Annotated in this window: 45 protein-coding genes (1 of these 45 running past the window's edge); 23 read left to right on the top strand and 22 right to left on the bottom strand. The window is 38.6% G+C overall.

From position 1 onward, the window contains the following. Nucleotides 1-1,849: the 5' portion of an aminomethyl-transferring glycine dehydrogenase gene (gene gcvP / locus KK060_RS13355; RefSeq protein WP_254154244.1), read on the bottom strand. 1,043 nt of this gene lie to the left of the window's left edge; the window shows 1,849 of its 2,892 coding nt (coding positions 1-1,849); its start codon is at nucleotides 1,847-1,849; its stop codon lies off the left edge, out of view. 200 nt (nucleotides 1,850-2,049) lie between these two features. On the opposite strand from gcvP, the gene KK060_RS13350 reads away from it, so the two are divergent. Together KK060_RS13350 and KK060_RS13345 are read left to right on the top strand one after the other, a co-directional pair. Continuing rightward, nucleotides 2,050-3,543: a M28 family peptidase gene (locus KK060_RS13350; RefSeq protein WP_254154243.1), complete on the top strand. Its 1,494-nt coding sequence runs from the start codon at nucleotides 2,050-2,052 to the stop codon at nucleotides 3,541-3,543. 128 nt (nucleotides 3,544-3,671) lie between these two features. After that, nucleotides 3,672-3,986: a hypothetical protein gene (locus KK060_RS13345; RefSeq protein ID WP_254154242.1), complete on the top strand. Its 315-nt coding sequence runs from the start codon at nucleotides 3,672-3,674 to the stop codon at nucleotides 3,984-3,986. Between the two features lie 103 nt (nucleotides 3,987-4,089). Here the strand turns inward: KK060_RS13345 and KK060_RS13340 are convergent, their stop codons facing one another. Beyond that, on the bottom strand, nucleotides 4,090-6,501 hold the full coding sequence (locus tag KK060_RS13340; protein ID WP_254154241.1) for an ABC transporter permease: 2,412 nt from the start codon (nucleotides 6,499-6,501) through the stop codon (nucleotides 4,090-4,092). A 184-nt stretch (nucleotides 6,502-6,685) separates the two neighbouring features. On the opposite strand from KK060_RS13340, the gene KK060_RS13335 reads away from it, so the two are divergent. Further along, on the top strand, nucleotides 6,686-6,856 hold the full coding sequence (locus KK060_RS13335; RefSeq protein WP_254154240.1) for a FeoB-associated Cys-rich membrane protein: 171 nt from the start codon (nucleotides 6,686-6,688) through the stop codon (nucleotides 6,854-6,856). Here the strand turns inward: KK060_RS13335 and KK060_RS13330 are convergent. Next, nucleotides 6,853-7,875: an SPASM domain-containing protein gene (locus tag KK060_RS13330; RefSeq protein WP_254154239.1), complete on the bottom strand. Its 1,023-nt coding sequence runs from the start codon at nucleotides 7,873-7,875 to the stop codon at nucleotides 6,853-6,855. The genes KK060_RS13335 and KK060_RS13330 overlap by 4 nt on opposite strands. A gap of 70 nt (nucleotides 7,876-7,945) precedes the next feature. Between KK060_RS13330 and KK060_RS13325 the strand changes: the two genes are divergently transcribed. Continuing rightward, entirely contained in the window at nucleotides 7,946-9,118 is a 1,173-nt protein-coding gene (locus KK060_RS13325; protein ID WP_254154238.1) for a lipoprotein N-acyltransferase Lnb domain-containing protein, read from the top strand. Nucleotides 9,119-9,142: 24 nt separating this feature from the next. On the opposite strand, the gene lpdA is transcribed toward KK060_RS13325, so the two are convergent. The 4 genes from lpdA to KK060_RS13305 form a co-directional block, all read right to left on the bottom strand. Next, the gene (lpdA, locus tag KK060_RS13320; protein WP_254154237.1) at nucleotides 9,143-10,540 is read right to left on the bottom strand and encodes a dihydrolipoyl dehydrogenase; all 1,398 of its coding nucleotides are present in this window, start codon (nucleotides 10,538-10,540) and stop codon (nucleotides 9,143-9,145) included. Nucleotides 10,541-10,577: 37 nt separating this feature from the next. After that, nucleotides 10,578-12,110 carry a 2-oxoglutarate dehydrogenase complex dihydrolipoyllysine-residue succinyltransferase gene (gene odhB / locus KK060_RS13315; protein ID WP_254154236.1) on the bottom strand — a complete coding sequence of 511 codons (1,533 nt, stop codon included), beginning with the start codon at nucleotides 12,108-12,110 and terminating at the stop codon, nucleotides 10,578-10,580. 26 nt (nucleotides 12,111-12,136) lie between these two features. Beyond that, nucleotides 12,137-14,875: a 2-oxoglutarate dehydrogenase E1 component gene (locus KK060_RS13310; RefSeq protein ID WP_254154235.1), complete on the bottom strand. Its 2,739-nt coding sequence runs from the start codon at nucleotides 14,873-14,875 to the stop codon at nucleotides 12,137-12,139. A gap of 153 nt (nucleotides 14,876-15,028) precedes the next feature. Then, nucleotides 15,029-15,250: a hypothetical protein gene (locus KK060_RS13305; protein WP_254154234.1), complete on the bottom strand. Its 222-nt coding sequence runs from the start codon at nucleotides 15,248-15,250 to the stop codon at nucleotides 15,029-15,031. A 117-nt stretch (nucleotides 15,251-15,367) separates the two neighbouring features. On the opposite strand from KK060_RS13305, the gene KK060_RS13300 reads away from it, so the two are divergent. The 7 genes from KK060_RS13300 (at nucleotide 15,368) to accD (ending at nucleotide 20,419) form a co-directional block, all read left to right on the top strand. Continuing rightward, nucleotides 15,368-15,706 carry a hypothetical protein gene (locus KK060_RS13300; RefSeq protein WP_254154233.1) on the top strand — a complete coding sequence of 113 codons (339 nt, stop codon included), beginning with the start codon at nucleotides 15,368-15,370 and terminating at the stop codon, nucleotides 15,704-15,706. Between the two features lie 292 nt (nucleotides 15,707-15,998). Beyond that, the gene (locus KK060_RS13295) at nucleotides 15,999-16,517 is read left to right on the top strand and encodes a 30S ribosomal protein S16 (protein WP_254154232.1); all 519 of its coding nucleotides are present in this window, start codon (nucleotides 15,999-16,001) and stop codon (nucleotides 16,515-16,517) included. Nucleotides 16,518-16,540: 23 nt separating this feature from the next. After that, on the top strand, nucleotides 16,541-17,104 hold the full coding sequence (gene rimM / locus KK060_RS13290) for a ribosome maturation factor RimM (RefSeq protein WP_254154231.1): 564 nt from the start codon (nucleotides 16,541-16,543) through the stop codon (nucleotides 17,102-17,104). Nucleotides 17,105-17,106: 2 nt separating this feature from the next. Continuing rightward, nucleotides 17,107-17,784, top strand: a complete 678-nt coding sequence (trmD, locus tag KK060_RS13285; protein ID WP_254154230.1) for a tRNA (guanosine(37)-N1)-methyltransferase TrmD — start codon at nucleotides 17,107-17,109, stop codon at nucleotides 17,782-17,784. 91 nt (nucleotides 17,785-17,875) lie between these two features. Then, nucleotides 17,876-18,229 (top strand): 50S ribosomal protein L19, encoded by a 354-nt coding sequence (gene rplS / locus KK060_RS13280; protein WP_254154229.1) that lies wholly within the window; start codon nucleotides 17,876-17,878, stop codon nucleotides 18,227-18,229. 188 nt (nucleotides 18,230-18,417) lie between these two features. Continuing rightward, nucleotides 18,418-19,488 carry a class I fructose-bisphosphate aldolase gene (locus KK060_RS13275; RefSeq protein WP_254154228.1) on the top strand — a complete coding sequence of 357 codons (1,071 nt, stop codon included), beginning with the start codon at nucleotides 18,418-18,420 and terminating at the stop codon, nucleotides 19,486-19,488. Nucleotides 19,489-19,576: 88 nt separating this feature from the next. Then, a complete protein-coding gene (accD, locus tag KK060_RS13270) occupies nucleotides 19,577-20,419 on the top strand; it encodes an acetyl-CoA carboxylase, carboxyltransferase subunit beta (protein ID WP_254154227.1) in 843 nt (280 codons plus the stop codon). Nucleotides 20,420-20,513: 94 nt separating this feature from the next. Here the strand turns inward: accD and hemE are convergent, their stop codons facing one another. From hemE to rplU, 8 genes are all read right to left on the bottom strand, one after another. Continuing rightward, entirely contained in the window at nucleotides 20,514-21,548 is a 1,035-nt protein-coding gene (hemE, locus tag KK060_RS13265; protein WP_254154226.1) for a uroporphyrinogen decarboxylase, read from the bottom strand. 71 nt (nucleotides 21,549-21,619) lie between these two features. Continuing rightward, complete coding sequence (locus tag KK060_RS13260; protein ID WP_254154225.1) at nucleotides 21,620-23,308, bottom strand: RagB/SusD family nutrient uptake outer membrane protein; 1,689 nt, start codon at nucleotides 23,306-23,308, stop codon at nucleotides 21,620-21,622. Between the two features lie 12 nt (nucleotides 23,309-23,320). After that, nucleotides 23,321-26,506, bottom strand: a complete 3,186-nt coding sequence (locus KK060_RS13255; protein ID WP_254154224.1) for a SusC/RagA family TonB-linked outer membrane protein — start codon at nucleotides 26,504-26,506, stop codon at nucleotides 23,321-23,323. Nucleotides 26,507-26,854: 348 nt separating this feature from the next. After that, the gene (locus tag KK060_RS13250; protein ID WP_254154223.1) at nucleotides 26,855-28,180 is read right to left on the bottom strand and encodes a hypothetical protein; all 1,326 of its coding nucleotides are present in this window, start codon (nucleotides 28,178-28,180) and stop codon (nucleotides 26,855-26,857) included. A gap of 17 nt (nucleotides 28,181-28,197) precedes the next feature. Further along, on the bottom strand, nucleotides 28,198-29,709 hold the full coding sequence (locus tag KK060_RS13245; RefSeq protein ID WP_254154222.1) for a SusD/RagB family nutrient-binding outer membrane lipoprotein: 1,512 nt from the start codon (nucleotides 29,707-29,709) through the stop codon (nucleotides 28,198-28,200). 12 nt (nucleotides 29,710-29,721) lie between these two features. Continuing rightward, on the bottom strand, nucleotides 29,722-32,865 hold the full coding sequence (locus tag KK060_RS13240; protein ID WP_254154221.1) for a SusC/RagA family TonB-linked outer membrane protein: 3,144 nt from the start codon (nucleotides 32,863-32,865) through the stop codon (nucleotides 29,722-29,724). Between the two features lie 631 nt (nucleotides 32,866-33,496). Beyond that, nucleotides 33,497-33,760: a 50S ribosomal protein L27 gene (rpmA, locus tag KK060_RS13235; protein WP_254154220.1), complete on the bottom strand. Its 264-nt coding sequence runs from the start codon at nucleotides 33,758-33,760 to the stop codon at nucleotides 33,497-33,499. Between the two features lie 30 nt (nucleotides 33,761-33,790). Next, entirely contained in the window at nucleotides 33,791-34,099 is a 309-nt protein-coding gene (gene rplU, locus KK060_RS13230) for a 50S ribosomal protein L21 (protein WP_254154219.1), read from the bottom strand. A 409-nt stretch (nucleotides 34,100-34,508) separates the two neighbouring features. On the opposite strand from rplU, the gene KK060_RS13225 reads away from it, so the two are divergent. The 3 genes from KK060_RS13225 to KK060_RS25055 all read left to right on the top strand — a co-directional run bounded on the left by KK060_RS13225 (nucleotide 34,509) and on the right by KK060_RS25055 (nucleotide 38,968). Continuing rightward, nucleotides 34,509-35,498 carry a ribonucleotide-diphosphate reductase subunit beta gene (locus KK060_RS13225; protein ID WP_254154218.1) on the top strand — a complete coding sequence of 330 codons (990 nt, stop codon included), beginning with the start codon at nucleotides 34,509-34,511 and terminating at the stop codon, nucleotides 35,496-35,498. A 52-nt stretch (nucleotides 35,499-35,550) separates the two neighbouring features. Next, the gene (locus KK060_RS13220) at nucleotides 35,551-38,007 is read left to right on the top strand and encodes a ribonucleoside-diphosphate reductase subunit alpha (RefSeq protein ID WP_254154217.1); all 2,457 of its coding nucleotides are present in this window, start codon (nucleotides 35,551-35,553) and stop codon (nucleotides 38,005-38,007) included. A gap of 157 nt (nucleotides 38,008-38,164) precedes the next feature. Next, entirely contained in the window at nucleotides 38,165-38,968 is an 804-nt protein-coding gene (locus KK060_RS25055; protein ID WP_302180073.1) for a LuxR C-terminal-related transcriptional regulator, read from the top strand. A gap of 353 nt (nucleotides 38,969-39,321) precedes the next feature. Here KK060_RS25055 and KK060_RS13210 read toward each other — a convergent pair whose 3' ends face one another. The 4 genes from KK060_RS13210 to acs all read right to left on the bottom strand — a co-directional run bounded on the left by KK060_RS13210 (nucleotide 39,322) and on the right by acs (nucleotide 45,545). Beyond that, entirely contained in the window at nucleotides 39,322-40,815 is a 1,494-nt protein-coding gene (locus KK060_RS13210; protein ID WP_254154216.1) for an MBOAT family O-acyltransferase, read from the bottom strand. After that, nucleotides 40,793-42,100, bottom strand: a complete 1,308-nt coding sequence (locus KK060_RS13205; protein ID WP_254154215.1) for a GDSL-type esterase/lipase family protein — start codon at nucleotides 42,098-42,100, stop codon at nucleotides 40,793-40,795. The genes KK060_RS13210 and KK060_RS13205 overlap by 23 nt, the downstream gene beginning before the upstream one ends. After that, nucleotides 42,072-43,442 (bottom strand): SGNH/GDSL hydrolase family protein, encoded by a 1,371-nt coding sequence (locus KK060_RS13200; protein WP_254154214.1) that lies wholly within the window; start codon nucleotides 43,440-43,442, stop codon nucleotides 42,072-42,074. The genes KK060_RS13205 and KK060_RS13200 overlap by 29 nt, the downstream gene beginning before the upstream one ends. Before the next feature lie 183 nt (nucleotides 43,443-43,625). Then, a complete protein-coding gene (acs, locus tag KK060_RS13195; RefSeq protein WP_302180074.1) occupies nucleotides 43,626-45,545 on the bottom strand; it encodes an acetate--CoA ligase in 1,920 nt (639 codons plus the stop codon). 311 nt (nucleotides 45,546-45,856) lie between these two features. Here acs and KK060_RS13190 point away from each other — a divergent pair, with 311 nt between their 5' ends. Beyond that, complete coding sequence (locus tag KK060_RS13190) at nucleotides 45,857-46,657, top strand: class I SAM-dependent methyltransferase (RefSeq protein ID WP_254154212.1); 801 nt, start codon at nucleotides 45,857-45,859, stop codon at nucleotides 46,655-46,657. A gap of 15 nt (nucleotides 46,658-46,672) precedes the next feature. On the opposite strand, the gene KK060_RS13185 is transcribed toward KK060_RS13190, so the two are convergent. Then, complete coding sequence (locus KK060_RS13185) at nucleotides 46,673-47,458, bottom strand: ZIP family metal transporter (protein ID WP_254154211.1); 786 nt, start codon at nucleotides 47,456-47,458, stop codon at nucleotides 46,673-46,675. Nucleotides 47,459-47,635: 177 nt separating this feature from the next. Here KK060_RS13185 and ruvB point away from each other — a divergent pair, with 177 nt between their 5' ends. Continuing rightward, complete coding sequence (gene ruvB, locus KK060_RS13180) at nucleotides 47,636-48,670, top strand: Holliday junction branch migration DNA helicase RuvB (RefSeq protein ID WP_254154210.1); 1,035 nt, start codon at nucleotides 47,636-47,638, stop codon at nucleotides 48,668-48,670. A 33-nt stretch (nucleotides 48,671-48,703) separates the two neighbouring features. On the opposite strand, the gene KK060_RS13175 is transcribed toward ruvB, so the two are convergent. Beyond that, complete coding sequence (locus tag KK060_RS13175) at nucleotides 48,704-49,123, bottom strand: nucleoside-diphosphate kinase (protein WP_254154209.1); 420 nt, start codon at nucleotides 49,121-49,123, stop codon at nucleotides 48,704-48,706. Nucleotides 49,124-49,301: 178 nt separating this feature from the next. Between KK060_RS13175 and KK060_RS13170 the strand changes: the two genes are divergently transcribed. From KK060_RS13170 to secDF, 7 genes are all read left to right on the top strand, one after another. Next, entirely contained in the window at nucleotides 49,302-50,315 is a 1,014-nt protein-coding gene (locus KK060_RS13170) for a DHH family phosphoesterase (protein ID WP_254154208.1), read from the top strand. Nucleotides 50,316-50,369: 54 nt separating this feature from the next. Next, entirely contained in the window at nucleotides 50,370-51,260 is an 891-nt protein-coding gene (locus KK060_RS13165) for an FKBP-type peptidyl-prolyl cis-trans isomerase (RefSeq protein WP_254154207.1), read from the top strand. Between the two features lie 12 nt (nucleotides 51,261-51,272). Next, nucleotides 51,273-52,145, top strand: a complete 873-nt coding sequence (locus KK060_RS13160; RefSeq protein WP_254154206.1) for an FKBP-type peptidyl-prolyl cis-trans isomerase — start codon at nucleotides 51,273-51,275, stop codon at nucleotides 52,143-52,145. Continuing rightward, nucleotides 52,142-52,720: an RdgB/HAM1 family non-canonical purine NTP pyrophosphatase gene (rdgB, locus tag KK060_RS13155; protein ID WP_254154205.1), complete on the top strand. Its 579-nt coding sequence runs from the start codon at nucleotides 52,142-52,144 to the stop codon at nucleotides 52,718-52,720. The genes KK060_RS13160 and rdgB overlap by 4 nt, the downstream gene beginning before the upstream one ends. A gap of 41 nt (nucleotides 52,721-52,761) precedes the next feature. Further along, complete coding sequence (locus KK060_RS13150; RefSeq protein WP_254154204.1) at nucleotides 52,762-53,400, top strand: uridine kinase family protein; 639 nt, start codon at nucleotides 52,762-52,764, stop codon at nucleotides 53,398-53,400. A 51-nt stretch (nucleotides 53,401-53,451) separates the two neighbouring features. Further along, nucleotides 53,452-53,784 (top strand): hypothetical protein, encoded by a 333-nt coding sequence (locus tag KK060_RS13145; RefSeq protein WP_254154203.1) that lies wholly within the window; start codon nucleotides 53,452-53,454, stop codon nucleotides 53,782-53,784. A gap of 90 nt (nucleotides 53,785-53,874) precedes the next feature. Beyond that, nucleotides 53,875-56,859 (top strand): protein translocase subunit SecDF, encoded by a 2,985-nt coding sequence (secDF, locus tag KK060_RS13140; RefSeq protein WP_254154202.1) that lies wholly within the window; start codon nucleotides 53,875-53,877, stop codon nucleotides 56,857-56,859. A 76-nt stretch (nucleotides 56,860-56,935) separates the two neighbouring features. Here the strand turns inward: secDF and KK060_RS13135 are convergent, their stop codons facing one another. Continuing rightward, complete coding sequence (locus KK060_RS13135) at nucleotides 56,936-57,211, bottom strand: hypothetical protein (protein WP_254154201.1); 276 nt, start codon at nucleotides 57,209-57,211, stop codon at nucleotides 56,936-56,938. Nucleotides 57,212-57,671: the final 460 nt, after the last annotated feature.

Here is a 57,671-nt window from a genome sequence, read left to right as displayed (position 1 = left end):
CTACATCCATACCTGCCATTACAGCACTTGCAGGGTTAGTTCCGTGTGCCGATGCAGGAATCAGTGATATATTTCTGTGTCCTTCATTTCTGTTTTCGTGATAAGCACGAATAACCATAAGGCCAGCGTACTCGCCTTGGGCACCACTGTTAGGTTGTAAAGATACACCTGTAAACCCTGTTATCTCTTTTAACCAGTTTTCAAGATTAGTAGTAAGCTCCTGATAACCCAGTGTCTGATCGGCAGGTGCAAAAGGATGTATACCTCCAAGCTCAGGCCATGTTACGGGAATCATTTCAGTGGTAGCATTAAGCTTCATGGTACAAGATCCTAACGAGATCATTGAATGAACCATGGAAAGATCTTTGTTTTCGAGACGCTTGATGTAACGGAGCATTTCATGTTCCGAATGGTGTGCATTAAAAACAGGATGCGTGAGGTATGATGACTTTCTCACCAAAGACGCAGGCCAGTTTAACTCCAGACCATTTGTATTATTAACAGGAGCTTGCTTTCCATTTGCTGCAGCAAATAGTTCAACAATTGCTTTTACATCTTCATGTGATGTTGTTTCATCCAATGAAATACCTACATGGTTATCACTAAAGTAACGGAAGTTGATTTGTCTCTTTTCAGCTTCTGCTTTTAATGCTTTTGCATCACTTACAGCAATCTTTAACGTGTCAAAGTACTGCTCATTAACTTGCTTTAGACCAAGGCCTTTTAAACCCGTCTCAAGGGTACGGGCAAGACCATGAATTCTTCCTGCTATTTTCCTTAAACCTTCTGGTCCATGATACACCGTATACATGCCAGCCATTACTGAAAGGAGTACCTGAGCCGTACAAATATTTGAGGTAGCCTTCTCTCTTCTGATGTGTTGCTCGCGCGTTTGCAAGGCCATGCGGTAACCTGGATTTCCTGATGAATCAATTGAAGCACCAATTATCCTTCCCGGCATTTGTCTTTTAAAATCTTCTTTAGTAGCAAAGAAAGCTGCATGAGGTCCGCCAAAGCCCATCGGCACGCCAAAACGCTGGGACGAACCGACAACCACATCAGCCCCCATTTCTCCGGGCGACTTAACAAGCAGTAAACTCATTAAATCAGCGGCTACAACTACATTTATATCTTTCTCATGTGCCGATTCTATTAAAGAAGTATGATCCTTAACAGCTCCATTATTATCAGGATTTTGGATAAGAACAGCAAACAGGTCTTTATCTGTCAAATCCAGCTTAGTTAAGTCACCGATCACCAATTCTACACCTATCGGGGTAGAACGGGTTTTCAATACATCAATAGTTTGCGGAAATGTATTTTGATCAACAAAGAATTTATGTGCTGCTTTCTTAGACGCCTTACGCGATGCATACATAAGGTGAAGGGCTTCAGCAGCGGCAGTTGCCTCATCCAATAAAGATGCATTTGCAATTTCCATCCCAGTAAGATCGATCACCATGGTTTGATAATTGATCAAGGCCTCTAGCCTGCCCTGTGCTATCTCTGCCTGGTAGGGAGTATAGGCGGTATACCAACCTGGATTTTCGAGAATATTTCTGAGAATGACAGGTGGGGTAATTGTATTATAGTAGCCAGTCCCAATAAAAGACTTGAATACTTTGTTCTTAGAAGCTATTTTTTTGAACTCCTGAATAAACTCAAATTCCGAAAGTGCTTTTGGCAAATTCAATGGCTTTTTCAAGCGAATTGCAGAAGGAATGGTTTCATCGATGAGCTGATCTATAGAAGCTACTCCGATGGTTTTAAGCATTTCTTCCGTCTGTTGAGCGTCCGGTCCAATGTGTCGGGATTCGAATTTTTCAGTGTAATGCGAGTCTATTTTCATTGATATGCAATTTCTAGTGGTTGTCTCTACTCAAGATTGCCGCAAAGGTAATGAGGAAACACACAGAATTAACAGGTTCTGAATAAATAACGTTTGCTTGTTTTTACCAATCGTGTAAAAAATTTCAAAACCTTAAAAACCAACTTAAAAATCAGTGAATTCTCCCGTAGCTTTGACGATTAACCTTAATCGAGTAACGTATGAAATTGAAACTTTTAGGGGTAATAAGTTTTCTCTCTGTTTTAATACAGCTACAGGCACAAGATCCTGTTGCTCAACAGTATGGAAGCATGATTACCATTGATGATTTAAAAAGTAACTTAACCATTCTTGCTTCTGACGCTATGGAAGGCAGGGAAACCGGTAAAAGAGGTCAGAAAATGGCGGCCGCCTTCCTTAAAGCACATTATGAAGAGTTGGGTCTGACAGGCCCTGTTAACGGAGATTATTACCAGCCTGTTGAATTGTTTACTTCAATACCTGGGGATATTTATGTTAAGGTAGGATCTGAAGTTTTTAACAACTTTACAGATATCGCTTATTATGGAACCGCAGACTCTGGTGGTGAAGTATCTATTCCCGTGGTTTTTGCAGGTAAGGGTCGCAAAGAAGATTATGAAAAACTGGATATAAAAGATAAAGGTGTTTTAATACTGCTAGGCCCTGGAGAAAGTTTCAGAAGTTCTCTGGAAACCGCGAAAGCGCAAGGTGCTAAAATGACATTTTTCTGCCATTCAAATGCTGACGAATTTAAAAACCTTGTATCTCAATTCCGATCGTATTTATCAAACGGTGTTCTGTCTCTTAACAAACCTCAGGGCAATTCGAATAACGCGGGTGTTTTCTTTATTGCTCCTACAGTAGCTGAAAAAGCATTGAACACTACAATCGACAAGTTAAATAAGTCAGTAGAAGCAGGGAAAGGTTACTCCAAAATAAAAACTGGCAAGCTTTCGTATAAAACTGCTCTTGATGTTAAAAGCCTGAAAACTGAGAACGTGTTGGGATACATGGAGGGAACGGACAAGAAAGATGAACTGGTTGTCATTACTTCTCACTATGACCACATTGGAAAACTAAAAAGCGGTGAAGGCGATTTAATTAATAATGGTGCTGATGATGATGGCTCAGGAACAGTATCTGTTATGCAACTGGCTAAAGTTTTTGCCCAGGCAAAGAAAGAGGGTAAAGGGCCGCGCAGAAGCATCCTGTTTATGAACGTTACAGGTGAAGAAAAAGGACTACTCGGATCTGACTACTATACACAGCATCCAATTTTTCCATTAGCGAATACTGTTGTTAACCTCAACATTGACATGGTTGGCAGAAGAGACCCGCAGCATAAGGATAGTGCGCCTTATGTTTATGTAATCGGCGCTGATAAACTTTCTTCTGAGCTAAACAACATCAGTGAGTCTACAAACAAGACGTATACAAACCTGATTTTCGATTATACCTATAACGACCAAAACCACCCTGATCGTTTATACTATCGCTCAGACCACTGGAACTTTGCAAAGAATAACATTCCTATCATCTTCTACTTTGATGGTATTCATGAAGACTACCACAAACCCAGCGATGAAGTGAGCAAGATTGAATTCGACCTCCTGGCGAAAAGAGCTCAACTTGTATTCTATACAGCGTGGGAACTTGCAAACAGAGAACAACGCGTAACTCCAGATGTGAAGTAACATTCTATTTGTATATTAGTAACTGCAGAGAGTATACAGCATAGTCTCTGCAGTTATTTTTTTATAGCCTCGCAAATTCAACTCCTTCCTCTCTTCGACCGAAATAGTAATTTTTGCATAACTTTGTTATGCAGGTTGAGAAGACAAACGAATACTATCAGAAACTCAAAAGATTTTCGAAGGCAAATCGAATAGCTGTTGCTTTTCGCAATGCAAACCCTAATCATCAGCCAATGGCCGCAATAGATCTGGACAATGATGGAGTCCTTTTGTTTCTTAAACATCTTGAGACTGCTAATGTGAAGTATTTATTAGTGAGTGATTTTGCAGTTGCTTATCATGGCTTATTCGTGCTACCGAAGACCTTGATTTATGGATTTCTGAAGAAGAATCGAATCTTACTCGTTTCAAGCAAGTACTTATTGACAGTGGTGTTGACCTAAAACCAAGATGGTATTGAATACTTAAAAGGTCTATAGAATAAAAAAACAAACCCTTCAGGCGTCTCCTGAAGGGTTCATTAACAGAAAAGTATAAGTAAAAGCTTTATTCGTATCGTAATGCTTTAACGGGATTTAAAATTGCCGCCTTTAGTGATTTATAGCCGACTGTTAAAACTGCAATTGAAAGCGTAATCCCCAGAGCAATACCAAATATCTCCACCCCTATTGTAATTTTATATTCAAAATCATTGAGGTATTGATTCATGATATACCATGCTAATGGAGCTGCAATAACAAAACCCAAGACAATTAGCTTAACGAACTCTTTAGAGAAAAGAACAACGATACTTTCTACTGATGCACCCATCACTTTGCGTATGCCAATTTCTTTTGTCTTCTGATTAGCCATGAATGTAGCGAGTCCAAACAAGCCAAGACATCCGATGAAAATAGCAATAGAAGTAAAGACAGTCAGCATAATAGACATTCGCTCTTCACCTTCATAAAATTCTCTGATGTGTTCGTCTAGAAATTGATAATCGAATATATGTTCAGGATAAGCAGCTTCCCACTTTGTCTTTACTTCGTTAATCACGTTTTGAAACTGTGCCGGATTTACTTTAAGAGATAATGTTTCATATTCTTCCAGATCATTCAACATTATGGTAGGCTCTATCGGACTACGAAGTGATACTGTGTGAAAGTTCTTTACTACACCCACCACTGGCAACGTTTTACCCCACATTCTTATTTTTCTTCCGATTATATCCTGAGGATTTTCTATTTGAGACGTTTTAAGAAGTTGTTCATTTACAAGAAATCCTCTTGCTGTATCAAGATCTTCCAGTCCCGACCCTGCAATGAGTTTCAGATCATACAGATTAATGTAATTACCATCGATCAGTTTTACCTGTGCCCGCTTCCTGTCTTTTTGTTCCTCTCCTTCGAATGTGAAGCGGGTTCCACTTACAGAACCAGAAGAGGGAGGGGTGCTGCTTAAACTTGCCAGTTCAACACCTGGCAACACTGAAACCTCTTCACGAAGCGTTCTCATCTTGCTTGCTCCCTTTTTAAAAGTGGGTTTTTCAACAACAGGAATTGGAACCAGTACAACGGCATCTTTTCTGAAACCAAGTTCTTTCTTCTTGAAATAATTCATCTGACTCACCAGTACAATAGTGCCGATTATCAAGAACTGGGAAATCACAAATTGAAAAACAACCAATCCTCTGCGTAGGCTATAGCCAGAAGAATTTTTATTACCGATCTGGTTTTTAAGCGCCAGTGCAGGCCGGTATCCTGAAATCACAAAAGCCGGATATAACCCAGATAATAAAGCAACAACAGACGTTACACCAATAATGAATGCCCATAACAATCCATCAGAAGAAAAATTGAGAGCAAGTTGTAGCTCCAAAAATGTGTTAAGGAAAGAAAGGGTGATTTGCGTTAATCCTAAAGCCAGAAGCATAGCAACTACCGTGATTGCCGTAGTCTCACCTAAGAATTGTGCTATCAATTGAGCCCTTGTACTCCCTAACGATTTACGAATACCAACCTCTTTAGAACGCTTTATAGCTTCTGCTGTTGTCAAGTTTATAAAGTTGATACAGGCTGTTACAATAAGGAATGCAGCAATAATACTTAGGGCTACCAACGTTTCTTTAGGTGACGTACTGTATGTATACGTTTCATATTGGTTATTGAAATGAAGATCCTGTAAAGGTTGAAGTTCAAATGTTTGATGAGAGAAGTTATCGTCTCCATAATACTTCTGCACGAATGCAGGTATTCGACTTTGAATAGCAGAGGCATGCTCACCTTCTTTCAACAGAATATAGCAATGTTCATCGCTCCAGATACTTCCCCAACCATTTGCTTCCGAGGCTTTCTTAATTGTTATATAAGATAACATAAGGCTGAAAGGGAGATCAGTATTATTGGGGTGATCTTCCATAATACCCGTAATCTTATATTCCATCGTGTCATATTTCACGATCTCTCCTATTACGTCTTCCCTACCAAAGTATTTCTTCGCAAGTGATAGGGATATGATGGCTTCATTAGGGTCATCGAGTCCTTTTGTAGCATTGCCTATCAACATCTTTCGATCGAAAATCTTAAAGAAGTTAGGCTGGGCGAATACAACACCTGCCTCTTCGTTATATTTCTTAGGAACATCATTTCGTTGCGGAATCGTAATCATAGCTCCAGACCTGTAAGAAGTAAAAGTTACCTCTTCTGCCTCAGGAAAATCATTACGAAATGCATCCGGAAGAACAGATGGCACGCCTGGGGTATACGACTTTCCATTGTTTCCGTCAGAGTTCGAGACTACACGATAAATTCTATCCTTATTTGTATGGTAGTTATCGAAGCTCGATAGATGTTTTACTAAAAGAAACAGGATTAGACTACAGGTTATCCCTAAGGTAAGACCAGATACATTAATTAAAGTAGTTCCTTTTTGGCGAGCAAGATTACGAAAGGCAGTTTTTAAATAATTCCTAAGCATAGTAAAAAGTCTCCCCCCAATCCTTTCAATACAGGTGCCACAATTAAAACCTTAAAATCAATTGAATTTGAAGGTTTTTTAACTGAAAAGTCAGTTAAAACTGTTCACTATAGTTCGCCAGCGGACACTTAGAATTATTATGATTATCAGAATGTTTAATACCTGAATTCGTTATTTTTACCTTATGATTCAGCAGATTATAGTTGTATTGATTTTCGTAGCTGCCGCTTTCTATCTAGGCCGGCTAATCTATAATCAATTCAAAAGTAAATCTTCGTGTGCGACTGGGTGCGGCAAATGCGGTGCTGTCGACTTTGCTGCTATCGAAAAGGAATTAAAAAAGAAAGGTCTCTAAGCCCACACTTTCGTTCCCTCGGTACAGTTCTTACAAATCTCGATTTCTGCCCGCGATTTCATCAATGATTTTCTAAAGGCGTTATAAGGCTCTCCTTTCCAAATTTCCTCAAACGACTGTTTTTGTAGATCGCCTAAAACATGCTTCCCGTCCTTATCAAAACAACAGGGAACTACTTTTCCATCCCAGGTAATTACACAACTGTGCCACATTTTCCAGCAGTTGTTATGCAATTCATTTTTTATAGAATATGATGAATCGTTGTTTCGCTTATATCTTGAATATTTTTCAATAGAAGGAATAAGATCTGATCCGTTTTCATAGTTATAGATTTGTGCCGTTTTTAACACAACCTGATCAACACCTAGCTCCTCTGCCAATCTATATACTTCATTAATCTGGTGCTCGTTTGGTTTTACCACAAGAAACTGAAACACTATATGTGGTGATAGCGAGCGAAGCATACGCTTCCACTTTATGATGTTTCTTGTTCCTTCCAATACTTTTTCTAACGAGCCGCCTACACGATAGGACTGGTACGTTTCCTGTGTAGTTCCATCAATAGATATAATAAGACGATCGAGACCGGATTGTACCGTTGCTTTTGCTGCCTCATCTTTCAGGAAATGGCCATTGGTTGATGTGGCTGTGTATATTCCTCTTTGTGAAGCATAGTTAACCATTTTTAAAAATGAAGGATGCAGGTAAGGCTCTCCTTGAAAATAAAATGTGAGATACGTAAGCGTATCAGCCAATTGATCAATTGTACTTTCAAATAAGCTTTGCTGAAGCATTCCTGTCGGTCTTGTAAAAGATCGTAAGCCACTTGGACATTCTGGACATCGCAGATTACAAGAAGTAGTGGGCTCTATAGAAATACTAATAGGTAGTCCCGTTATAGAAGGCTTATTAATGAGACGCGAAAAGTGGTAACTGGAATAGATTTGCGTTATATTTCTTAAGCGCCTCCAGTTAGTTTTCGAAAGTATATTTTTGGTATCAGAAAAACTGCCAACCATAACGCAAGATAGTAGCTAAATTGATCAGCATAACTATTTACTATCCCTTATCTTGCATTAGTTTTTAACTATGCGCATACTTTTACTTCCGCTGCTATTTATCTGCAGCCTCACTTTCGGACAGGTAACACTTTCTGAAGACGCACAAATTTCTGTCATAACATGTGGTCCATGGCAGGGAGAACTATATTCCGCATTTGGACACAGCGCTTTTCGCGTACATGACCCTGTTAATGGGATTGATGAAGCATACAATTATGGCGTCTTTGATTTTGACCAGCCCAACTTCTACCTGAATTTTGCAAGAGGTTATTTGTACTATAAACTTGGGGTATACGATTATAAGCGCTTCGAATATTATTATATCTATCATAATAGATATGTACATGAACAGGTTCTGAACTTGTCGGGCAACCAGAAACAAAGACTATACGATTACCTCTCCTGGAATGCATTACCTGAAAACGAAAACTACCGCTACGACTACTTCTATAATAACTGCGCTACTAAAATGCGCGATGTGGTGAAAGAAGTTTTCAAGGATTCCATTCATTTCGACGGTTCATATATTAAAACTGATTATACCATCCGTGAGTTAACTGACCTATATTTAACAAACCAACCCTGGGGAGACTTAGGTATTGATATCTGCTTAGGCCTGCCAATGGATAAAAAAGCAGCGCCGCAAGAGTACATGTTTCTACCCGATTATGTAGAATCTGCATTTGCGCATGCCACCATAAAAGATGGTAACCAAACGAAACCATTGGTAGCAAAATTGAACAGTGTTTATGAGTCAACACCAGAAACCTTTTCAAAAGGCCTCTTTCAACCGCTCTATGTTTTTGGTGTACTCTCCGTAATTGCAGTGTTTATCAGCTATCGTGATTTTAAAAAACAACGAATAACACATGTCTTTGACATAACCCTGTTTACCGTACTCGGCATGATTGGCTTGTTACTATTATTCTTATGGATTGCCACTGATCATCAGGCTGCCGCGAGGAATATGAATCTGCTCTGGGCTCTGCCAACACATCTGGTAGCTGTAATTGCTTTTATCAAGCAGCCTAGGTGGTTAAGCACTTACTTTTTATTTGCCGCGATTATTTCAGTGATATTGATACTTTGCTGGGCTATTCTACCACAAAAACTGCATTATGCTTTAATTCCTGTTGTATTGACAATAGCACTACGTGCAACAGTACAATTCTGGGTTAGAAAGAAAACACTTACACCTTAAAAGGTGTAAGTGTTTATGTATTTGTTACATGTGGATAGGTCTGTTGGCTGTTGCTGCCAAGCATGCCTCTTTAACGGCTTCCATGTATGTAGGGTGAGCATGTGACATACGCGCTACGTCTTCTGCCGAAGCCCTGAACTCCATTGCAGTTACTGCCGCGGCGATCATATCTGCTGCACGAGCTCCTATAATATGTACTCCTAAAATTTCATCTGTTTCTTTATCTGCAAGAACTTTTACCAAGCCATCGGTATCCATACTTGCTCTTGCGCGTCCAAGAGCTTTGTAAGGGAAGCTTCCAGTTTTGTATGCACGCCCTTGTGATTTTAATTGCTCTTCTGTATAACCAACACTTGAAACTTCAGGCCAGGTATAAACTACTCCCGGAATAAGTAAATAGTTGACATGTGGTTTTTGTCCTGCAAGTTGCTCAGCAACATAAACACCTTCTTCTTCAGCTTTGTGTGCAAGCATGGCTCCGCGAACAACGTCTCCAATAGCGTAAATGTTCTCTACCTTAGTTTTAAGGTGAGCATCAACAACAATCTGACCCTTTACAGTTTCAATACCTACCTTATCTAAGCCAAGACCTTCGGTATAAGGTCTTCTTCCTATAGAAACTAGACAGTAGTCACCCTTGAGCTCAATAGATTTACCATCCTTACTTTCTGCCTTAACCACTACTTCCGGGCCTTTATTTTCTACAGCAGTAACTTTATGACCAAGATAGAAATCAAAGCCCAGTTTCTTTGTTGCCTTTTGAAGTTCCTTACCCATTGTGCCATCCATTGTAGGGATGACGCTATCCAGGAACTCAACAATAGTAACCTTAGAACCAATACGTGCATATACAGAACCTAGCTCCATTCCAATTACGCCACCACCAATAACAATCAGGTGTTTAGGAACTTCTTTCAGTTCAAGTGCCTCTGTGCTTGATATAATTCTTTTCTTGTCAAAAGGTGCAAACGGGAGTGGCGTAGGTTTAGAACCTGTTGCAATAATTACTTTATCGGTAGTTATGGAAGTTTCCTTTCCATCCTTAGCGGTTATCTTAATGGTGTTCTTATCTACAAAAGATCCAACGCCAGTATGAACATCGATTTTGTTTTTCTTCATTAGAAAAGCAATACCATCAACGTTGGCTTTAACAACGCCGCCTTTCCGCTTGATCATCTGTTCAAGGTTTACCTTTGGCGCCTCGATGTCAATACCATGCTCAGCAAAATGTTCTTTAGCATTGTGAAAATGCTCTGTAGAATCAAGTAAAGCTTTTGAAGGAATACATCCAACGTTCAGGCAAGTACCACCTAATGTGTCATACTTTTCAATGATAGCGGTTTTAAATCCAAGTTGGGCGCTGCGAATAGCGGCTACATAACCACCAGGACCAGAACCAATAACAACAACGTTATATTGCATAGTGTATAATTAGCCAATGAAGGCTTATGATAAAGAATTAAATACCTAAAATTAATCTACCTGGATCTTCCAACAATTCTTTCACCCGAACAAGGAAGCTCACCGATTCACGTCCATCAATGATTCTATGATCATAAGATAAAGCTACGTACATAATTGGCCTCACAACAATTTCACCATTCTTTACTACAGGTCGCTCAACAATGTTGTGCATTCCAAGAATTGCAGATTGTGGGGGATTGATAATTGGTGTTGAAAGCATTGATCCAAACACACCACCATTAGTGATGGAGAATGTACCTCCTGTCATCTCTTCAATAGAAAGCTTTCCATCTCTTCCTCTGGTAGCCAGCCTGATCACTTCACTTTCTATTTGATTAAATGATAGCTTATCTGCGTTTCTGATTACAGGTACTACCAATCCACGAGGTGTTGATACTGCAATAGACACGTCACAAAAATCGTGGTAGATTATTTCATCCTTATCGATAGAAGCATTTACAGCAGGGAAATCTTTAAGCGCTGCGCATACCGCTTTTGTAAAGAATGACATAAAGCCCAGGCCAACACCGTATTTCTCTTTAAACTGATCTTTATACTTCGAACGCATGTCCATGATAGGCTTCATGTCTACTTCATTGAAAGTAGTAAGCATAGCAGTTTCATTCTTCACTGCTACTAATCGCTTAGCAATTGTCTTTCGCAGTGAAGTCATCTTCTCTCTGCGTTCTCCTCGTGAAGTTCCTTCAGTAATCACAGGAGGGCCAGAAGGTGCAGCAGTTTGCGGTTTACCAGCAGCGGGTTTAGCAGCAGGTGTCTGTGCCTTCTGTGCATCCTCTTTTGTAATTCTTCCACCCACGCCAGTACCTTGAACCTGGTTAGCAGCAACACCTTTTTCGTCAAGTATTTTAGCTGCAGCAGGTGATGGATGACCAGCAGCATAAGATGTTTTTGTATCCGCTGCCTGAGTAGAAGCCGAAGCTGACGAATCAGTTTTTGCAGCAGGAGCAGCAGCACCGTCTGAAATTTCAATTCGGCAAATTAATCCTCCAATAGGAAGCGTTTCCTTTTCCTTGGCAACAATTCTAAGGATACCAGTGGCTTCAGCAGGTAGCTCAAACGTGGCCTTATCCGATTCTACTTCCGCCAGGATTTCATCTGCTTGTACAAGATCGCCATCTTTCTTAAGCCAAGTTGATATGGTTACTTCTGTAATTGATTCTCCTACAGCAGGAACTTTCATTTCCTTTACCCCTCCTCCACCGGAAGGTTTAGCTTGTTGAGGAGCCGAAGCTGACTGTGGTTTTGCTTCTGTCTTTGGTTGAGAAGCCTGGCCATTAGTTTCAATCTCACACAAAACCTCCCCAATAGGCACTGCCTCACCTTGTTGTTTAACAATTTTCAACACACCTGCATTTGGTGCTGTTAATTCAAATGTTGCTTTATCTGATTCAAGCTCAGCGATAACTTCATCAAGCTGAACTGCATCTCCATCTTTCTTCAACCAGTTAGCAATTGTTACTTCTGTGATTGATTCTCCAACGGTGGGTACTTTTACCTGAATTGCCATGGATTAATATTTATTAAGTGTGATGATTAAATTTCGAATGCCTGATTTAAGATCTTCTCTTGTTCGGCCTTATGTACTTTAGCATACCCAGTAGCAGGTGATGCACTTGACTTGCGGGAAACTACTGCGATCTCTGTACCCGGTGCTATCATCCTTCGGATGTATGACCAGTAGCCCATATTAGCAGGTTCTTCCTGGACCCAAACAACTTTTGCATTCTTATACTTTTTCTGAATAGCCTGAAGTTGCTTCTCTGGCCAAGGGTGAAGTTGTTCTATACGTACGATAGCAGCATCTTTAATCTTCTTTTTCAGTTGAACCTCCTGAAGATCGTAAAATACTTTACCAGTACATAAAATGATCTTCTTAACTTCCTTAGCGTTTACGTTAGGATCATCGATCACTTCGATGAAGTTCCCATCGGTAAACTCTTTAAGAGGAGAAATCACTGCTGGATGTCTCAATAAGGATTTCGGAGAGAATACAATACAAGGTTTTCTGAATGGCCAGGTTACCTGTCTTCTCAATAAATGGAAGAAGTTAGCCGGCGTTGTTGGATACGCAACAACCATGTTATATTCAGCTGAAAGCTGCAAAAACCTTTCTGGTCTCGCACTTGAATGTTCTGGCCCCTGACCCTCATATCCATGTGGTAATAGCATTACAAGTCCGTTCATGCGCTGCCATTTTGATTCAGCACTCGAAATAAACTGGTCGATCATTACCTGCGCCCCATTCACAAAGTCACCAAATTGTGCTTCCCATATAACAAGTGCATGTGGTGACGACATAGCATAACCATATTCAAAACCTAACACACCAAATTCTGAGAGCAGTGAGTTATAAATATGAAGCTTCTTCTGTCCCTTCTCAATATTATCTAAACAACAGTAAGGAGCATTTGTATTCGCATCAAAAATATAAGCGTGGCGGTGTGAGAACGTTCCGCGTTTCACATCCTGTCCAGACATACGGACGGGCGTACCCTCCAGTAATAATGATCCATAAGCCAGCAATTCAGCCTCTGCCCACCCCAGCTGCTTTTCTTCAAAGAAGGCCGCTTGCCTGTCTTTTAAAAGTTTTTCAATCTGCTTAATTGGCTTAAACCCTTCAGGGATAGTGATTAATGCTTTCCCAACCTTTTCAATTACTGGCTGTTTAATGCTTGTATCTGGAGATTGATCAAAATCTTCAGGGGTTGCTCTACGAAGCTTCTCCCATTCTGCTTCAATTTTTTGAGGCTTATATGGAAGTGGTTTTTGTTTCACTTCATTTAGCCTGTCCTGTAATTGATTACGGAAGCTCTTATCCATCTCATCGGCTAATGCTGCGTCTACATCACCACGTTCAATTAATTTCTTAACATATATTTCCCGCGGGTTATCATGCTTGGCTATGAGATTGTAAAGCTTTGGCTGCGTGAATTTCGGCTCGTCACTTTCGTTGTGTCCGTGCCTTCTGTAACATAACAGATCTACAAAAATATCTTTACCGAACTTCTGCCTATACTCTACTGCTAGATTTGCGCAGAAATTGACTGCCTCCGCATCATCACCATTAACGTGTAATACAGGAGCATCAACAATCTTAGCTATATCAGTACAATAAATACTTGTACGCGCATCATCAAAGTCTGTAGTGAAACCAACCTGGTTGTTGATTACAAAATGAATAGTACCACCGGTAGTATAACCTGGTAAGCCCGACATTTGAATTACCTCATACACTATACCCTGTCCCGCAACAGCAGCATCACCGTGAATAAGGATAGCCATTCCTTTATTTAGCTCTCCTTTATATTCATCATCAATCTGGCCGCGAGTATATCCAATTACAAGTGGATCTACTGCTTCAAGGTGTGATGGGTTTGGTGTAAGCTTTACATATATTTTTTTACCGGATGGTGAAGTGATATGGCTTGCATACCCTAAGTGATATTTAACATCTCCATCACCCATGGTTAGATCAGGGTTGATGTTGCCTTCGAACTCGGTAAAGATTTGCTCGTATGTTTTACCCAAGATATTGGATAGAACGTTAAGACGGCCCCTATGCGCCATTCCAATTACAACTTCCTTAACATCAAGTTCAGCAGCTTTATTAATAATGGTATGAAGCGCCGGAATCGTATTTTCACCTCCTTCTAGTGAGAAGCGCTTTTGTCCGATAAACTTGGTATGAAGAAAATTCTCGAATACAACAGCTTCATTTAATTTACCCAGTATCCTTTTCTTCTCTTCATTATTCGGGTTATAGCTATAATACTCCTGCTCGCATTTCTGGAAGAACCATTGGCGGATCTCATCATTACGAATGAAGTTATATTCAAAACCAATTGGACCTAGATAAACTGCCTTAAGTTTTTCGATAATCTTTCTGAGTGATGATTTTGGCATTCCAATTTCTGCCGCAACATCAAACTCAGCATCTAAATCTGCATCTGTTAGTCCAACACTTTGATGGTCAAGTTGTACGTTATGATTACGTCTTTCGCGAACCGGATTTGTTTTTGACGCAAGATGACCAAATGACCGGTAGGCGAAAATGAGATTGCGGACCTGCGTTTCTTTGATAGACAAAGAATCTGCTACAGCAGTGGTACTCGTACCATTGCCATTGCTTACCTGATGTTGTTGAGAAAAGTCAAAACCTTCGAAGAATTTTTGCCAGGTTTGATCCACTGATAAAGGATCCTTCTTGTAGTTTTGATAAAGCTGATCTATATAACCAACATCAGCATTTGAAATGTATGAAAAATTATCCATGGCGTTTGTAAAACGAACAAATGTATACAACCTATAGTTCACAAAAAAACCGCGTACTCGTGTACCCAAATGTATTCATATTTTAATAAAAAAGGGCATTCATACGATTACGAATGCCCGGGCTCCTACCGAAATGTATTTTAAGCGATCGGCTTACTTAATTAAAAGGTCCTCAATAGAGACATTAAAAATATGAGCGTATACCATAAGTCTATGTAATGGTACTTCTTCCATAGAGTCTCTTTCAATAAATCGGTCTTTCGTGAATAAAAAGGGAGGTATTTTATACTTCTCATCAAGTAATCTTTCGGCTTCAGCGATTGTAATTGCCTTAGGCAGAAGGTTAAGATATTGATTTATCTTGTATTTAAACATGTAAGAGGAAGTCTTTACGTAAAATTAATGCACTTCGCAGAAATAAATCAAATTTTAAGACAATTAATTTCACCCATATCACCTTATTATAAGAAATAGCAATTCTACTTTTGAGATATGAGATTGCATATCGGAAAGGAAATTGAACAACGATACCGGGAATCAGGAATAAAGCTATCAGAGTTTGCCAAAAGGCTTAATACCAGCCCCAGAAATGTTTATGCAATTTTTGAGCGAAGTGATATTAAAACAGATCTACTTCAAAAAGTGGGTGAGATTCTCAATTTCAATTTCTTTGCGCTCTATCATAATCCGGATCAGCTTAAAGAGCCGGAATCGTTGTATGAAACAAAACGCGCTGAATTAGTGTCTGTTATTGTTAATCTTGATGGTAAAGAAAGCACGCTCAGCCTATGGATTAAAAAACTTACAGCAATAAATAAATCACTTGCCTGACTGCTAGCAGATGTCGTACACTGGCGATTAATGTAAGAATTGACTTTTTATTTGGATAGGATAAGTAGTGCTTAGATGGACGTCCGCTAAAGTCGCTACAAGGTCCTTATAAGGGTAATAATTTCAGTAGATAATTTAAGTGATCGAGCCAAAAGGAAACTAAAAGAGGGAAGCCAAACCACTTTTCTAGCCAAAAATGACTTACTTCCATTTCAGTAGTTGTCCTTGATAAAAAAACTATTAAATTTGCATCCCTTAATTTAAACGGACGAGTTCCACAAATTAATTTACAATGGTAAAAATTAGATTAGCCCGTAGAGGCCGCAAGAAATTAGCAATGTTTGATGTGGTGGTAGCTGATGCCAGAGCACCTAGAGATGGTCGCTTCATTGAAAAGATAGGCACCTATAATCCATCTACAACTCCTGCTACAATTGAACTTAAAGACGACCGTGCTTTTGACTGGTTAATGAAAGGTGCTCAGCCTTCAGATACAGTAAAAGCTATGCTTTCATATCGCGGAATTCTTCTTAAAAAGCATTTGCAGATTGGTGTTATTAAAGGCGCCTTAACACAAGAGCAAGCTGATTCAAAATTAGCTGATTGGGTAAAAGGAAAAGAAGCTAAAATTGAGGAAAGACGTAATAAACTTTCTCAAAGCAAGCAAGCACAAGCCAAAGCTCGCAAAGAAGCTGAATCTAAAGTTAAAGAAGCTCGTGCCGAAGCTATCCGTAAAAAAGCTGAAGCAGCCACGGCTCAACCTGCTCCTGCTGAAAATGAAACTGCTCCTGCTGAAGGTGCAGAAGGATAATTCTGATTCTAAAGACAGTTTAAATGCCAATACAGAGAAAGTATTGGCATTTTTATTTCATCGAAATTATAATGCAGGTTAAAGATTGCTATAAAATCGGATTTGTAATGAAACCTCATGGATTAAAAGGTGAGGTAACAATCAGCATTGAAGACGACATCCCGAATGAAATCGAGTCGCTTGACAAGATTTTCATTGAACAAACAAATGGACTTGTTCCCTACTTTATAGAAAATATATCTGTAAAAGGAAGTAAAGCCTATCTCAAATTAGAAGATGTTGATAGCACTGAAGCTGCAACCGCTATTTCTAAATCCGCAATTTACCTACCCAAAACGGAAAGACCTAAGTCATCAAGAGGTGAATTTTATGACGACGAGATTGTGGCTTTCGAAGTCCACGACAATGAATTTGGGCTGATTGGCAGAGTTGTAGAGGTTACTTTAGCTGGGTCGAATAAACTGCTGTCGATAGATAGAGAAGGCAAAGAAATTTTGATTCCTATTAATAGCCCTTTTATTGAAAGTATCAATAAAAGCAAAAAGAGAATTACTGTCTCATTACCTGATGGCTTTTTAGATATTTAAATATGCATATTGATATCATTACTTGTCTTCCTCGATTAATAGAAAGTCCATTCGCAGATTCAATTTTAAAACGAGCGCAAGCAAAAGGTCTTGTTACTGTTAATATTATTGACCTTCGGCAATACGCAACAGATAAACATAAATCAGTTGATGATTATGCATATGGAGGAGGTGCAGGTATGGTTCTAATGATAGAACCTATTTACAGATGCATTACAGAACTTAAAGCTCAACGTAACTATGACGACATCATTTACATGAGCCCCGATGGAGAATTGCTAAAGCAATCCATTGTAAATGAACTGAGCTTAAAGGGAAACTTGATCTTTTTATGTGGTCATTATAAAGGTGTCGATGAACGTGTACGCGAACATTTAATTACTCGTGAAATCAGCATTGGAGATTATGTTTTATCAGGAGGAGAGCTTGCTGCGGCTGTTGTTGCTGACGCTGTCATAAGATTGATTCCGGGTGTACTCTCTGATGAAACGTCTGCACTAACTGACTCTTTTCAGGATAATCTTATAGCTCCCCCTGTCTATTCAAGACCCGCAGTATTTCAAGGTTGGAAGGTTCCTGAAATACTGCTATCTGGCCATGAAGCAAGAATTTCGCAATGGAAACATGAAAAATCCCTTGAAAGAACGTTAAAACGCAGGCCTGATCTACTTAAAGAATAAATTATAGGTTTTTGAACTTATTCTTTAGGTCCATTTCCGGTTTCTGAATTCTTTTTATACATTTGCAATCCCATTTTAAAACCATCGAGTTATGGCTGATTTAATTAAAGTAGTTGAGCAGGAATTTGCTAAAGTTCGTGAAGCGATCCCAAGCTTCAAGCCTGGTGATACCATTAACGTTCACGTAAAAATAAAAGAAGGTAATAAAGAGAGAATTCAGCAGTTCCAAGGAACAGTGATCCAACGCAGAGGAACAGGAACAAATGGTGAATCTTTTACAGTTAGAAAAGTCTCTAACGGCGTAGGCGTAGAAAGAATATTCCCTATCGTATCACCTGCTATCGATAAAATCGAAGTCCTCAAGGAAGGTAAAGTTCGCAGAGCGAAACTATATTACCTGAAAGGTAAGCAAGGTAAAGCCGCTCGTATCAAAGAAAAATTATAAGATTTATAAAGCATATAAGAAGGCCATTTCTACAAAACGAGATGGTCTTTTTTATTTCCTCACTTTTCAATTCTCAAAAATCATAACGTTTGAAGAAAGTGAGAAATTCCCTGCTTTTATGGGTATTAGCATACTATTAAATAATTAATAACTTTGTGCCCTCCTAAAAACCAACCCAATCAAAATCTATGGCAAGAAATATTGCAGAATTGTTAGGGAAAGATGCAGAGTTTTTACTAAGACATCAGAGCAAAACCGTTTCAAAAGAACTCCTACACACACCAAGTCCTGATTTCGTTGATAGAATCTTCGTTCAATCAAATAGACATCCACAAGTACTTCGTAGCCTCCAATGGTTATTTAGTACGGGAAGATTAGCCAACACAGGTTATCTTTCTATTCTCCCTATCGACCAGGGTATAGAGCATAGCGCAGGCGCATCCTTTGCTAAAAATCCTATTTATTTTGACCCAGAAAACATCATAAAATTGGCGATTGAGGGCGGTTGTAACGGGGTTGCTACAACATTTGGTGTTCTTGCCATGATGTCTAGAAAATATGCTCACAAAATTCCTTTTATAGTTAAAATTAATCACAACGAACTTCTTACTTACCCTAATAAGCACGATCAAATTATGTTTGGGTCAGTAGAAGATGCTTGGAACCTTGGTGCAGTAGCAGTAGGTGCTACAATCTACTTTGGCTCTGATAACTCAACCCGCCAAATCATGGAGGTGGCTGAAGCGTTCGAGCGCGCTCATGAACTTGGAATGGGAACAATTCTGTGGTGCTACATCCGTAACAACGCATTCAAGACAGGAGGCAAGGATTATCACGTTTCTGCCGACTTAACAGGCCAGGCTAACCATCTTGGTGTAACTATACAAGCTGATATAATTAAACAAAAATTAGCTGAAAATACCGGTGGTTATAAAGCATTAAATACCGGAGGAAGCAGCTATGGAAAATTAGATGAAAGAATTTATACAGAACTCAGCTCTGAACATCCTATTGACCTTTGTCGTTACCAGGTTCTTAACTGCTATAATGGCAGAGCAGGTCTTATAAGCTCAGGTGGAGAGTCCAAAGGTTCAAGTGATATGGCTGACGCCATACGTACTGCCGTTATAAACAAACGAGCCGGTGGGATGGGATTGATTTCAGGAAGAAAAGCTTTCCAGCGTCCAATGAAAGAAGGTGTTGAAATTCTCAATGCTATTCAGGACGTGTACCTTGATAAGTCCATTGACTTAGCATAATATTATAACTTTAAATCCGAAGTTTAGGAAGCTTCTGATAGCCTTTTAGAAAATCTTAAACTTTGGATTTTAACTTAACATTGAAGATATGTCTTGGTTTAAACGCAGCGATAAAGGAATCTTAACCCCAACGGAATCTAAAAGAGAAGTTCCGGATGGACTTTGGTTTAAATCACCAGGTGGGAAGATTGTACACACACGGGAACTGAAAAACAACGCTTATGTCGTTCCTGAAGAAGATTACCATGTCCGTATCGGATCAGAAGAGTATTTTGAAATTCTTTTCGATAACGCCAAGTATGCAGAACTTGATCCTGACATGGAGTCTGCAGATCCACTAAGCTTTGTCGATACCAAGCCCTACCCTAAACGCATCAAAGAATCGCAGCAAAAATCAGATCTTAAAGACGCTGTACGTACGGCTTACGGAAAAATGAATGGTATAGAAATAACCATTGCCTGTATGGACTTTTCATTTATTGGTGGATCAATGGGTTCAGTGGTAGGTGAAAAAATAGCACGGGCTATGGATCATAGCCTTCAACATAACAAACCATTCCTGATGATCTCAAAATCCGGAGGAGCAAGAATGATGGAAGCTGGTCTATCGTTGATGCAAATGGCGAAGACATCAGCTAAAATTGCGTTGTTAGACAAAGCGAAAATTCCTTATATATCTTTACTAACTGATCCTACCACAGGAGGTGTAACAGCCTCTTATGCTATGCTCGGTGATTTCAATATTGCAGAACCAAATTCGCTTATTGGGTTTGCTGGTCCACGCGTAATTCGCGAAACTATTGGTAAAGACCTACCTAAAGGCTTCCAAAGCGCAGAGTTCGTACTGGAGCATGGCTTTCTTGATTTCATTGTAGACCGCAGAAATCTTAAGAGCAGGCTTTCTACTTTACTTAAGATGCTACAGAACTAGTTCAAGCGGTCAGCGGCATTTGTCTCAAGTCAACAATAAATTCTTAAATTATTTAATGAACCGTTGTGTCATTAAGAGGAGAACCGCTATAGTGTTATCTTCTTAATGATTCACCGTATTCCTTAACAGTATCAATAAAGCATTTGACTTTGTCCGCTTCAATGTCAGGATATAACCCATGTCCTAAATTTGCAATATGTTTTGTTGAACCAAAAGCATCAAGCATTTTTCTTGCTTCATTTTTAATGTCATCATAAGAACCGTACAAAGCACATGGATCTAAATTGCCCTGTAAAACTTTATTAGGCATGAGCTTTCTTGATTCCTTGATGTCCATGTTCCAATCCAATCCTATTACTTCACAATTAAGAGAATTGAAAGGTTCTCTTGCGAAGAAAGCCCCTTTGGCAAAAACTATCTTAGGCACCTCGTTAATAACGTCACATATCTTAGAAATATATTTCAAGGAGAACTCTTGATACTGATCTGGTGATAAAATGCCAGCCCATGAATCAAAGATCTGAATGATGTCGGCACCAGCACTTATTTGTCCTTTAAGATAGTTGATCGTGCTTTGTGTGATCATTTCAAGAAGCTGGTGAGAGAATGCTGGTTGAGTATAGAGCATTTTCTTTGCCTCACTAAAAGTCTTACTCCCTTTTCCTTCAATCATGTACGAGAAGATGGTCCATGGCGCTCCTGCAAAACCAATAAGAGGAACTCTTCCATTAAGTTCTCTTTTTGTTAGGCGAATCGCATCCAGCACGTACGACAATTCATCAGCGTTTGATACATGGATTTTCTTTAAATCATCTATAGACTTAATTCTATCAGGAAAGACCGGACCTCTCTTTTCTTCCATTTCATAATTAAGGCCCATTGCTTCCGGTATTACGAGAATATCAGAGAAGATAATAGCTGCATCTACACCAAGAATATCCACCGGTTGAACGGTAACTTCTGTAGCAAGCTCAGGCGTTTTAACAAGCGTTTTAAAATCTCTAGCCTTTTCGCGTACGGCGCGATATTCAGGCAATATCCGTCCCGCCTGACGCATGAGCCAAATTGGAGTTCTTTTTGTTATTTCACCTTTAGCTGCTTTAAGCAGAAGATCGTTTTGTAAATGCATGGGTGCAAATATGCACTAATGAAAAAGCACTTCAAACAGAAGTGCTTTTCATTAGTATTAAAACAAAGATTTTACATTCCTTTCGGATTTTTAACAAGAGCGCTACCAGCCAAAGGTGGATTATAAGCAAGCTCATTATCCGGTACATCCCAATAGTCCAAATAATTATAGTTAACAGTAGCGTTTGTGCTAACTACGCCTGTGCGGCTTAAAGCAATAGCAGCCTTTCTTCCTCCTCCAGCAGAAACGTTATCGATAACTCCCCAACGCCTAGCATCGTAAAAAGCCAAAGAGCGAAATAGTAACCCTATCCTTCGTTCTCTCCTTAATTCCTCTTTAGCCTGATCCAATGTTAAGCCGGTCCCAGAAACGGCGCTCAGGCCTGCTCCTTGCAGCGTACGGACTTGATCAATTAACGTAAGCCCATCATCAATTAATCCTGTATAAATAAGTGCCTCAGCTCGCATAAGCATGTTCTCTTCATATGACCCTGCCAAATAAAGTTCGTAGGCTCCGACGTTGTTGTTACAAAATTGAATTACCCCAGGCATCTTTGGCGCTCCATCAGCCCCACTATTAATTAATTGCCACCTTGTGAAAAAGGAGTTACCTCTTGATGTTTCTCCAATATAAGGAGAAACTTCGCCTTTAGAGTTCACATATAACTTAAAATTGTTTTCCATGCGCTTATCACCAGGTTTAAAATCCTGAATCAAACGTTCTGTAATCTTAAAGGTATTTCCTAAACCAGAAGTCTTTGCGGAAACTGTGCCTGTTGTAGGAGCCAGAAAATCACTCGTTGAATTCGACCTTCCTGTAAACACTAAATCAGTTGCTGTTATGCCATTTTCCGTTAATGTAAGAATTTGATTCCAATGCTCCGTTGTCATCTCATTCACTCTTCTATTTACAAGGATATTTCTGGCTTTATATGTATTAATATTATGTTGCCACATAACAGGTGAGAGCAACCCTCCTTTTCCTGTTCTATTAAAAGATGGTATTAGCCCTGAAAGAATAGCATTATAATCTGCATGTCCTGCGGGAATAGAAGCAAGCGCAGAAGATGCAAGGTCAAAGTTTCTTGTTGCCTCATTAATAATCTCCTCCTTAGTAACGTAATTTCCATTCGTCCCATTTACTTCTTCACCATTAGGTTCATTAACGATAAGCCCGGCATAGTAAAGAGATCCTATTCTGGAATATGCAAAGCCTTTCCACCAATAAGCCCAGGCTTTTAAAGTATTCTTCTTGACTTCAGCCTCGCCAGTATATGCAACTTGATCGACATTACTGAGAATGGTATTACAAGCATTGTTTATGTTGTACATATATGCCCACTCATAATAGGTAGAGTTTTGAAAGCCTGTTGAGTTAACGTTTGCTGTTATACGTATAAAATCAATTTGCTTACTTGGTGCATTAGGGTTCACAAGATTGGTGCCATCATCCAGTACAATATTATCAGGGCAACCTATCTGGTTGATAAATACATTGGCAATATCAGTTCCTATTACATCGCCCATTAAATCATGATTTCCAACTGTTCCCGACCAAAAATAACCTGGTACTCCATCATAGTACTTTACATCTTTAAAGCCCGTTATGTATATACCCATACCAAAAGAGACTATCCCGGTCTCTGTTCTAATTGCCCCAGAATTTGGTTGATTTGGATTTTCAACATCCAAGTCATCCTTGCATGAAATTGTCATTACTAAAGAAATCAGTAATGCAATCAATATCTTAATATTATTCATTTGATAATTAATTTAAAACCCAATATTTAATGTTGCTTGATATGATTTAAAGTTAGGCAATGTGCTATGATCTGTGCCTCTGTCCCATGCAGAGTTAGCAGTGCCAGAACTTATTTCAGGATCAAATCCCGTGTAATCAGTCACAGTCCAGAGGTTTCGTCCTGACAGAACCACTTGTAGTTTTGTAAAGGCTGGAATGGACAACAGTTTAGCTAAATCTAACCCTACAGCTATGTTTCTTAAACGAAGAAAAGAAGCATCCTCATAAAAATAATCCTTTGTTCCATTCGCCGTACGTTGTGCATATATACCCCTATAGAAAGCAGTCCATGCACCCGTTTCCCCCTCTATTGTAATTGGCTTGGTGTAATCACTATGAATACCATCCCTATACATCCATTCCTTTGTTTGATTGTATAAGTGGCTACCATAAACCCAATCAAATTGAAACGACAATGTTAAGTAGCTTTTAAAAGAAAAATCATTTATGAAAGACATATTAAACTTAGGATTGGGATCGCCAAAACTAAATTTATCAGCAGTAAAATAGGGTTGCTTTGTTGCCTTGTTAACCACGTATCCATTACTCGCTACCGTATAGTTTGCCTGTTGATTCTCCGGTATGAAGTAGGAGCCATCAGGAGCTCGCTCCGTCACACTATGTAGAATCTTGTAGCCAAATAACTGCCCGATCTTATTTCCAGCTTCCAAAACATAGTTTGTGCTTCCAGCATTTGATGTAACAACAATGGGTTGGTCTCCTACAGCCAATATTTCTGATGTCTGCTTACCATAATTGACAGTTGAGTTCCATTTAATATTTAACCCATTGTAAATTGTCGCATTTAAAGAGAATTGAAATCCGTGTGACCCCAATGAAAAGGCATTGTCTATTAAAGTACCTAAGCCCGTTGAAGGTGCCATGTCTACTGGATAAATAGCATCTTCTGTTTTTCTATCCCAGTATGTAGCAGATAACCCTATATCATTAAGCCATCTTGTATTCGGGAAAAGCGCGAATACCATATCAGCACCAAATTCAAATTCCTTGGAGACCTCTACACTTAAATCAGGATTACTTTGACCATACTTATAATAGAACGATGTTCCAGACCCAACTACAAGAGGCGTTAAAGTAACATATCTGTCGAAAGGTTTAGGTTGGATGCCAGCCTCACCATATGCAGCTCTTAACTTTAGTTCTGGGAAGAAGGTGTTCACAGCACTACTTTGCCAGAAATCCAAAGCAGAAATTCTTAAATAACCATCAGCACGCGGAAACGTGAAAGGTTTAGAACCACGTCCAAATGCCGATGAGTAATCACTTCTAAATCCTCCTGAAACACCTACAAAATCTCCATATTCAATCCTTTGGTTAATAAGGTATCCATAGGTTACAAAAGGTTCTTCATAATCTCGATAAACACGCCATGAACTTGCATAGGCTGCATTATAAGGTTCGTAATTTGCAGGTAAGCCTAACGAAACGCTGGTATATTCCTTTAGAACATTTTTACGCCAATCGAAAGCAGCTTGCGTTACAGTCCTGATAGGCAGATTTATTCCAAGATCGTTTTTAAAGTCAAATGTGAAAGTTGCAGTTCCTAAAAAGTTTTGGAATATTTTGCTATTAACGTATCTGGTTAAGTCTCCGGCATTATTGTTATTGTAATTCGAAATGTATCTAGCGGAGCCTTGTGTTAACCAATATTTAATGTTTGCGTTGTTTGCCTGGTTTATATATTCCAAATCACGATCCTGAGTCTGATAATTTAAACCATATTTCGCGTCCAGCTCTACAAACTTATTAAACTTGTAATTCAAGTTAAGATTCTGGATGATATCCACCTTGTTATCGTTATTATCGGTATACTCTTGATAAAATAGTGGATTGGATGAATTAATACCTGTTGTCTGATTTAAATAGTAAGGAACCGATCCGTCTGTAGTTCTTGCTCCAAAGTCTGCAAACGGATATGCGTTTAGCAACCCATAGAGAATAGTTCGATCACTCGTCTTTAAAGTGCTCTTGGTATATGCAATTTGAGTAATATTCCTAAACTTTAACCCCTTGAATAGCTCAGCTCCCATATTCGCAGTAAGATTACTTCTGTCCCAATAACCGTTATTAATCACATTGCTCTCCTGACGACTATTAGATGCCGAAATGCTAAAATCAATTTTTTCACCTCCTCCTGATATGGCTATGCTGTTATTGTAAGTGTTTGCAGGCTTAAAAAAGAAATCGAAATGATCAATGTATCTAAGATTTGTATTGTATGGTTTATTATTTTGAACCGTTGGGTCCGTTGAATTATATTGAACATTCTCAGTATATACACCGCTATTAGTGTCAAAGAGAATAGGGTTACCTGAAGAGCCTATCACTTCGTTATTCGCATTGGTAGCAAATGCATGGTACCTAGCCTTACTTAATCCTCCTACATTTAAATAAGTATTTTGGGCAATGCTAGAGGAAATATCAATGTTAAGTTTTCCTGCCTTACCCTTTTTGGTAAAAAGTTGTATAACACCGTTTGCTCCTTGCGCGCCATAAATAGTTGCTGCCGCTGCACCTTGAACAACTTCTACTCTTTCAATGGAATTCAGATCAATAGTTTGAAGACTTGTAGCCCCTACTTGTATCCCATCAATCATAATCATTGGAGACGTTCCACGGTTTAAGGTATTGATACCCCGCAGAAGGATATTAACATCAGCACCCGGCGTTCCTCCGGTACTGGAGATTTGAGCACCGGCTATCTTACCTACTAATGCCTGATCAATAGATGCAGATGGGGCTTGAGGTAATTGTTCAGAAGTAACAGATTCTACCGAGATTGCAATCTTTCTTCTGTCTGTAGCCACCCCAACTCCCGTAACAACAACTTCAGAAAGCTGCTTAACATCCAATGACATTTGCACATCAATTGATGTCCGATCTCCGATTTCAACTTCCTGGCTCTGTAAGCCAATGAAAGAAAAAACGAGCACGCCTCCAGCACTAGGTACATTTAAGGAATACCTTCCTTCAACATCGCTGACAGTACCATTAGTGGTTCCTTTTAGGAGTACGTTTACACCAGGCAATGGAGATCCGTCTTCTTTAGATAGGATCTTCCCTGAAATAGTTCGCTCTTGTGCATAGGCAAAAAGCACAAAAGCCAACGCATGTAGCGTTAGTAGAAATTTTCTCATAGATTTTAGGAATAGGTTAAAACTATCCTAAAATAAATTCCATTTAGGTAAAATAAAATACTGTAGTTATTAGAATCTGCAGAATAAAGAAGTTATAACGCAAGTTTATTTAAAATTTAATTACTATTTCGGTTGCATTGAGATAAAAAAGTTTAAAATTATTTTATGTAAGAGATGAAAGGTTAATCGACATTTACAGAGGCTATATAATGCTTTTTGAATTGGGCTGACATGCATAGTAAAAGCGTTCGTTAGACTGTTATCTTATTTGTAATGTGCGATGGACTACAAAAATGAAAGAGGCTGTCCTTTTAGAGACAGCCTCTTTTGCAAGTTAAATTTAATTAGTTAAGGCTTCTTATAATACTTGTACTCAAGGGTAATATTATCTGTTTCATTACCTATTGGCGTTAAGTTTATATCGTTAACTCTGAGTACAACGTATTCATTATATCCCGTTTTATCTGTGATTCTTACTATATAAACGTCACCTTTGAATACGTTCGTGACTGAAGTAACAACTGGTTTTGTTTCGTGTGACCATTTTGCAACTTGATAAGAAGCACTTGTATAATCAGCGGCAACACCCTTAACGAACGTCGTCGAGTTAGTAGAGCCAGCCTTAAATCCAATATCAAGTCCGCTCACTTGAAGGATAATATCCTTCAGCGCTTCATCAGAGGCTTTAGCGATATGAGTCATTTCGCTAAAATCATAAGCAGCACGGTCCCCATTCTCGCCAGTTGCTGCAGGATTGTATAACGCTAGTGTTCTTTGCTTTGAGTCAACATTTACTGTTGTATTTAATGGAACGTTTACAAACCTGGTGGAGCTGGTTTTACTTATTGTTTTCCCTGTAGCATATGAAGCACGATATCTGAAGAATAATGTATCTAGGGTATTAGGATTAGTATTACCTGAAGGCATTCTGAACCTCACGGTATCAGCAATATTAGCAATATTATAAGTTTCGGTTCTAAAAAGCGTTTCAGCACTCTTAACTCCGCGCTTTACGAAAATTTCTACTTTCTCTAAATTGGCTAGTGAAGTAGTTGCAGAAGTGAAACCCAAAACTATAACTGAATCCGGATTTGCGGTGGCAGGATTTGCTGTAACAATGATATCATTACCAGCAGCATCCTTCCCGTAGTTAAATGAATTAGTTAAAGAGAATGGCTCCAGGATATTAACGGTAAAAATCCGTACAACTTTTTGACTGTTGTCGTTGTTTGACGCAACAAGCTCTAATGTAACTGAAGCAGGAAAAGCTGCACCTGTTTTATTTGCAGGAGAAGTATTTCCAATACCAAGTGTACTTGCGGGATAAACCCAGTTCACTGACTCAGTTACATTGGTAAAAGACCCTTTCTCTTCTCTCTGCCCTGTGCTTGTAACAAGATGATTAATCTTTAAATTAGTTAGTCCTTCAGACAAATAAATTGTCATCTGAACATCATCGTTTATACCAAAGCGGGCTGTAGTTACGTCAAAATTCTGCTCAGCGAGTTGTGGTTGTCCTGTTGGAGGAGGAGGCAAAGCTTTAGTTGGAACCGTAACTAATATAGATCCCTTGGACGTAATCTCTTTCGCAAACTTTTCGTCCTCATCAAAACAAGAGGCACATAAAATAAGTAATGCGAAAAATGCAGTATATATCAAATATATATTTTTCATGTTTCTCAATTTAAAAATTAATTATCCCAGAATACTCCCTTAACAACCATTGAGGCTCTTTGGGGAACATTATTCAAATTAGCTTGCTGTTCACTTAAAGGATAAACCAAAGATCTCGGAATTGTATTGTTACCAGCCGCAGCTGCAGCAGGAGAAACTGAAAGCAGTGGAAATCCGGTTCTTTTCCAGTCATTCCATGGCTCTACCCCTACACCAAAATTTGCAACATATTTTTCCTCGATGATTTTTTGTAATGATAGGGCGGTAGAAGTTTGTGCAGAAACGTATGTAGAAGCTGCTCCTCCTGTTATGCCAGCATTTGCTAAAGAGGCTTCAATTCCTGCAGCAAAAAAATCTTCTTTTGTAGTTCGGTTATCCTTATTAACAGGTGCTGAAGCTCCGTAAACAAGCATAGCCTCTGCAACTATAAAATTATACTCAGCATAAGTTAACATTCTTATTGGAGCTGCCCCTGTGTAAGTAAGAGATGTTGAATTTAAACCACCGTTACCCGCTCTTGTTCCATTGTCTGCTGTAACACTACCTCTTAAATAAGTATGTATCCTAGAATAAGGAACACTAGTAGCATCTCCAGGTATTGTTCCTCTATAAGCTGTATAAGGGGATGCAGGTGTTGTTGCACTATAAGGGAAAGGAGTGAAATACATAGTCAAACGAGGATCAGTTTTTCCTTGCATGAACTTAATGATGAAGTCGGAAGGTGCATAATAATCTGCACGTTGCAGTTCAAACTGATGGATGGGATTCTGCCTATTGGTGACGTTTTCAAAAGCCATTTGAAAATTATCATTATTAGATTCCATAAATGGACCCCCTGCATTAATCACGGATTTTAATAAATTTCCTCCGTCAACTTTAGCATAATGAAGAGCGAGCCTAAGTTTTAAGGTGTTTGCAAATTTTTCCCACTTAGTCATATCGCCGCCGTATATCAAATCTTCTGCTCCAATCTTAATTGCATTAGTTTGCTTCATCTTAGCTATTCCCTCGTCGATAAGCACAAATAAAGAATCATAAATTTCCTTACTGTCGTCAAAAGCAGGTTGCACATTGCTAACACCTTCTAAAGCATCCTTGTAAGGTACATTGCCCCAAACATCGGTTAATATTCCAAAAGCAAAAGCTTGTAGTACGTTAGCAATACCAGCGTGCTGCGGATTTCCTTGTGAATTTTGTTTAAGGTAATTTAAATCAGCAAGGCATACAGAATAGAAATTAGACCATGTGCCATTCACATCTGAATTTGATAAAATATATTTATCGTATTCACGAGTTTGCGCTGCCGTTACACCTTGTCCTGCGGCCTGCTGCGAAAAAATAGATGAGTAGATAAAAATATCAGCTCCCATATTAAAAGCAAGACTTGTCTCTGCAGCTACTAATGTTTGAGAAATGCTTGCGGTTTTTAACCTCGTAGGGTCATCATTAACATCCAAAAAATCACTACATGATACCAGTACGGAAATACATGAGCTTACAATAAGTATATTTTTAAAAAATCTTTTCATTGCTTTCAAATTTTATAGGGTTACTCTTAACAATACACCATAGCTTCTTGTTTGAGGCAACGTGTTAAAATCAATCCCTTGTGAGTTGCTAACACCTTGTGAGTTAATCTCCGGGTCAAGGTGGGGATAATTAGGCGCATACAGAAATAGGTTGCGTCCTGTAAGTACCAATTGTGCTGATGAAAAAGGTGTCTTACCTATTAAAGTTTTTGGAAGAGAATATGATAAAGATACTTCTCTTAACCTTACCCAAGAGGCATCAAACACCATTGACTCACCTTGTGTGTTATATATACTTGTCCAATACTGTTGTGCGTTAAGTGCAATACTATTAGGGACAGGTTTTCCTTCACCGTCGAGAAGAGCTCTTGGAGTACCATCGGGATTATCAACAGGGTCACGTAAAACACCTTCAATAATATATGTGCGATCTCTGTTACCTGTTTCCTCAGCTACACCCCTAAAGCGCAGATCTCTAATATTTCTTGAAATTATATCTCCTCCTTTTCTAATATCAACTAGAAATGACAACGATAGACCTTTGTATCCAAAAGTATTTGTTATACCCCCAGTCCAATCCGGATTTGGATCTCCAACGACTTCAACTTTAGAAGTATTAGCAGTAGGTTGGCCAGCTCCTGCTCCTGTTGACGTAATTAATAAGTTTCCATTTGCATCACGATTAAATTTATTACCCACTATAACACCGTAACGCTGTCCTGCTTGTAACTGTGTTTGAGGTGTGGTGAATCCGCCAAGGAAGATTGAATTAACAAGCGGATCGATAGCAACGACATTATTGATAACTTTTGTCCAGTTCGCATTAATCTCCCATGTGAAGTTAGCTGTCTTCACAGGAATAACACCAATAGTTAATTCATAACCATGAGTTTTCAGCTCACCCGCATTCCTAGTTTGGGTTGTAAAGCCAGAAGCTGGAGACGTAGGTGCATCAAGAATAATGTCAGTAGAATGCGTTTGGAAATAAGCAAAGTCAGTAGTAATTCTATTTTGGTAGAAGCCCAACTCAACACCAACTTCCGTTGAAGTTGTAAACTCTGGACCTAAATCAGGGTTACCAGAAGTATTGCTAAGTGAGTATCCTTGTTGCCCTCTGAATGGGAAAATAATTTGAGGGCCAAATCCATTAGAAGGATTGGATTTTCCAAAATAAGTATCGGTAGAATATAATGTAGCTTCACGTCCTACTTTTACCGCACTCGCACGTAATTTACCAAAATTGAAGAAATTATTTTCTTTCATTACAGGGAAAGCATCAGTAAAAATGAAGCTTCCATTAATAGAAGGATAGAAGTAAGAGTTATTTCCCTTACGGAAAGTAGAAGACCAGTCATTTCTTCCATTCACGGTAACGAAGGCGAAATTTTTATAGCCTACCGTAGCTTGCGCATAAACTCCTACCAATCGCCTTGTATCCTCATCGTTAAAAGGAGTATACGTTGTATAACTTGTCACCTGTCCAAATCCGTCAACTGAAGCTCCAACTGCGTTTACGTATTGATTGCGTAAATAACTTTGATTGATTTCATTTCCTAAAAGGAATGAAGTAGAGAAATCACCAAACTGTTTGTTAGCTGTTAAGTTAAGATATGAACTTGTTTGTTGAACAAAATTGTTACCATCACGTGTTCCACCTGTTTGGGCAGGAGATGTATACCCATTTCCTTTGCCTCCTACAGCATCGATTGCTTTAACATTTTCAAGATAAGCATCCGTACCAATCCTATAATTTAAATTAAGCCAATCAGTGAAGTCATAACCCAAGTTAATATATCCTATAATTCTGTCTACGCGGTCTTCATATGTGTTATTCGCTATAGTCCAATAAGGGTTATCATTGGTAGCATCAAAATAAGATTGAGATCCATTTGGTAATTCATAAGGATAATTATCAAGGTCATAGGATCTTGGTAAGATATAACCTCTGAACAATGGGTTCGACTGTTGATTTCCATTTGGTGTACGATTCGAGCGAGTATTGAAATAACTGGCAGACCCCTCAACATTAAATTTACTTGTTAATTGTGTCTTGGCAGTTACTTTAAAAGTATTACGTGTTAGTTCATTATTTTTAATAACGCCATTCTCTTTCAAATTAGAGTAAGAAACAATGAAATTTGATTTATCATTGCCCCCAGAGAAACTTATGGAATTTTGGAAGTTGCTTCCTGTTTTAAAAATATCCTTAACGTTATCTGGATACGCTTTAAGAATTTCGTCTTGACCTAAATAATTTTTAACAGTTTGTCCTTCAATTTCAGGTCCCCAGGAGTCCAATGATGAAGGATCAAACACTCCGTTAAGGCCCTGCGCATATTTATTCTGATACTTAGGCAAACGATTTACTTCAACAACATTGTAGTTTGAAGTGAAGCTTATCGAAGATTTTTGTCCATTTTTACCTTTCTTCGTCGTGATGATAATCGCTCCTGAAACAGCACGTGACCCATATAACACAGCCGCTGCAGGTCCCTTTAATATTGACATTGATTCAATATCATCAGGATTAAGATCTATTGCCCTGTTAGAATTTGCCACACCTGTCTGTAAAGCATTAGCTCCGCCACCATTATCGATAGGAATCCCATCAACCACAAACAAAGGTTGATTGCTTTGTGTAAAGCTGGTGAATCCACGAATAAATATCGAAGATGACGCCCCAACCATACCACTAGAGCCTTGAATTCTCACTCCCGCAACTTTACCTGATAAAGAATTTACAACGTTAGTTTGTCGGGTGTCTGCAATTTTATCAGATGTTATTTGGGAAACGGACGTACCAAGAGATCGTTTTTGAGATTCAATACCCATTGCAGTCACAACCACTTCTGATAGTTGAGTAATATCTGAAGCCAGAGTAACATCTACTATTGATCTGTCACCAATCACGGCCTCAGAAGTGGCTAGTCCAATAAAACTATACACAAGTGTTCCACCTTCCGATGGTACTTTAATAGCATACTTACCATCAGCATCTGAAGTTGTACCTGTGGTCGTTCCTTTTAAGATTACGTTTACGCCTGGTAGAGAAGAACCATCTTCAGCAGAAGTAATGGTTCCTGTTACTGTTCGGTCTTGCGCCCACGCGGCTAGCGCAATGACTAACGATAACATCGTTAGTAGAAGTTTCCTCATAGTGTCTAGGTTTAGGTTAAAAATTAATAAAACACTAATTTAGGGGGATAAAACGACAAAATAAAATAGCGAATAATTCAGTATTATCCGAAGTTCTATGTTTAAACTTAAAAATATTCGAAATTTGCTATTTTAACACGGTTGCAGTGGCGTTAAATTCCTTCTGTAAGTTTTTTTAACTTTCTTAATATTACTACTCGACGTATTTTTCTTGACAAACACACCGGCGTCTTTTCTCTAATCGTTTGGTGTTGCAGAAGCATTGACATACGCTATTCGGCCATAGAAGGTACGGTCTAGCATTAGTATTGTTTCTGCTATCCTTCTGCCATTGTTCTATCAACCTTGTTAAAAAGGCCTTTTTGATGAAGAATCAATGAATTTACAGCGAAATATCACAGAATCGATACTGTTGCCATACCGAATCTTCACTATTGCATCACTGATGCTGGATTGGAGTTCTCTTAATCTTAGAAATGTGATACCTTAAAAGGTAATCGCCTGATTAGCTAAATTGAATAGAAATAAAGGCAGGTTACCCGTAAGGGATGGTTGGAATTGGAGTAAGGAACCTGCACAAAAAAAGGAGGCTTGTGGCCTCCTCTCTATCTAAATTATTTAAAATCTCTGTTTACGCTTCAGCTATTGGTTGAACAGAAACAAAAGATTTATTTTCTCTGCCTTTTTTAAACACAACAACACCAGGTGTTAGTGCAAATAAGGTATGGTCTTTTCCGATACCTACATTTTGACCAGGGTGGTGTTTTGTACCGCGCTGACGAACAATAATGTTACCAGCTATTACTTTCTGACCGCCAAACACTTTAATACCAAGTCGTTTGCTTTCCGATTCACGGCCGTTCTTTACTTTACCTTCGCCTTTTTTATGTGCCATGGTGTGTAAGTTTCTTTTGTGTTACAATGATTATCCGATGCTTTCAATTTGCACTTTGGTGAATTGCTGGCGGTGGCCATTCTTCACCTGGTACCCTTTTCTTCTTTTCTTTTTAAAGACAATCACTTTGTTGCCTTTTACGTGTTCCAGAATCTTACCTGAAACCGTGATTCCATTAACAGTAGGGGCGCCAATACTCACGTTACCACCATCGTCAGTTAAAAGTACGTTATCGAATTTAACCGATGAACCTACTTCACCTTCTAACTTAGGGGCATAGATATATTGATCTTTAGCCACTTTGAACTGTTTTCCGGCAATGTTTACAATTGCGTACATAGCTTTTAAAAAATAGGACTGCAAAGGTATAAAAAGAATTGATTTTTCTGCACATCATCCTATAAATTTCACAAATAAGCAAATAACCGTCGTCTAAAATTTTTTTTTCAAAAACCAAGGTTCAACAAGGCGTAGTTGTAAACCATAACTAAAGCACATTAAACGGCTATTTTACAGTAACTTATCATCCACAAACAATTCACAAAGTTATCCACAATCTTTGAATTTAGCCCAGAAATGCTGTTTTTGATTTATGCGATTCGTTTTATTCTTTTGTAGACTTGACGGTGAATGAAACAGGGTTCTCTGTTCCAAAATCCCAAGATAAAACTTGAAAATTACCCCGGTTATATGCCTTTAAAAGGCAGTAACCTTTTTGATATTTTGGTTTAACCTTAAAAAATTAAAAATGAGCCACGCACCACTGGAAGAACCGATCCTTAAGGAGAACAAAGACCGCTTTGTCTTATTTCCTATTCAACAACATGATATATGGAAATTCTATAAACAGGCTGAAGCTAGCTTTTGGACAGCAGAGGAGATTGACTTGAGCCAGGACCTTCGCGACTGGGTGAACCTGAATGACGGTGAGCGCCATTTTATAACGCATGTATTGGCTTTCTTTGCAGCCAGTGATGGCATTGTTAACGAAAATCTTGCTGAGCATTTTGTTTCCGAAGTTCAATATACAGAGGCTAAATTCTTCTATGGCTTTCAAATTGCAATTGAAAACATTCACTCGGAAACTTATTCTTTACTGATTGATACGTATGTAAAAGATCCAAAAGAAAAGGACAGACTTTTTCACGCAATTGAAACAATGGATTGCGTAAAGAAGAAAGCGGATTGGGCTCTTCGCTGGATTTCACAAGGAAGTTTTCAGGAACGCTTAATTGCATTTGCAGCGGTTGAAGGTATTTTCTTCTCAGGATCTTTCTGCTCTATTTTCTGGTTAAAGAAGAGAGGACTTATGCCTGGACTAAGCTTCTCTAATGAATTAATCTCACGTGATGAAGGACTGCATTGTGACTTTGCATGTCATATTTATACACAGCATGTAGTTAACAAACTTCCTAAGGAACGTGTGATCGAGATCATTAAAGACGCAGTGGAAATAGAGAAGGATTTTGTAACAGATGCACTTCCGGTGAATCTGATTGGTATGAACGCGGGGCAAATGCGTCAGTACATTGAGTTTGTAGCAGATCGTCTTCTTAATGAACTTGTTGGCACAAAAGTTTACAATGCTACTAATCCATTCGACTTCATGGATATGATTTCATTAAGAGGTAAAACAAATTTCTTCGAGAAACGTGTAGCAGAGTATCAGAAAGCAGGAGTTATGAAGAGTACAGACAAAGAATCTGCTCCAAAGTTTTCACTAAACGAAGATTTTTAATACATTCAATCACTTTTTAAACTTTTCTTCAACAACAACCCTATCTACCAAAATGCTTGTAGTAAAACGTGACGGACACAGAGAATCAGTAAAGTTTGATAAGATCACTGCGCGAATAGAAAAACTTTGCTACGGTCTCGACCCGAAGTTCGTCAACCCAGTGGAAGTAGCCATGAAAGTTATTAATGGCTTGTATGATGGTGTTACAACTCAGGAACTTGATAACCTTGCAGCTGAGATTGCAGCTACAATGACTACACGTCATCCTGATTTTGCTAAGCTTGCCGCGCGTATTGCTGTGTCAAACCTGCATAAAACAACAAGCAAATCGTTTTCGAATACAATGAAGCGCTTATACCAGTATGTTGATCCCAAAACTGGTCAGAATGCCCCATTAATTTCGAAAGAGACATGGAAAGTTATCAAGGAACATGCTGCCGCGATTGATGAAGCTATAATCTACGATCGTGACTTCAGTTACGATTATTTCGGCTTTAAAACACTTGAGCGCTCTTACCTGATGAAGATAGATGGTAAAACAGTAGAGCGTCCTCAACATATGCTTATGCGTGTTGCTGTAGGTATACATGGCGAGGATATTTCTGCAGCTATTGAAACTTATAATTTAATGTCAGAGAAGTGGTTTACGCATGCCACTCCTACATTATTCAATGCCGGAACTCCAAAACCTCAGTTATCATCTTGCTTCCTGTTAACCATGAAGGATGATAGCATTGATGGTATTTACGATACTTTAAAACAATGCGCTAAGATCTCCCAATCAGCGGGAGGTATCGGCTTAAGCATTCATAACGTTCGTGCAAAAGGTTCATACATCAAGGGTACAGGTGGAACATCCAATGGTATTGTACCGATGTTAAGAAACTTTGACATGACAGCGCGTTACGTTGATCAGGGTGGTGGAAAAAGAAAAGGAAGCTTTGCTATTTATCTTGAGCCATGGCATGCTGATATTTTCGAATTCCTTGAGTTGAAGAAAAACCATGGTAAGGAGGAGATGCGCGCACGTGATCTGTTCTACGCTATGTGGATTTCAGATCTGTTCATGCAGCGTGTAGAAAACAATGAAATGTGGTCTCTCTTCTGCCCTAATGAAGCTCCTGGGTTAGCTGATGTTTGGGGTGAAGAGTTTGAACGTTTATACACTAAATATGAAAGTGAAGGAAGATTCCGCAGACAAGTAAAAGCGCAAGACCTTTGGTTTGAAATTCTTGAAGCACAAATTGAAACAGGAACTCCTTATATTCTTTACAAAGACGCAGCTAACAGAAAGTCGAATCAGAAAAATCTGGGTACTATCAAGTCAAGTAACTTGTGTACTGAGATTATTGAATACACTGCACCTGATGAAGTTGCTGTTTGTAACCTTGCTTCTATCGCTTTACCTAAGTTCGTAACAGAAGATGGTAAATTCGATCATCAGAAGTTGTATGAAATTACAAAAGTAGCAACACGCAACCTGAATAAGGTAATTGATGTTAATTACTATCCGGTAGAGGAGGCTAAGAAATCTAATTTACGTCACCGCCCTATCGGTCTTGGTGTTCAGGGATTAGCTGATGCATTTATTATGCTTCGTATGCCTTTCGATAGCCCAGAGGCACGTGGATTAAATAAAGATATTTTTGAAACGATATACTTCGCTGCCATGGAAGCTTCTATGGAGATTGCGAAAGTTCAGGGACCATATGAAACCTTTAAAGGTTCTCCTGTTTCTAAAGGTATATTCCAGTTTGATATGTGGGGCATAACACCTACATCAGGAAGATGGAACTGGGAACAACTGAAGAAAGACGTTAAGCAATATGGTGTTCGTAACTCTTTACTTGTTGCGCCAATGCCGACAGCTTCTACATCTCAGATATTAGGAAACAACGAATGTTTTGAACCTTATACTTCAAACATTTATACACGCAGAACCTTGTCAGGAGAGTTTATTGTAGCAAACAAACATCTCATGAAAGATCTTATCCAATTAGGGTTGTGGAATGAAACAATGAGACAAAAGCTGATAGCTACAAATGGATCTGTGCAGGCTATTCCTGAGATTCCTCAACACATTAAGGATATTTATAAAACCGTTTGGGAGATTTCTCAAAAGGCTATTATTGATATGTCTGCTGACCGCGGCGCATATATCTGCCAGTCACAAAGCTTAAATATTCACCTTACTGATCCTAACTTTGGTAAGTTAACTTCTATGCACTTCTATGCATGGAAGAAAGGTTTAAAAACTGGTATGTATTATCTGCGTACAAACGCAGCAGCTGATGCTATTAAGTTTACACTTGATAAAACAGCTATTCAGCAACCAGCAGCTGTTAAAGTAGAAAACACAGTTCATGCAACTACTGTAGAACCTGTATCTGTAGTAAATGAAGCTCAGCAAACATTGCATTATGAACGCGCCAATGAATATGACCAAAAGCGTTCTGACATGGCCTGCTCTCTGGATAACCCAGATGCATGTGAAGCTTGCGGAAGCTAATCTTACTTCTTTATAAAATGTTTAAGAGCCTGACAACTGTTGTCAGGCTCTTTTTTATCTATAATCTTACAAGCGTAGCCCTCGTCTTCATTAGATCTTTCTAATTTCGCCACATTCTACTATTTTCCGTTATTATAAATCGATGCCTTTTAGTTAAATGGCCAGTCCAGTTACCGATATAGCCTATTACAGAACGTTATTAACCAAAACGTTAAAAGAAGGCTTTCTTCGGGAAAAAAACGTTTCTCCTATAGACCGCCAGGTTCTTATTGAACGTTATCAGGCATTAATAAATAATATCAATGGTTTTATCGTAGTCAGTAACTATACCACAGGACAATACGAGTATATCAGTGATGGTATTAAACACCATCTGGGTTATGATGTTAGCAATTATACCATCGAAGAGTTAACCAATCTTATCCTGTCCATTATTCACGAGAAACAACGTGAATTTATGCTTACCTCGTTATTTCCGATAATTTTAAAGTATCTGAAAGACAATTCTTCTGAAGTAAGAGGGACTGATTATAGGTATTCATGCTCATTTAAAATGAGAAACATAAAAGGCGCCTATTACTGGTATCTCGTTGATACCGCTGTTATAGAAGAAGATGAGAATGGTTACCCGATTAGAACTTTAATTACTTGTACTAATATCCATCAGTTCAAGAAAGACGAGATTATATACTATAATATTCTGAAAAAGAATAAAGAAGGAATGTACGAGGTGATGCTTGAGGGCGTAGAAGACAATAACAAGGATGAATATCAGCTTACCCCCCGAGAAATTCAAATTATTAATTTAATAAGCCGAGGCTTTTCTAATAAAGAAATCGCTGACAGGCTTTTTATAAGTTTAAATACTATAAAAACTCATCGCAAAAACGTACTCAAAAAGACGCAATGTAAGGGCACAGCAGAACTAACGAATTTTGCTTTTAGTCGCGGGCTCCTTTAAACTTTCCTTGTCATTCTGATTATTAAATTCGAATTCGTGTAACCTTTCCTAAAAGAACGCCTTAAAGAACAAATAAGCAGGTTTATCCTGGACGCAATAAAGTGTATTTGATAACCTCTCTATCCCGATATCACCTCAAGTGGGTATTGCTTTAAGGTTTCATTTCCAAGAACTTTGGGAAAATTTGATTAATACAAATTACCGATATTTTTACCCTCTCGCGATTCCCATCAGGTTATTCTTTTAAGCATAATTCTAGATGGGAATTTTGCTTTATAGATTGAATGTCCACGTCGATCCTCTACCATTTTGTCATCCACTTTACAGGTATAACTTTTATAAAACCGGTATTTCTAAAACTGAAAATAAATAAAAGGCTGTATGCCTGCAGATTTAGTTTGAATCACAATTAGAATAATGGAAAGCATAAAAGCGGCTTTGTATAGAAGTGGTGATTCGGTCAATTTCTCCTGCAGTAAAAATTCGAAGTCTCTTGGCATAAAATGCATTACGTATCCAATAATCATTAGTACAAACACTGCTTTATAACCTACCACAAATTCGAAGAATATCTCGGGACTTAAATGATGTGTTATCTGTTTTATTATATCCATGGCTACCGGCATAGATGAAGCCCTGAAAAATATCCAACAGAAACAAACAAAATGAAATGTGATTATGGTATTAATGATGACAGAGGTTTTTCGAGGAGAAACTGCCTCCTCTTTATCTCTATCTTCTTCAGTCCAGCCTCTGAAAAGTTTATGAACAATGAGTGCTATGCCATGAAGAGCACCCCAAATTATAAATCTCCAGGAAGCACCATGCCACAATCCACCCAACACCATTGTAATCATTTGGTTCAGGTACGCTGTCAATTTTCCTTTTCTATTACCACCTAATGAGATATAAAGATAATCTCGTAACCAACTTGAGAGAGAGATATGCCATCGCCTCCAAAACTCTGTAATATTTCTTGATTGGTAGGGCGAATCAAAATTGATTGGGAAATGAAAACCTAATAGCAGCGCTATGCCAATTGCCATATCGGAATATCCTGAGAAATCGCAATAAATTTGAAGCGCATATCCATAAACGGCAAATAGGTTTTCTATTCCAGAATACAGAGAGGGGGCATCAAATACCCTATCAATAAAATTAATGCTTATATAATCCGATATAACAGCTTTTTTAAAAAGACCGCAACCAATAAGGAAAACAGCTCGGCCGAACATCTGCTCTGTTACCACCGTAGGCCTATACATTTGCGGAATAAAGTCTGATGCTCTTACGATTGGCCCCGCGACAAGTTGAGGGAAAAAAGAAACAAAGAATGCATAATCAAGAATGTTATCTACCGGTTTAAGATTTCCCCGGTATACATCGATAGTATAACTTAGAGATTGGAATGTAAAGAAGGAAACACCTACCGGAAGAAAAATATCCAACGGTTGAAACTCTGTATTGCTATTCCAGAAAAAAGATTCGTATAAAAAGTTCGTGTACTTAAAGTAACCCAGCATTCCCAGGTTCACAAGTAACGTAACGGCTATATAAAACTTTCGCTCAAATTTTTCTTTTGATTGATGGATCCAGTGTGCAAGTGTGTAATCTATTACTGTTGCAAATACAAGCAGTATAAAGTAACCGCCGCTGGACTTGTAGTAGAAGTACAAGGAAAAGAGAGTTACAAAAGTGAGTTTAGGGCGGTAGGTATGCGAAATGTTTTTATATACAAACAGAAATGCTGTAAATAAAAACAGAAAGAAACCGCTGTTAAAAATTAACGGCTCAGCAGGATTATAAACAAACTGCTTTAAGAGCTTATGGATGTCGAAGTGGAACATATTGATTATAGCTCTTCATTAATGCGTTAAAAAATAAATTTCCCTGGTACTCATATCCTTCCTTTGTAAAATGTACACCATCTGCCCGAAGTAAACCTGCCCTTCGCCATATTGCTGCGGCGTTACTTCCTCCTAACGCTTTGTACATATCATAAAAAGCCAAGCCGTTTTCCACCGCGTAGGTTATAATCTGCTCCCTGATTAACCCAATGCCGGGGTTAGGCTTAATCTTTTGCCTGAAAGCATCGGGCGGCGTTACTAATATAAATTTGGCAGAAGGATTCGCTGACCGAAGCGAAGAGATTAACTTATCAATGTGCTGTAAAAAGTTTTTATCTAGGTAAGGATAATCCATCGACTCATTGGTTCCCAGAGAGATTATGAATACCTGAGGTTCGAGAGCAGAAGTTTGCTTGCTGAAATAGGGCGCTGCATTGTAATGACTATATTTTGCTCCATTTACTCCTATTGCATGATATAACACACCATTTTTCCCGTTTTCTAAATTAATTCCAAATATAGTAGCATGATTCTGTGATGGATTAGACTGGTAAGTTTCAATGATAACTCCACTAACGGTATCCGTAAGAATTACCTGTGAATGATTCACGAACGGTTCGGACCGAAATGAATTAATAAAACCAATTACATGGTTAGCAGTGTCTCTTATGGAGAAGTCGAAACTATTGTAGTCCTTCTTGAAAAATAACGTTAGGGTTTTAAATGAATAGTCGAGCCATAGGTCATTCATGTATACTTCTAACTTCGACTTAGGAAGACCAGTTTCAATTGTTATTCCTCCTACACCAATAGGCAAGGGTTGATCAAGCTGTGTAATTCTTTTTGAATCCCATTTGGTATTAGACCTTGATATAATATTAAATGGTTCGTTTGTTCCTGCTACCCGAGCAGGAACTACCAATCCTCTTCCTGCATTCCCAAAATTTTTCTGAAAGTTTCGTCTAACGATAGTAGTAAGAAAATCTGCCTGAATATGTGAGTCCCCAATGTGTATAATACTGATCTTTCTGTTTCCTGATATTTTTTGATTGTACAGGTCTTCAAAAAAATCTTCTAAATAAGCTGCGTTATGAATTACGTTGTCATCCTCCTTTTCTAACCCATACGACTTATATGTAAACTCAATAAGGTGCTGTGCACAGGTCAACGAGGCACTGATTAGCAATAGTACTATTGTAAACGAGAGGTGCATCGTACGAGCGACTCGTATTCTTCTACCAGAGTTTGTTCCAATTTTATTTTTTCCTCTTTCTCCGCGTTTCATACTTCTCATCAGCATACAACAAACTCTTAACAAGTTCACTTGCCAGTTTCTTTCCACCTTTAAAAGTGAGATGCGTATAGTCTTTTGCAGCGAGCGGGGGACGTGATTGAGCAAACTTTACCATACTATTTTCTCCTCCCATGGCTTCATACATGTCCCAGAACGCAATCTTTGTTCTCTGCGCAATTTCACGTTGCGCATTTCTCATTGCAGGTATAGCATTCATTGTCTGAAAGCGGCCCGTTTTATTACTGCTTCTATCGCTTACACTCAATAACAAAAAGCTGCTTTTTGGATATGCTCTCTTCAACTTGTTAACAACCTCCACCATCCTCTTCGTATAGGCTCTGTAATTCAATGTATCTTCAATTACCCCGTTTAGGCCAAACTGAAGTATTACGAGTTTATAATCGCGATATTTACTAAAGCTTGTAAGGATCCTATCACTCATGCCTTTAAGGCTTATTCCTGAATTACCACGAAGCGAGAAATTATCAACGTAAATCCCATCCTGTCCTTCAAAGGCAGCGCCATAAAGCCTTAAACTATCATGGGGATAAAATTCAAACTTTATTGATTTTATATTCTTCCCTACATGCGTCCACTCTTGCAAAGTTGCCGAGTTCTTTAACTCAGCGATATGAAGGGTGGTATCCCTATCAATAGTATACTGCACAGCAGCTTCATCGAAATTACGATAAAAAAGCTTGATTGTATTAAACTCCCGTAAGTACCGTTGCTTTGAAACCTTATACTCCACCCAGTTTCCATTCTGTGGTACGAAACAGTAACCGCTCGGTCCTATTTCCAAGGTAGAATCTCTGCGTGAGATAAGTGAAGCAGTTTGCCAGTTATCAAAAGCATGCTTTATTGTATTTCGAAAACCAGTAACTGTTGAAGTAATCGGGACATAGCCAACTCCACGCCCACCAAATAAGGTTTGCAGAGTATCGCGAAAGCTGCCGCAAAACACATCTCCTTCAATAAATGAATCCCCATAAAAGGCAATGCGAAGTTTCTTCTTCGTTTTTTTGGTTTCGCTTAAAGCTCTGAAAAAAGCTTTTAATGCGGTTGAGTCACCACTGTAATCTTCAATACAGGTAATACCAGGCTTACAATGTTCTTCTACCAGCTTTACAACTGAATCCTGCTTTACCTTAATTGAATCCTGAATGGCCTTATAAAAGTTATCCTTTTGGTAGGTTTTGATATCTGATAAGAGATCGACTTTTTTAAATTGAAGCGGCCCAACTGAAAACTCGGGAATGATGTAAAGAAACAGCAATGCTCCTATGAGCATCATGCATAATTGAAAGGATTGGTGGATTTGTTTCTTACTCATTTAAACAAAAATGAAATTGCTACTGCAACTTCATTAAATACAAAGCGACAATAATGACTTTTAAATAATTTTACAAAAGTAATAGCTCGGCCCTGTGCCAAAGGGCAAATGTAAGATATAAGGAGAAAAACTTTATTGAATTGGAATACTACTACTCTTCTGTTTTGCTAATTAATCGTGAAATTATAAAGCACCTGCTTTAATCTCATCGACTACTGCCGGATCAAGCAACGTCGATGTATCACCTAGATTGGAGGTATCACCTTCAGCAACCTTTCTCAAAATTCTGCGCATAATTTTTCCTGACCTTGTTTTAGGAAGTCCACTTACAAACTGAATTTTATCGGGCTTGGCAATAGGGCCTATAATTTTGGACACTGTTTCTTTAATCTCAGCTCTTAATTTTTCTACATCCGTAGGCTGGTCGTAGCAAGTTACAAAAGCATAAATACCCTGGCCTTTGATGTCGTGAGGGAAGCCTACCACCGCCGTCTCGCATACGGAAGTATGTTCGTCAATCGCACTTTCAATCTCGGCAGTCCCGAGATTATGTCCGGAAACAATAATAATATCGTCTACTCTGCCGGTAATCCTGTAGTAACCATCCTGATCCCGCTTGCAGCCGTCTCCTGTAAAATACTTCCCTGGGAATGACGAGAAATAAGTCTCCTTAAACCGTTGATGGTCTCCGTAAATGGTGCGTGCCATAGACGGCCAGGGAAACTTGATCGTTAATCTTCCTTCAACGTTATTGCCCTGAATTTCCAATCCACCTTCGTTCATAATTGCTGGTTGTATACCAGGCAAAGGAAGTGTAGCATGTGCAGGTTTGAGAGGAGTAACATTTGCAATTGGAGTGATCATAAATCCACCAGTCTCAGTTTGCCACCATGTATCTATAATAGGGCATTTCCCTTTTCCAATATTTTTATCGTACCAATGCCATGCTTCTTCATTTATTGGCTCTCCTACCGAACCTAAAACCTTTAATGAAGAGAGGTCATGCTTCTCAACAAAATGTGATGGAGCTTGTTGCAGTGATCTGATAGCAGTTGGTGCTGTATAAAAAATATTTACTCTATGCCTTTCTATTACCTGCCAAAATCTTCCCCAATCTGGCCAGGATGGTACGCCTTCAAACATTACAGTGGTAGCTCCTACAGATAAAGGTCCGTAAATAATATATGAGTGACCTGTTATCCATCCAACGTCAGCTGTGCACCAATAAACCTGGCCCTCTTTATATTGGAAAGCAGTTTTAAAAGTGTAAGCTGTATAAACCATATAGCCGCCGCATGTATGTACCATGCCTTTTGGTTTACCGGTAGACCCTGAGGTATACAGAATGAATAACATATCCTCGGCATCCATCTCCTCTGCTGCGCATTCCGCATTTACTTTCTCAATCTCTTCTTTCCAAGGCAAATCTCGCCCTGCTTTCATTGGCGGATTAGTCTTTGTATGTTCGAAAACAATTACCCGACTTACATTCGGGCATTTTTCCAGCGCTTCATCAATAATACCTTTTAAGTTAATTGTCTTTTCACCCCGGTATCCTCCATCAGCAGTGACAACAATTTCACAACCTGCATCTGTTATCCGATCTATCAAAGATTTAGCTGAAAAACCCGCAAAGACAACAGAATGTACTGCCCCAATTCGGGCACAAGCCAGCACTGTAAATGCTAACTCTGGAATCATAGGCAAATAAATGCATACTCTATCGCCCTTCTTTACGCCCTGCGCTTTAAGCATGTTAGCAGTTCTGCAAACTTCTCTGTGTAATTCCTGGTAAGAAATCTTCCTTGCTTCGTTCTTTGGGTTGTTTGGTTCCCAAATAATGGCGGTTTGATTGGCTCGTGTACTTAAGTGTCTATCAATGCAGTTTTCAGTAACATTTAACTTTCCTCCTGTAAACCACTTAACTTCTGGTTTATAGAAATCCCACTCCAAAACTTTATTCCATTTTTTTCTCCATTGAAACTGCTCAGCGATAGATGCCCAAAATTCTTCTGGGTGTTCTATGCTATGCTTATACTGTTGTTGATAGTCATTAAATGTTTGGATAAGGCTCATGGTAATGCGTCTTGAAATTGTAAACAAGTGTGTTAAAGTTGAATCGTTTTTTGAGAAAATCAAATAGATTTTTAAAGTGTGTTCGTACACAATAACAATAATAGTTGCCCTGCGGACGACTGACGTAATTATAATGACTGAGGACTAAAGTCTATTTTAACTGATTACTAGAAAAAGGAATAGTCCAATTAAAGAAAGGTTAATCCTTTTATAGGATTCGAATCTGAAATATGTCAACATTTTGCTATCTTCCTAACAACATTTACTTGTTGTGCGGTGTTAGGTTAGCAGGGCGCCGCTAAAATCTAAGCTTAATTTCATTTTTATTATTGATAGTTATGGGTGTTCCTTTTGACCATATAGCATCAGCTTATAATTCCGCATTTTCCAATGGTGCGATTAACCAACTTCAACGTAAACGTCTATGGCACTATGTTGAGGAGATTATACCTGAATTAAGTGGCTTTGAAATGCTTGAACTAAACTTTGGGTCAGGTGAGGATGCCGTTTTATTTGGAGAACGAGGGTTTAATATAGTAGCAACAGATATAGGGTGCGAAACGCTAAAATTAACTGATAAGAAAGCAGAACAATTCTCCATGCAGCACAGTATCAGTGCCCGTTATCTTGATCTTGAAACATTAGATGAGACGCTGTTTGATAAAAAATTTGATCTTATTTTTTCAAATTTCGGTGGGTTGAATTGTATTAATCCAACATCCTTAAAAACGCTTATTCAAAAAATACCTTCAATTTTAAATCCAGGAGGTCGCTTTATTGCGGTGGTGATGCCCAGGATTTGCATTTGGGAAACCATGTTCTTCGGACTGCGACTACAATTTAAAAAGGCATTTAGAAGACTATTATCAACCAGAACAGATTCTGATTTCGAAGAACCAGATTTTAAAACATGGTATTATAGTCCATCCCAAATTAAAGGCTTGTCTAAAAAGTATTTTACTCCACGAGCGGTAAGACCCATTGGGATTGCCCTTCCTTCATCTCTTCTTGAAGAGTTCTTTTCATTAAGGAAGAAATTATTATTTAAGCTCAACAAAATTGAGAGGACGGCTAACCTTTCATTCCTTTCAGGAGTATCCGATTATTTTGTAATAGACCTGCAGCTTAAGGTTAGTTGACGTCATTGGTTTTAATTACAGTATGATTTCTACTCCTATTGCAACCAATGCTCCGAAGATTGCCACTGTTAACTTTCGAACATTAAACCGGTGTTCCGGGCTGCTTTCAAACACTATGGTCGTTGAAATGTGAAGAAAGTTGCCTGAGACTAATGCATATAAATAAACAAGGGCAGAAGCCGACAAAATGTTATTATCGCTTAAATAGCTGCTGATTAGCAAGCCCATTGGAGCAGCTATAGAGAAAATAAACAGATATGGCAGTGCTTTTCTTTTAGTGCCTAAAGAGTAAGTTAAAACCGTCATTAAAGCAAAAGCAGCCGGTGCTCTATGTAAAGCAATACCTAATAATATTGCGTTAAAATCATAACCGGCGTGGTCATGGGAAGCAGGCTGGGCGAGCATACTTCCTTCTAAAAAAGCGTGAATACATAATGCTAACAGTAGAACAAGGGCAGATACGGGCTCTTGTGAATGTGTGTGCGAATGCCTGTCATCTACTATGTCATGCGGTTGATGTATATGGGCTGCATGCAAATGACCGTGTTCTATACCTGAAGTAAAATATTCAAGAAGTTGCTGAAGAAAGAAGCCAGCTAGCACAAAAATGCCTATGAACTCCAAGGCACTCGAATTTCTATATAACTCAGGTAAAATATGAATAACGGTAATTGCAAAAAGATATGAACCTGCAAATACTAAAAGCAACTTGAAATTTGTGCTTTTCCCTTTCGGAACAAGAAATATGAGCAAACCGGATAGCAATGGCGCAAAAAAAAGCACCAACAGTTTAGTAGTCATGAATTAATTTTGTGTCTTAATTTCCAATCCGGAGTTAAAGCTCATTATGCAACAAAGTTGTATCCGGGGCCGGCAAATTTATAGAATTTGGCTTAAATGCAACAATGTTGTAAAAAGAACTACTGCTTTTCGTTTAATAATTTAATTGAATCAGTACTTTCGTAGATTAGTTTTATTATGAGAGAAGATTATTTGCAGGGCGATGGAGAAGGGTTAAGTGCTACCGAAAAGGAATTTGAAAAGGCTCTGCGGCCTCTTTCTTTTGGTGATTTTACAGGGCAGCAAAAGGTAGTGGATAATATCAAAGTATTTGTTCAGGCAGCAAAACGGAGAAGTGAACCTTTAGATCATGTTTTATTGCATGGCCCCCCGGGACTTGGCAAGACGACGTTGTCTCACATTATTGCCAATGAATTAGAATCAAATATAAAGATTACATCAGGGCCGGTATTGGATAAGCCAAGTGACCTCGCAGGACTATTAACTAATCTTGAATCTCACGATGTTTTATTTATTGATGAAATTCATAGGCTTAATCCTATCGTTGAGGAGTACTTATACTCTGCGATGGAAGACTTTCGAATAGATATCATGTTGGATTCTGGACCTAATGCAAGATCAGTTCAAATTAGTCTTAACCCTTTTACATTAATTGGTGCTACAACTCGAGCAGGACTGCTTACTTCTCCGCTACGGGCAAGGTTTGGAATTAATGCACGACTTGAATATTACGATGCGCAGCTATTGACAACTATCGTAAAAAGGTCGGCGGCGATATTGAATACTCCTATTGTAGATGATGCTGCCTTTGAAATAGCACGAAGAAGCAGAGGAACACCACGTATTTCGAACAATCTGCTTAGAAGGACGCGAGACTTTGCTCAAATAAAGGGCGACGGTACAATAACTAAGGCTATAGCACAAATGGCTCTAAAAGCACTGGACGTGGATGAGAACGGCCTTGATGAAATGGATAATCGCATTCTTTCAACAATCATTGAAAAATTTAAAGGTGGTCCAGTGGGTCTAACCACAATAGCTACGGCCGTAGGAGAGGAAGCGGAGACAATAGAAGAAGTGTATGAGCCTTTCTTAATTCAAGAGGGATATATTAAACGCACTTCTCGTGGAAGAGAAACTACCGAAAGAGCATATAAACATTTAAAGCTTGTCCCTCCGGCTTCAAAATCGCGTGGTCTTTTTGATGTATAAGCACAGGATGTTTAATTCCTGTGCTCGAATTAATTAAAATTTCTCGAAATTTGAGAAGAAGAAGTTTCCTTCTATCTCCGCATTGCCATCACTGTCAGAACCATGAATTGCATTTGCCTCAATTGATTTGGCAAATAAATTTCTAATTGTACCTGGTTCAGCTTTTTTAGGATCTGTTGCTCCGATAAGTTTTCTAAAATCTTCAACCGCATTGGCCTTTTCCAAGATCATAGGAACAATAGGTCCTGAAGACATATAGGCACACAAATCCTTATAGAAAGGACGCTCTTTATGTACTGCGTAAAATTGCCCAGCAAGTTCTTGTGTAAGTTGTGTTTTCTTTAAAGCAACAATACGAAATCCTGCCTCTTCAATTAGCTTTGTAATTGCACCAACATTATTTGCTACAACCGCATCAGGTTTAATCATTGTAAAGGTTCTGTTTCCTGCCATAGTGACGTTCTTAGTTTTTTGTTTGATCGGCGGCAAAAATAACAGATTACTGCTAGTCTTTAAGCTGGGCTAGAAACATTTCGTAACTATCTTTAAATGTTAATATTCTACGCCGCTACTAGTTCTTGTGCAACAATGACTATTTTTCACCATTTTTGCCCCCTGCTTTATACCAACTATGCAAAACATTCAGGGTTTTAAGGAATTGATAAGTTCACCAAAAAAAGTGGTTATTCTAACTCACTTTAAACCTGATGCAGACGCCTTAGGATCGTCTTTAGGTTTAGCAGGCTATCTTAAAAAGCGACACCATACAGTCAAAGTTATTACGCCCAGTGACTATCCTGAATTCTTAACCTGGATGCCCGGAAATAACGATGTCTTGATCTTTCAAAAAGATCGTCCGGCAATCGCTGAAGGGTATATTAATAATGCCGATGTTATTTTCTGCCTTGACTTTTCAAGTTTAAAACGAATAAATGAACTTGGAGAAATGGTGGCTAAATCGGCGGCTATAAAAGTATTGGTAGATCATCATTTAGAACCAGAAAGCTTTGCCCATTATGAGCAATGGGATACAAGTGCTGCCTCTACTGCTGAATTAGTATATGATTTAATACGTGAAGTAGGAGATGAAGCGTTAATTGACAGCGATATTTCGAATTGTTTATACGCGGGTCTAATGACTGATACGGGTAGCTTTCGTCATCCGAACACCACACACAAAGTTTTTCAAGTGGCTTCGGCGTTGGTGGCGAAAGGAGCAGATCCTTCAAAAGTTTCTAAATTAATATATGATACCAACTCTCTTGAACGACTTCGTTTAATGGGGTTTGTACTTAGTGAAAAACTTCAGGTATTACCTGAATACAGAACGGCATACATTACACTTTCGACAGAAGACCTTAAAAAATTCGGCTCACAAACAGGAGATACGGAAGGACTTGTGAATTATGGACTATCCATAAAAAATATAAAGTTATCTGTTATGATTTCTGATCGAAAGGAAAACATTAAATTATCACTACGCTCTTTGGGAGATTTTTCTGTTAATGAAATGGCACGAAAGCATTTCGATGGTGGCGGTCATAAAAACGCAGCTGGTGGCCAAACTACTTTAACATTAGATCAAACTGTGAAAAAGTTTTTGGATCTCCTTCCCAACTATAAGGAGGAATTACTTAAGGATTAATTTTAAAATCATTTACAACTTTTTACCTAATAACATTGTCTAAACTAAACTAACATGATTAAGCATCTTAATTCCCTACTCGTTGCGTTATTAATACTCGTTGCAGCGTGTAGTAGCAATGAAAAAGAAACCCCTAATGGGCTAAAGTATAAAATTATTAAAGCTGGAAATGGAGATCAACCTAAGAAAGATCAGATCGTTGTATTTGATTATGTGTTAAAAGATAGCAAGGATTCCGTTTGGTCTAATACCTACGAAGACGGCATGTCTGCAGCAACTATGATTGGCGATTCCTCACGTTTGGCTTCTGAAGATGGAATGACTCAGATGTTTCGTGAACTTAGAAAAGGTGATAGTGTTACCACTACAATGACCGTAGTTAATTTCTTTAAAAACTTTGTAAAAGCTCCAATTCCGCCTCAAGTTGATTCTACAAGATCCATCACATATACCATTTCCGTTAGTGAAATAACATCTTTGGATGAATACAATAAAATGCGTGAATCGCAGTTTGTAAAGCGTGAGGCGAAAGTGCTGAAAAGAGACACGGAGAGTATCAGCAGTTATTTGAAGGAGAATAGCCTCACTTCACAACAAGACACAAGTGGTTTACAATATATCATTCATAGTAATGGTGGAGGCGTAAAACCTACTGTAGATAATTGTGTTGAAGTAAAATACACAGGAAGATTTTTAAAATCAGGGGAGATCTTCGACAAAGCAGACCGTATTGCTTTTCCTCTTAATGGTGTAATTGCAGGATGGAAGCTAGGCATTCCGTTGCTTGGTAAAGGAGATTCTGCAACCTTATTTATTCCGTCTAAACTTGCATACGGTCCTCAAGGTTACCCTGGTGCAATACCTCCTGATGCAGTATTGATTTTTAACGTAACACTGCTGGATGTAAAAAAAGAATTTGACCAGCAAACACGTACATGTAAATAATTTACTTTAAATATGAAACTTAACCACACTATTCTTTCAATTTTCTTTGCTTCTGTATCTATACTTTCATGTATGGATGACGAGGATCCTAATGCACAGTTAAACTCGGAGATAAAGCAGATTGATTCTTATCTTGCTACCAGTGGACTTTCTGACGAAGCCTTTTTTGATAATAGTAGTGGCATTCGATTTATTGTTAATAATCAAGGGCAATATCCGCCAGCACATTCTGGTCAAAAAGTAAAGCTTTCATATAGCACCTCGTTGTTTTCAGATCGTACCGTAATAAGCTCGAGTGTTATTGAAGAGGTTGCTGAAAAGATCCAGCCTCAAGGATTGGCTTATGCAGTAAGCGCTCTTCTCGGCGGATCTTCAGGAACCTTTTATGTTCCCTCGAAATACGCATACGGAGCTACGGGAGCAACAAATATTCCTGCAAATTCAACGATTATCTTTACCATTAGTTCGATATCGGTGCAAAAAACTTCTGTAGAGCAAGCTCAATTCGATCTTGACACTGCTGCAATCCATACTTTCGTTAAGGCTAATGATCCAGATGCAATGATGCTTCCAAGTGGGGTTTGGTATAAGATAACACAACCAGGTAGCGGACCAAGACCTACTCCATACAGCACAATTTCTTTCGATTATACCTTAAAAGCGCTTGCTTCTCCAAATACTACCATTCAACAGAGCACATTATCAAACTACGGAATCTTTGGGCTGATTGATGGTTTAAAAGTGGGGTTACCGCAAATTACTCAAGGAAGTAAAGTAACTTTTTATATTCCTTCAGGTTTGGGTTATGGCCCTAATGGTGCAACTGGAATTGCGAAGAATGCAAACTTGATTTTTGAAATAAACTTAACCAATGTAGCTAAGTGAGAAAGATCTGTTTTGCTACAAACAATCAACATAAAGTAACGGAAGTCTGGCAACTATTAAAGCCAGACTTTCTTATTTTATCCCTAAAGGATATTCAGTGTTTCGAAGAATTACCTGAAACAAAAGATACACTCGAAGCAAACGCACTACAAAAAGCAGAATATGTTTTGAATAATTACAAAACACCATGCTTTGCTGATGATTCAGGACTTGAAGTTTATGCGCTTAACAATGAGCCCGGTGTTTATTCTGCCCGATATGCTGGCTTGCAAAGAAGCAGTGACGACAATATGAACCTTCTACTTGAAAAGCTAAAGAATGTTAAAGACAGAAGGGCACGTTTTAGAAGCATTATTGCATTGATTGGTCTGGGAGAGACACAACTATTTGAAGGAATAATAGAAGGTGAGATAATGTACGAACGAAAGGGAACAGGTGGTTTTGGGTATGATCCTATCTTTAAACCCTTACATTCTACTAAAACTTTTGCTGAAATGACCTTAGAAGAAAAAAATGCTCTCAGCCACCGGGCGATAGCAGTTGGAAAACTTGTAGATTATTTAGGGAAACTTTAATAACCTTCCTATTCCAATAGTTAATTTTGTGTTTTACGTTTATGCAGAAACCATATACTATTGGCATTACCGGGGGTAGCGGATCCGGAAAAACCTATTTCATTAACACACTTGCAAGCCGGTTTCAGCAGGATGAGTTGTGCCTCATTTCCCAAGATCATTATTACAAAGCGCTGGACCTTCAGATAATAGATGAAAACGGCGTAGAAAACTTTGATTTGCCAACGGCCATTGAACGAGAGCGGTTCCATGAGGATATTATGAAGTTGAAGCGTGGCGAAGGCTTAAAGATCAAAGAATACACCTTTAACAACCCTGGCTCTTCACCCCGTTACATTGAGTTTAAACCAGCACCTATCCTTATTATCGAAGGACTGTTCGTTCAATATTTTGAAGAAATATCATCGGAGTTGGATCTTAAGATATTTATTGAGGCTAAAGATTACATTAAATTAAGCAGGAGAATCAGACGTGACAATGACGAGCGTGGTTATGATGTACATGATGTTCTTTACAGATATCAACACCATGTAATGCCGATCTATGAAACTATCATAAAGCCGTTGAAGCATCATACTGATCTTATTATTCCAAATAATCATAATTTCGAAAAGGCTTTAGATTTATTAACCTTATCCTTAAAAGGCATCCTTGAAAGTATGAAGGCCGCTTCCCACTAGTTTTTTCAATTTTGTACATTGATCCTATTTAGCTACTTTTGTAGCCTTCTAATGAAAAAGAAAATACAAACCGCCACTCTTCTCTTTGGCTTAGTGCTAGCCTTAGTAATCGGGTGTGCTCATATTTTCAATTTCCAGCCAACAATTAACAATAAGCAAGTTAAAACCGAGCAGAAGAAATCGGAACAATCAGAGAGTATTTCTGTTTCCTCTATTTCACTTCCGACGTCAAATACTGTTAGTCTGCACTTTGATCTCTATTACATTTTTGAAATTGTATCAGAAATAGAGATTCCCGACTTTGAATTTGATAAGCTTAGCATTCAACCGCAAAAGCTCTTCCGAACACTATTCAGTGTTATTATATCACCTAATGCGCCCTAGTTAGTAAGATTTCGACTATTGAAGTTGAAGTAATCACTATTGCCTTATTTACAAGTAACCAATTTAATTCCAATAACCATTTTTTAATTTATGAGAAACAAAGGATTTGTCGCCTTCCTTACGGTGATCGTGTCTTTATGGGTCTTGTATATTCTCTCGTTTTCAATTGTTTCGAGAGGTGTACAAAAAGACGCAACGAAGTTTGCAACAGCTGCTGATGGAACTGTTGACCCCATTAAAAAACAGACTTATTTAGATTCTGTATGGAACAAGCCCGTTTATAATTTCCTAGGTCTAAGACAATTTACCTATAAGGAAGTTAAGAATAATGAAATCAGCTTAGGACTTGATCTTCAAGGTGGAATGCATGTTACCCTTGAAGTTTCCCCAGTAGATATTATTCGTGGTTTAAGTAACAACAGCCAGGATTCTGCTTTTGTAAGAGCCTTGAATAAAGCGACTGCTCGCTCTAAAAACAGTCAACAAAGCTTTAGCTCTTTGTTTTTTGATGCGTACCGCACGGATAATCCAGGAAAGAAACTTGCTCCTCTTTTTGCTACAGCTTCTACAAGAGGTAGAATCAGTTTGAATGCAAGTGACAGTGAAGTAATTTCTATTGTAGAGCAAGAGATTGAAAGTGCCATTGACCGTTCTTTTACTATTTTAAGGAATCGTATTGACCAATTCGGTACGTCTCAGCCTAACATTCAACGCCTCCAGGGAACCGGAAGGATACAAGTAGAAATACCAGGTGCTGAGAATCCACAACGTGTAAGAAAATTATTGCAAGGCGTAGCGAAGCTTGAGTTTTGGGATGTTGTTGAAGTCAATACATTGAATAATTCGCTCATTTCTATTAACCAATTACTTGTAAATGAGCAGAAGCAGAAGACCAATTCAGGTGAAGCAAAAAAAGAAAACAAGTCTTTAGAGAACCTTTTGTCGTCTGACTCCATTAAACGTGACAGTGCGGCATCTTCTCTTGAACAAAGTCTTGCAAATGCTGCTGATAGCAGTGCACAAGGATTAGATTCTCTTCAGAATCTTGAAATTTCACCTCTTTTCTCTTTAAGTACACCTCAAGGGTCTTTTAGATATGATTTAAAAGACACAGCTACCATCAATAAGATCTTTAGAAGAGATGATGTACGCAACCGTCTTCCCAGAAACGTTGGTGTTTATTGGGCTAACAAAGAAGACAAGTACAACTCAAGAGATGTAAATGAAGAACCGAAGCTTCAACTTTACTTCCTTGACTTAGGAAGAAACGGAAAAGCAAGGTTAACAGGCGAGGTAATAACAAACGCAACTAATGACCTGGATGATAAGGCGCAACCTGCTGTGAGCATGAGAATGAATGCCACAGGTACAAGAATTTGGGCTAAGTGGACATCAGAAGCAGCACAGAAGAGAAGTCGTATTGCAATTGTTCTCGATAATCTTGTTTACTCTGCTCCATTTGTAAATTCTGAAATACCTAATGGTAACTCTCAAATCTCAGGTAATTTTACTACTGAAGAAGCTAAAGATTTAGCAAACATTTTAAAAGCAGGTTCTTTACCTGCACCTACTAAAATTGTTGAAGAAGCTGTTGTAGGGCCTACATTAGGGGCTGAGTCTATTCAGAACGGTTTAATTTCAATTGTTGTAGGCTTTATCATTATTATTCTTTTCATGGTTGTTACTTACAACTCATCTGGATGGGTAGCTGATGCAGCTGTTGTGTTAAACTTATTCTTCCTGCTTGGTGTACTTGCATCTTTAAATGCAGCATTAACATTACCTGGTATCGCAGGTATCCTTCTTTCACTGGCTATTGCAGTTGATGCAAACGTACTTATCAATGAAAGGGTTAAGGAAGATTTAAATGAGGGTAAGCCTTTGAGCCTTGCTGTTACTAATGGTTATAAGAATGCATTTTCAGCAATTATTGACTCGAATGTAACTACATTAATTAAAGGTTTTGTACTTCTTGCTTTTGGTTCAGGTCTAATCTATGGTTTCGCGGTAACGCTTATTATTGGTATTCTTTGCTCTTTATTCACCTCTGTTCTCTTTACCCGTTTAATTTTCGAGTTCTTCACTAAGAGAGGTAAGACAATTAATTTCTCGTTTGCGTGGTCAAGAAATCTTTTTAGAAGCATCAATATTGATTTCATTGGTAAGCGCAGAATGTTTTATACTATCTCTGGTCTTATTGTCATCGCTGGTTTGGTATCTCTTGGGATCAAAGGATTGAATTACGGTGTAGATTTTAAAGGTGGTCGAACTTATATTGTTCAATTAGACAAATCTGTTGCATCAGAGGATTTAAGAGCTACATTGGGAGAATCTTTTGGTTCAGCACCAGAAGTAAAAACCTATGGGTTCAATAATAAGTATCAGATTACGACAGGTTATTTGATTGATGATGACTCAGAGGAGGCTACTAACAATGCGGAACTCAAACTTAAGGAAGGCTTGAACAAGTTTTCTGATAAAGCAACTGTATTAAGTTCTACCAAAGTAGGACCAACAGTTGCCAGCGATATCCGACTCTCCGCAATATACGCTTTAGGAATTGCCATGGGATTGATGTTCTTATACATATTAATCCGTTTCAGAAAATGGCAATTTGCAGCAGGTACGATGGTTAGTTTGCTTCATACTGTTCTTGTAGTGGTTTCTGTATTTACATTACTTGAGGACATAATGCCTTTTGCACTTGAGATAGACCAGTCATTTGTCGCGGCTATCCTTACCGTTATTGGTTATTCAATAAACGACAGTGTAGTTGTGTTCGACCGTGTTAGGGAATTCTTGACAGGTATGAAAAGTGGTGAGAGCACACCAACTGTTATTAACAATGCATTAAATGATACGTTAAGTCGCACGTTAATTACGGGTATGTCTACCATATTTGTAATCATCATCCTCTTCATTTTTGGAGGTGAAACGATTAAAGGATTTACGTTTGCCATGTTAATTGGTGTGCTTGTAGGTACTTATTCATCGTTATGTATCGGAACACCGGTTCTGGTAGACTTTTCAGAGCGTTCGGCTTCAAAGAAAAAACTGGAGCCAGCTAAAGCATAAGCTCCATATGTTTAAAGAATTAAAAGGGCTGCGTTTGCAGCCCTTTTTTATTTAACTCTCATTTATTATTAAAGTACTAAGTGTGAGGTTCAAACTTTATAGCATTATCCCTTACGTTCTGGTGCTGATTTATATAAGTAGTAAGTCCCTTACCTTGCTCGGCAAGTCTTTTCATTTCATTAATATGTTTCGTGTCTATTACTTTGTCGTGATACACATAAATCTCTTCTTCACTGCCGTTGAACATGACTACAATAAAACCGTCGCCAATTGCATAACGTTGTATCCCCGCATTCTTATTCAGAGCATTATATGATTTCCATTGAATATTATCACCACTAAACTCATCCATACTGATAACTATTTATTTTAAACAGCATGATAAAATCATGCCCCGTCGCACTTCTTGATGAATAGAAGAATTATTCACTTTTAGCGACTGATACGCTGCCTTGAAAATCAGCTCTCAACTGTTTGATCACTAATCACTTTCTATTTGGCACCGAGGTTATTCTTTATCAGGTGCTGCCATCAAAAACAAGATTCTCAAGTAGTTGGTGATAAAGATAGGCGAGACTTACTCTTATCCTGGTACTATCAAACACTGGTGGGTTGACTGCTCTGGTTTTCAGGATTGGAAGGTGAGTTAAATTTTAATTCCTGGGACCTATGGATTTCTATTCTATTCCATCAAGTTAATTCTGTTTTGTGACCAGCCGGGCCAGCTACGAAACAAAAAAGCCTTGCAGAGGATATCTGCAAGGCTTATGTAATAAAGATAGGCGACGACTTACTCTCCCAGGTGTTATCCT

The sequence above is a fragment of the Chryseosolibacter indicum genome, from assembly GCF_018598585.1.
In the GTDB taxonomy this organism is placed as follows: domain Bacteria; phylum Bacteroidota; class Bacteroidia; order Cytophagales; family Cyclobacteriaceae; genus Chryseosolibacter; species Chryseosolibacter indicus.
This window is presented reverse-complemented; position numbering and strand designations above follow the sequence as displayed.

Bases quoted from the DNA above. Each gene is read 5' to 3' on its own strand.
- KK060_RS13135 (WP_254154201.1), bottom strand. From the start codon at position 57,211: ATGGATGAGTTTAGTGGTGATAATATTCAATGGAAATCATATAATGCT.
- trmD (WP_254154230.1), top strand. From the start codon at position 17,107: ATGCATATTGATATCATTACTTGTCTTCCTCGATTAATAGAAAGTCCA.
- KK060_RS25055 (WP_302180073.1), top strand. From the start codon at position 38,165: ATGGCCAGTCCAGTTACCGATATAGCCTATTACAGAACGTTATTAACC.
- KK060_RS13310 (WP_254154235.1), bottom strand. From the start codon at position 14,875: ATGGATAATTTTTCATACATTTCAAATGCTGATGTTGGTTATATAGAT.
- KK060_RS13225 (WP_254154218.1), top strand. From the start codon at position 34,509: ATGAGCCACGCACCACTGGAAGAACCGATCCTTAAGGAGAACAAAGAC.
- accD (WP_254154227.1), top strand. From the start codon at position 19,577: ATGTCTTGGTTTAAACGCAGCGATAAAGGAATCTTAACCCCAACGGAA.
- KK060_RS13335 (WP_254154240.1), top strand. From the start codon at position 6,686: ATGATTCAGCAGATTATAGTTGTATTGATTTTCGTAGCTGCCGCTTTC.
- KK060_RS13210 (WP_254154216.1), bottom strand. From the start codon at position 40,815: ATGTTCCACTTCGACATCCATAAGCTCTTAAAGCAGTTTGTTTATAAT.
- secDF (WP_254154202.1), top strand. From the start codon at position 53,875: ATGAGAAACAAAGGATTTGTCGCCTTCCTTACGGTGATCGTGTCTTTA.
- ruvB (WP_254154210.1), top strand. From the start codon at position 47,636: ATGAGAGAAGATTATTTGCAGGGCGATGGAGAAGGGTTAAGTGCTACC.
- KK060_RS13150 (WP_254154204.1), top strand. From the start codon at position 52,762: ATGCAGAAACCATATACTATTGGCATTACCGGGGGTAGCGGATCCGGA.
- KK060_RS13340 (WP_254154241.1), bottom strand. From the start codon at position 6,501: ATGCTTAGGAATTATTTAAAAACTGCCTTTCGTAATCTTGCTCGCCAA.
- rplU (WP_254154219.1), bottom strand. From the start codon at position 34,099: ATGTACGCAATTGTAAACATTGCCGGAAAACAGTTCAAAGTGGCTAAA.
- KK060_RS13305 (WP_254154234.1), bottom strand. From the start codon at position 15,250: ATGTTTAAATACAAGATAAATCAATATCTTAACCTTCTGCCTAAGGCA.
- KK060_RS13190 (WP_254154212.1), top strand. From the start codon at position 45,857: ATGGGTGTTCCTTTTGACCATATAGCATCAGCTTATAATTCCGCATTT.
- KK060_RS13350 (WP_254154243.1), top strand. From the start codon at position 2,050: ATGAAATTGAAACTTTTAGGGGTAATAAGTTTTCTCTCTGTTTTAATA.
- KK060_RS13175 (WP_254154209.1), bottom strand. From the start codon at position 49,123: ATGGCAGGAAACAGAACCTTTACAATGATTAAACCTGATGCGGTTGTA.
- lpdA (WP_254154237.1), bottom strand. From the start codon at position 10,540: ATGCAATATAACGTTGTTGTTATTGGTTCTGGTCCTGGTGGTTATGTA.
- odhB (WP_254154236.1), bottom strand. From the start codon at position 12,110: ATGGCAATTCAGGTAAAAGTACCCACCGTTGGAGAATCAATCACAGAA.
- KK060_RS13255 (WP_254154224.1), bottom strand. From the start codon at position 26,506: ATGAGAAAATTTCTACTAACGCTACATGCGTTGGCTTTTGTGCTTTTT.
- KK060_RS13145 (WP_254154203.1), top strand. From the start codon at position 53,452: ATGAAAAAGAAAATACAAACCGCCACTCTTCTCTTTGGCTTAGTGCTA.
- KK060_RS13345 (WP_254154242.1), top strand. From the start codon at position 3,672: ATGCAGGTTGAGAAGACAAACGAATACTATCAGAAACTCAAAAGATTT.
- KK060_RS13275 (WP_254154228.1), top strand. From the start codon at position 18,418: ATGGCAAGAAATATTGCAGAATTGTTAGGGAAAGATGCAGAGTTTTTA.
- KK060_RS13205 (WP_254154215.1), bottom strand. From the start codon at position 42,100: ATGAAACGCGGAGAAAGAGGAAAAAATAAAATTGGAACAAACTCTGGT.
- hemE (WP_254154226.1), bottom strand. From the start codon at position 21,548: ATGCATTTACAAAACGATCTTCTGCTTAAAGCAGCTAAAGGTGAAATA.
- KK060_RS13245 (WP_254154222.1), bottom strand. From the start codon at position 29,709: ATGAAAAGATTTTTTAAAAATATACTTATTGTAAGCTCATGTATTTCC.
- rplS (WP_254154229.1), top strand. From the start codon at position 17,876: ATGGCTGATTTAATTAAAGTAGTTGAGCAGGAATTTGCTAAAGTTCGT.
- KK060_RS13170 (WP_254154208.1), top strand. From the start codon at position 49,302: ATGCAAAACATTCAGGGTTTTAAGGAATTGATAAGTTCACCAAAAAAA.
- KK060_RS13240 (WP_254154221.1), bottom strand. From the start codon at position 32,865: ATGAGGAAACTTCTACTAACGATGTTATCGTTAGTCATTGCGCTAGCC.
- KK060_RS13160 (WP_254154206.1), top strand. From the start codon at position 51,273: ATGAAACTTAACCACACTATTCTTTCAATTTTCTTTGCTTCTGTATCT.
- KK060_RS13300 (WP_254154233.1), top strand. From the start codon at position 15,368: ATGAGATTGCATATCGGAAAGGAAATTGAACAACGATACCGGGAATCA.
- KK060_RS13200 (WP_254154214.1), bottom strand. From the start codon at position 43,442: ATGAGTAAGAAACAAATCCACCAATCCTTTCAATTATGCATGATGCTC.
- KK060_RS13185 (WP_254154211.1), bottom strand. From the start codon at position 47,458: ATGACTACTAAACTGTTGGTGCTTTTTTTTGCGCCATTGCTATCCGGT.
- KK060_RS13250 (WP_254154223.1), bottom strand. From the start codon at position 28,180: ATGAAAAATATATATTTGATATATACTGCATTTTTCGCATTACTTATT.
- rimM (WP_254154231.1), top strand. From the start codon at position 16,541: ATGCCAATACAGAGAAAGTATTGGCATTTTTATTTCATCGAAATTATA.
- KK060_RS13295 (WP_254154232.1), top strand. From the start codon at position 15,999: ATGGTAAAAATTAGATTAGCCCGTAGAGGCCGCAAGAAATTAGCAATG.
- KK060_RS13325 (WP_254154238.1), top strand. From the start codon at position 7,946: ATGCGCATACTTTTACTTCCGCTGCTATTTATCTGCAGCCTCACTTTC.
- rpmA (WP_254154220.1), bottom strand. From the start codon at position 33,760: ATGGCACATAAAAAAGGCGAAGGTAAAGTAAAGAACGGCCGTGAATCG.
- KK060_RS13165 (WP_254154207.1), top strand. From the start codon at position 50,370: ATGATTAAGCATCTTAATTCCCTACTCGTTGCGTTATTAATACTCGTT.
- KK060_RS13260 (WP_254154225.1), bottom strand. From the start codon at position 23,308: ATGAATAATATTAAGATATTGATTGCATTACTGATTTCTTTAGTAATG.
- KK060_RS13330 (WP_254154239.1), bottom strand. From the start codon at position 7,875: ATGGTTGGCAGTTTTTCTGATACCAAAAATATACTTTCGAAAACTAAC.
- KK060_RS13220 (WP_254154217.1), top strand. From the start codon at position 35,551: ATGCTTGTAGTAAAACGTGACGGACACAGAGAATCAGTAAAGTTTGAT.